This window comes from Streptomyces sp. NPDC127177 (genome assembly GCF_042672475.1).
In the GTDB taxonomy this organism is placed as follows: Bacteria; Actinomycetota; Actinomycetes; order Streptomycetales; family Streptomycetaceae; genus Streptomyces.
Genome location: NZ_JBHXUW010000006.1, coordinates 1 through 56663, shown reverse-complemented (window position 1 = coordinate 56663; position 56663 = coordinate 1). Strand labels below are relative to the sequence as shown.

Here is a 56663-nt window from a genome sequence, read left to right as displayed (position 1 = left end):
GCCCATGCCGGTCGTCTGGTCCATGCGCATGTCGAGCGGGGCGTCCTGGGCGTACGCGAACCCCCGGTCGGCCTCGTCCAGCTGCATGGAGGAGACGCCGAGGTCGAACAGGATTCCCTGGACCTCGGGGACGCCGAGATTGGCGAGCACCTCGGGCAGTTCGTCGTAGACGGCGTGCACGAGGGTGGCGCGGTCGCCGTAGGCGGCGAGGCGCTCACCCGAGAGGCGCAGCGCCTCCTTGTCCCGGTCCAGCGCGATCAGCCGGGCGGTGGGGAAGGCGGAGAGCAGCGCCTCGCTGTGTCCGCCGAGGCCCAGGGTGCAGTCGACGACCACGGGCGGCTGCGGGCCCGGTGCGTCGAGAGCCGGGGCCAACAGGTCCAGGCACCGCTGGAGCATCACCGGGACGTGTCGGGTCTGGCTCATGCGCCCTCTCAGGCTCAGGTCCCGGGTGGCTGCACGTACGGCCTGGTCCCCGCCCGCTCGCGAAGGGGAGGTCCGCCGGCGCCGGGGAAGTGGCGTCAGCCGACCGGCGAGCGGGAGAGGGCCGGGCCGTACGTACGCCGCGCACACGGGGAAACTTCGGAATGTGCAGGGTGTCGGTAACTTCCCGTCACTTTAGTCCACCCTGCCATTCGATCGATTCCCGATCAATCAACCCGGCAGCGCGTCGGCCCTCCCTTTTGCTCACCCGTTCGGGTGACCGAGTGTGAGACTTGTGGGTTACCTCACAACAACGGTCGTTGGCGTTCTTTGTCCGCTTCCACGCCACGCCAGGAGGGCTCACGAGGACTAACGTCTTGTCCATGTCGACATCCGCGCACTCCCCCGCCGATCCCACCGCTTCCGTCGCCGTCGAGGACCGCGGCACCGCGGGCACGGTCACCGACCGCCTCGTGGAGGCCAACGGCCACTACGCGTCCGAGTTCAGCGATCCCGGCATGGACGCGAAGCCGGTGCTGCGCGTCGCCGTCGTCGCCTGCATGGACGCCCGGCTCGACCTGCACAAGGCGCTCGGTCTGGCGCTCGGCGACTGCCACACCATCCGCAACGCGGGCGGCGTGGTCACCGACGACGTGATCCGCTCGCTGACCATCAGCCAGCGCGCCCTCGGCACCCGCAGCGTGATCCTGATCCACCACACGAACTGCGGCATGGAGTCGATCACCGAGGAGTTCCGGCAGGACCTGGAGGGCGAGGTCGGCCAGCGTCCCGTCTGGGCCGTGGAGGCCTACACCGACGCGGACCAGGATGTGCGTCAGTCGATGCAGCGGGTCCGCACGTCGCCGTTCCTGCTGCACAAGGACGATGTGCGCGGGTTCGTCTTCGACGTGACCACCGGCCTGCTGCGCGAGATCCTTCCGGTTTCCTGAGGTCAGGAACGTCTCTCCTGACCTCAGGAAAGACCCCTTCGGGCATCGAAAAAACCGCCCAACCCGACATATCGGACCCAGTTGTCCACAGGCGAGTGACACGAAGCGGCAACGGCAACAAGAATGCGTGGGTGACACCCCGTCGGACGCCGTCCGGCGAGGTGTCGGTATTTCGGGGAGGGCCGGGCCGCACATGGGCACCGGCCCGTGACTGGGGAATCCCGTGCTCCTGGTGAGCGTGGGGCAGGGCCGAGGAGGGCCGGGTGACGACCTATGACGATCGAGCGAGCCTCACAGATCTGACGACCACAGCGGAGCGGGTGCGCAGGTCGGTGGAGAACGTGATCGAGGGCAAGCCTGAGGTCGTACGGCTTTCGCTGACCGTGCTGCTCGCGGAGGGGCATCTCCTGATCGAGGATGTCCCCGGCGTCGGCAAGACGATGCTGGCCAAGGCGCTGGCGCGCTCCATCGACTGCTCCGTACGGCGCATCCAGTTCACACCGGACCTGCTGCCGTCGGACATCACCGGAGTGTCCATCTTCGACCAGCAGCGGCGCGAGTTCGAGTTCAAACCGGGCGCGATCTTCGCCCAGATCGTGATCGGTGACGAGATCAACCGCGCCTCGCCGAAGACCCAGTCGGCGCTGCTGGAGTCGATGGAGGAGCGCCAGGTCACGATCGACGGGCACAGCTACGAGCTGCCCGACCCCTTCATGGTCGTGGCCACCCAGAACCCGGTGGAGATGGAGGGCACGTACCCGCTGCCCGAGGCCCAGCGCGACCGGTTCATGGCGCGGGTGTCGATCGGCTATCCGAGCCCGGAGGCCGAGCTGCAGATGCTCGATGTGCACGGTGGTGTCTCGCCCCTGGACGACCTGCAGCCGGTAGCGCACGCGCACGACATCGTGAAGCTGATCGAGGCGGTGCGGACGGTCCACGTCGCCGACGCCGTCCGGCGGTACGCGGTGCAGCTCGTCGGGGCCACCCGCAGCCACGCCGACCTCAGGCTCGGCGCCTCACCGCGCGCCACCCTGCACCTGCTGCGCGCGGCGAAGGCCTCCGCGGCGCTGAGCGGCCGCGACTACTGCCTGCCCGACGACGTACAGGCGCTGGCGGTCGCGGTGCTCGCGCACCGGCTGCTGCCGACCGCCCAGGCCCAGCTGAACCGCCGTACGGCCGAGCAGGTCGTGCTGGAGATCCTCCAGCAGACCCCGGTGCCGACAGCCGCGGGCGGTGCGTCCGTACCGGCGCCGCAGCATCAGCCGGGCGCGGCGTACGGCAGCCGGCAGCAGCCCGGCGTACGGCGGCTCTGATGTCCGCCGGGGGGCCGACCGCGATGGACGACAGCGACGACAAGGGCGGTCTCAGGGCCGCTCTGAGCGGGCTGACCACGCGCGGACGGTCCTTCCTCGCGGCCGGAATCGCCGCCGCGGTCTGCGCCTACGTACTGGGCCAGGCGGATCTGCTGCGCGTCGGGCTGCTGCTCGCCGTGCTGCCGCTGGTCTGCGTCGCGGTGCTCTACCGGACCCGCTACCGGGTCGCGGGGACCCGGCGGCTCTCGCCGTCACGGGTGCCGGCGGGCACCGAGGCGCGGGTCCACCTGCGGATGGAGAACATCTCGCGGCTGCCCACGGGTCTGCTGATGCTCCAGGACCGGGTGCCGTACGTGCTCGGGCCACGGCCCCGTTTCGTACTGGACCGGGTGGAGGCGGGCGGCCGGCGCGAGGTGTCCTACCGGGTGCGGTCCGATCTGCGGGGGCGTTACCCGCTGGGGCCGCTGCAGCTGCGGCTGAGCGATCCGTTCGGGATGTGCGAACTGACCCGTTCGTTCAGCGCGTACGACACCCTCGTCGTCGTCCCGCGGACCGAGCCGCTGCCGCCGGTGCGGCTGGCGGGCGAGGCCTCCGGGTACGGCGAGGGGCGGCAGCGCTCACTGGCACTGGCCGGCGAGGACGACGTGATCCCGCGCGGCTACCGGCACGGCGACGATCTGCGCCGCGTCCACTGGCGTTCCACCGCGCGCTACGGCGAGCTGATGGTGCGCCGCGAGGAGCAGCCGCAGCGGGCCAGGTGCACGGTGCTGCTGGACACCCGCGGGATCGCGTACCAGGGGACGGGGCCCGACTCCGCGTTCGAGTGGGCCGTTTCGGGGGCCGCGTCCGCGCTGGTGCACATGCTGGAACGGGGCTTCGCGGTCCGGCTGCTGACGGACGAGGGCAGCGCGCTGCCGGTCGAGGGATCGGGCGGCTTCGCCGGCTCCGGCCAGGACTCCGCGGACGCGGCCGGAATGATGATGGACACCCTGGCCGTCGTCGACCACTCCGACGGAGGCGGCCTCTCCCGTGCGTACGACGTGCTGCGCGGCGGCGAAGCGGGACTGCTGGTCGCCTTCCTCGGCGATCTGGACGAGGAGCAGGCGGCGGTGGCCGCCCGGATGCGGCAGCGCAGCGGGGGCGCCGTCGCGTTCGTGCTGGACAGCGCCGCCTGGGTGCACGGTGAATCGCCCGCCACCGAGGCGGCGTCCGAGCAGCGGCTGCGGCTGCTGCGCGAGTCCGGGTGGACGGCGGTGCCGGTGAAGCCCGGTACGGATCTCGCCCGCCTGTGGCAGCAGGCGAGCCGGCTGGGTTCGCTGACGCAGTCGACGGGCGCGGGCGGTTCCGGTTCGACAGGTTTCTCGGGTGGTTGGTCATGAGGGGACGCGGGGCGGTCGTGGTCATGGGGGGACGGTCATGAGCGGTCGTGGTCGGCTGGCGCTGTGCGCCTTCGCGGCGACGCTGATGGCGGCGTGTTCGATGCTGCCGTTGGTGGACCCGGTCAGCTGGATGGTGCAGGCCGCGTTCCTGCTGGCTCTCCAGTTCGGCGTGGGCGTGCTCGGCCGCCGGGTGCCGCTGCCCCGTCTGCTGACCGTCGCCGCGCAGCTGGTGGCCATGGTGGTGCTGCTGACCGTGGCGTTCGCGCGGGAGCAGGCACTGGCGGGGTTCCTGCCCGGACCGCAGGCCGTGCAGCAGCTCGTGGATCTGCTGACGGCGGGTGGTGACGACGTCGGCCGGTACGCGATTCCGGCGCCGGCCACGTCCGGCATCCGGCTGATGATGGTGGGCGGTGTGCTGCTGGTCGGCCTTGCGGTGGACGTACTGGCGGTGACGTTCCGCAGCGCCGCCCCTGCCGGGCTGCCCCTGCTGGCGCTGTACTCCGTCGCGGCCGGTCTCTCGGACGGCGGCACGGACTGGCTGTGGTTCATCCTCGCCGCCTGCGGCTACCTGCTTCTGCTGCTGGCCGAGGGACGCGACCGGCTCTCCCAGTGGGGGCGGGTCTTCGCCGGCGCGGCCCGGTCGTCCAGGGGCGGCCCGGTCGGTGGCGACCTCGCGGGCGGCGGGGCGCTCGCCCCGGTGCGCACGGGGCGCCGCATCGGCGCGCTGGCACTGGGGATCGCACTCGTCGTACCCGCGGCGCTGCCCGCCCTGGACAGCGGCCTGCTGTCCGGCTCGGGGAGCGGCAACGGCAAGGGGGGCGGTGGCGGCACCATCTCCGCGGTGAATCCGCTGGTCTCCCTGCAGAACAATCTGAACCAGCCGGAGAACCGGCAGGTCATGTCGTACCGCACCAACTCGAACAACCCGCAGGACTTCTACCTGCGGATCCTGGCGCTGGACCAGTTCAACGGGAACGAGTGGCGGGCCTCGACCCGCCGGCTGAAGGACGTGCCGAAGCGACTCCCGAACCCCGATGGCCTGAACCCGGACGTCGCCGTCACCGAGATCAGCTCGAACATCTCCGCCTCCGCCTCGTACCACCAGACCTATCTGCCGCTCCCCTATCCGGCGACGGAGGTCAGGGTCGGCGGCCACTGGCGGTACGAGCCGGAGGGCCGCACCCTCGTCGGTGACGACGGGGAGACGACCAGCGGCGCGCAGTACCAGGTGTCGAGCCTGGTCGTGCAGCCGACCGCCGACCAGCTCGCCGCCGCCGGACAGGTCCCGCGTGCCATCCAGCGTGAGTACACCCAGGTGCCCGACTCGCTGCCGAAGGTGGTCAAGGAGACCGCCGACCAGGTGACGAAGGGCGCCGCCAACGCCTACGAGCAGGCGGTGAAGCTCCAGGACTACTTCGCTTCGGAGGGCGGCTTCACCTACGACACCTCGGTGAACTCAGGCACCGGAAGCGCGGCGATCGGCCGCTTCCTCAAGGACAAGCAGGGCTTCTGCGTCCACTTCTCCTTCACGATGGCCGCGATGGCCCGGACGCTCGGGATCCCGGCCAGGGTCGCCGTGGGCTTCACCCCGGGCACCACCCAGTCGGACGGTTCGGTGTCGGTCGGGCTGCGGGATGCGCACGCCTGGCCGGAGCTGTACTTCGAGGGCATCGGCTGGACCCGCTTCGAGCCGACGCCGACGCGTGGCACCGCCCCGTCGTACACCGTGTCGGACACTCCCTCCGGTGACACGGCCGATCCGGCCCGCCCGGAGGCCAGCGCCTCGGCCGCGACACCGGTCGCGCCCTCCGCTTCGGACAGCTGCTCGCCGCAGCTGCGCAAGCAGGGCGAGTGCGGCAGCACGGTGGCTCCGGGGGCCGTGGGACCGACGGACTCGGGGCGGCCGACGAGCACGGTGGTCGGCGTGGCCGTGCTGGTGGTGCTCGTCCTGCTGCTGCCGTTCCTGCCGATGCTCTGGCGGGTCCGGGCCCGTGCCCGCAGGCTGGGCTTCTCAGCCGGCCGTACGCCGGTCGACGCCACCGCCAGGACCCTGGCGGCCTGGCAGGAGGTCATCGACACGGCCTGGGACCACGGCATCGTCCCGGACGAGTCCCTGACACCGCGCAAGGCCGCGGCCCGGGTGGTGCGGCTCGGACAGCTCGATACGGACGGGGCGGCGGCGGTGCACCGGGTGGCGAGCGCGGTGGAACAGGTGCTCTACGCGCCGGAGCCGCAGCCCGCGGCGGGCCTGTCGCAGGACGTGGGGACGGCACGGGCCGCGCTGCAGGCCTCGGCCGGCCGGTTCACCCGGCTCCGCGCGGTCGTGGCGCCTCGATCGGCCGTACGGGTGGTGTGGGCCGCCTCGGAACGCCGATCGGCACTGACCGCCAGGTGGACCGTCCCCCAACGCCCCACCTGGCTACGCCGCCCGTCCCGGCAACAGAGCTGACCACCCGGCCGCCGGGCGGGCGGAACCACACCCCAGCCCGCCCGGCGCTCGACCGGCGCTTGAGGGCACGTCCCGGATGCCTCGCGATCGACCGCACCTTCACGGCCCGCCCGACCGCTTCCACCCCGCCCGGCCCGGCGCTGGAGGGCAGCTTTCCAGCCCGCCCGGCTTTCCCACCCCGCCCGGCGCTGGAAGGCAGCATTTCCACCCCGCCCGGCGCTGGAAGGCAGCATTTCCACCCCGCCCGGCGCCTGAGGGCAGTCGCACGGCCCCGGCCACCGAAAGCCCGCTCGTGACACACGCGTACCCGGACGCACGAGCACACGTGAGGGGCGGCCGCAGAAATGCGACCGCCCCTCACCCATAAGTGTCCGAAGCGCTTACTGCCCCTGCTCATCACGGCGACGCTGCCACCGCTGCTCGATCCGGTTCATCACGGTCCGGCGCTGCTTGGGCTGTCGACGCTCGCCCCCGCCTCCGGCCCCGGCCGGCTGTTGCTCACCGGGTTTGGGCGCTTTGCGCCACCCCGTGACCGCGAGCACCGCGCAGCCCAGCATGACGAGGAACCCCACCACGCTGATCCAGATCTGCTGGGCGACCATTCCGGCCATGAGGAGCGCGATACCCACCAGGAAGCCAGCAACTGCCTGGTAGACCCGTCGCCGGGTGTACGTACGCAGCCCGCTTCCCTCGAGCGCTGTCGCGAACTTGGGATCTTCGGCGTACAGCGCTCGCTCCATTTGCTCGAGCATTCGCTGCTCGTGCTCCGAGAGCGGCACGGAGTCCTCCTCGTCGTCGGCCGCGGGGGGCGGCCGGTATGCGGCCCTTCCAGGATAGGCAGGGAATCGCCCCCGTGAAACCCGCCCTCAATGCCAATCAGCCAGTCCGGGCCGCCACGACGGCTCAGCTGCTGAGGCGTTGATTCCCCAACCTCCGATCCGTCATGCCGGATGGTGTCCCCCGATCATACGGGGCCGAGGCCCTTATCGGGGCTGCTGGGGCGTACTCCGTCTGCGGCTGCGTTGCTGATCAGCCGCGCTACTGGCGTGATCCGGCCGGTGCCTCAGGCGTGCTTGGCGCCCAGAACGTGCAGCTGGGTCGCGACCGAATGGAAGGCGGGCAGCTCGGCCGCCGCCGTTTCCAGCTTGAGCAGGGCTTCCATCGCCCCGGGCTCGGTGTCCACCAGAACGCCCGGTACGAGATCCGCGAAAACGCGTACGCCGTGGACCGCGCCGACCTCCACACCGGCCGCCGAGACCAGCTCGGTGAGCTGCTCCGCGGTGTACCGCCGGGGCATCGGGTCGCCCTCGCCCCAGCGGCCCGCCGGGTCGCTCAGCGCCTGCCTGGCCTCGGTGAAGTGGCCGGCGAGCGCGCGGGCCAGGACCGCACCGCCCAGGCCGGCGGCGAGCAGACTGAGCGCACCCGCCGGACGGAGCGCGTCGACCGCGTTCCGTACGCCCTCGGCGGGGTCGTCCACGTACTCCAGGACGCCGTGGCAGAGCGCCGCGTCGTAGCCACCGCGCTCGACCACGTCGAACAGGCCGAGGATGTCGCCCTGGACCCCGCGGACCCGGTCGTCGACCCCTGCCTCCGCGGCGCGGCGCTCCAGCGCGAACAGCGCGTTGGGGCTGGGGTCGACGACGGTGACGTGGTGGCCCAGACGGGCCACCGGTACGGCGAAGTTGCCCGTGCCGCCGCCGGTGTCCAGCACATCCAGGGCGTCCCTGCCGGTCGCCTTGACCTGACGGTCGAGGGCGTCCTTGAGGACCTCCCAGACCACGGCGGTACGGAGGGAGGCGCGGGGGCGCAGCTGGTCCGACACGGCAGTTGACTCCTCGGCACGGTGCCGCCGCTGGCGGCGGAGCGTGAACAGCGCAGGTGATAGGTCCCGTCCACCCTATTGCCTCGCGCCGCCCGCACCGCCCTCACTCGTCGGGCCGCTCCCCGCGGGGCTGCGGGAGCACCGGCTGGAGGACCAGCAGCCGCTCCACCAGGCGCAGGAACATCGCCGCGTCCCGGAGCAGATCGTCCGCGTCGCGCCGGCCCGCGGCACCGGGTATGCCCGCTTCCGCACGGGCCCGTCTGCGGGCACCGGAGGCGAACAGGGCGCTCCACTCCGTCAGCTCGGGGGCGAGCTCCGGCAGCACCTCCCAGGCGCTGCGGATCCTCTCCCGGCGCCGCCCGGACGTCTCGGGGCGCCCCCGGACGGCCAGCACGGCGGCTGCGGCGCGCAGCGCGGCGAGGTGGGCGGTGGCGTACCGCTCGTTGGGCACGTCGAGAACAGCTGCCTCCTCCAGGCCGGCGCGGGCCTGGGCGAGCAGATCGAGAGCGGCGGGCGGCGCCGTGGCACGCCGGAGAACGGGGTGGACATCGGACGCCGGACCGGTCGGTGAGGGGGCAGGGCCGTCTGCGCGGCGTCGCGGGGCGGCTGCTGCGGACGAGTGGGCCATGACAGAACCTCCTGTCTCGTAACGGCTTCGTGGCCGTCTGTATCCATCGTGACGGCCCCCACTGACAATCGACTTCGATCACTCCCTGACCTGGGCTTTTGCTTCGATCGCGAGTTCGGGCTACCTTTTTGAACTGACCAGTCAGTTCAAAAGGACGGAGAGGTCTGTGGACAGCCCGCACGGGGCAGCTGTCGCCGCCGAGAACCTCGGGCTCAAAGGGCCGCGCGGCTGGGCCTTCCGCGGTGTGACCTTCAGCGCCGGGCCCGGCTCCCTGATCGCGGTCGAGGGCCCGTCCGGCTCCGGCCGCACCTGCCTGCTCCTCGCCCTCACCGGCCGGATGCGCTCCACTGAGGGCCACGCCGAGACCGGCGGCCTTCACCTGCCGCGCCGGGCCGCAGCCGTCCGGCGCATCGCCGCGCTGGGCCCGGTGCCGGGGGTCAACGAGCTCGATCCGGTCCTCACGGTCGCCGAGCACCTGCGCGAACACGCCCTGCTGCAGCGCCGCTACGACGGCTCGCTGCGTGCCCTGCTGCGCCCGCGCCGTGAGCGCGTCGCCGCGGCCGGGGCTCGGATCGACGCGGCACTGGACGCCGCGGGGCTCGACGTAGCCACCCTGCCCAAGGCCGAACGGACCTCCGTACGGGATCTGGAACGGCTGGAGGCCCTGCGGCTCTCCCTCGCCCTCGCCCTGATCGGCCGGCCGGCGCTGATCGCGGTGGACGACGCCGACCTGAAACTCTCCGACGCCGAACGCGCCGAGGCCTGGGAGCTGCTGCGCTCACTGGCCGCCGGCGGCACGACCGTACTGGCCGTGTGCAGCGGTCCGGCCCCCGAGGACGCCATGACCGTACGCACGGCTGCCACCGGGGCGACGGACGCCACCGACAGCACCGACGCCGCGGGAGCGGCGGACTCCACCGAAGCGGACCCCGCGGAAGACGAAGGGACGGCCGATGCGTTCGCCGAGACTGGCCACTCTTGAGCTGAGGCGCTTCGGCCGGGGCAGGCTGCCGCGTGCGGCCCTGGCCGCGCTCCTGCTGCTGCCCCTGCTCTACGGAGCCCTGTACCTGTGGTCGTTCTGGGACCCGTACGGCCGCCTGGACCGCATCCCGGTCGCCCTGGTCAATGACGACAAGGGCGCGTCCGCCGAGGGAAAGCGCATCGCTGCCGGTGACGAGATCACCGGCAAGCTGCTCGACTCCAAGGTCTTCGAATGGCACGAGGTGAGCGCCGCCGAGGCCGACAAGGGCGTCGAGGACGGCACGTACTACCTCTCGCTGACCATGCCGTCGGACCTCAGCAAGCGCATCGCCTCCAGCGCGGGCGACTCCCCCGAGACCGGCGCGCTCCAGGTGCGCACCAACGACGCGAACAACTACATCGTCGGCCAGATATCCCGGACGGTCTTCTCCGAGGTCCGCACCGCCGCATCGGCCAACGCCTCGCGCGGCTTCCTGGACCGGATCTTCATCAACTTCTCCGATCTCCATGACGCCACGGAGAAGGCGGCCAAGGGCGCCGACGATCTCAAGGGCGGGATCGGCAAGGCGAAGAAGGGCTCCAAGGACCTCGCCGACGGGCTGAAGGACGCGAAGGCCGGCAGCAGCCGGCTGGCCGGCGGCATCGTCAAACTCAACACCGGAGCGGGCGATCTGGAGACCGGCTCGCGCCAGGTGGCCGACGGCACCCAGCTGCTCGCCGACAAGGTCAACGGGGTGGCGGCCGACATCCGCCCGTTCCTGAAGGACAACGGCAAGTCGATCGGTGACACGGCCCGGCTGGTCGCCGATTCCTCGCAGACCGTACGGGACAACCTCGATGTGCTGGTGAAGGCGGCACCCGCCGCGGCCACCGCCGCGCACACGGCCTCCGACGACCTCACCGCCGTCCACCGCACCCGGTGCGAGGAGCAGCCGGTCCCCGACCCCACCGTCTGCGCGCCGCTGAAGCGGGCCGTGACGGCGGCGGCCGATGTGGCCGCCGTCGCCGACGACGTGAACGTCCTGGTCAAGAACCAGCACGGGGACCTCAAGACGCTGCGCGGTCAGCTGACCACCCTGCAGAAGCAGGCCAACGCCCTCGCCGAGCGCTCCCCGCATCTGGACGAGGACCTGGAGAGCGCGGTCAAGAAGATCAACGCGCTCAACACCGGCGCGCACAAGGTCGCCAAGGGCGCCGACCAGCTGCACACCGGTCTGTCCACGGCCAAGACGGGATCGGCCGAGCTGAACACGGGGGTCGGTGACCTCAAGAAGGGCGCGACGAGCCTGGACAGCGGAATGATCCGGCTGGGCAACGGTTCGACCACGCTCGCCAAGGGCCTCAACGACGGCGTCGGCAAGATCCCCGACTACGACAAGAAGGACCGCGACGCCCGTACCGGAGTCATGTCCGACCCCGTGCAGCTGGCCTCCCGGTCGCTGCACGCCGCCCCCAACTACGGCACCGGTTTCGCGCCCTACTTCATCCCGCTCTCCCTCTGGGTCGGCGCGATGGTGGCGTACATGCTGATCCAGCCGCTCAACCGGCGCGCCCTGGCCACCGGGGCCCCGGCCTGGCGGATCGCCTTCGCGGGCTGGCTGCCGGTGGCCGCGACAGGCCTGCTCCAGGTGGCGGCGCTGATGGCCGTACTGCACTGGGGGCTCGGTCTCCAGATGGTCAGGGCCGCCGGGACGATCGGTTTCCTGGCGCTGGTGACGTGCTGCTTCGCCGCGATCGTGCAGTGGCTGAACGCCCGCTTCGGAGCGGCGGGACGCATCCTCGTCCTCGCGTTGCTGATGCTCCAGCTGACCTCGGCCGGGGGCACCTACCCCGTGCAGACCAGTCCCGGCTTCTTCAACGCGATCCACCCCTACCTGCCGATGAGCTACGTCGTGGAGGGGCTGCGCCGGCTGATCACGGGCGGCGGTCTCGGCCCGGTCTGGCAGGGCTGCGCCGTGCTGCTGGCCTTCACCGCGGGGGCCCTGGCGCTGACCGCCGTCTCCGCTCGACGCAAGCAGATGTGGACGCTGGACCGGCTGCACCCGGAGCTGAGCCTGTGAGCGCTCCGGGACCTGTGAGAATCAGAGGCATGGAAAGCAGTAGCACCACGCGCCGCCAGGCCACCCGGCAGAAGCTCTACGAGGCTGCCGTGACCCTCATCGCCGAAAAGGGCTTCTCGGCCACCACCGTGGACGAGATCGCCGAGCGCGCCGGGGTCGCCAAGGGCACGGTCTACTACAACTTCAAGAGCAAGACCGAACTCTTCGAGGAGCTGCTGCGCCACGGCGTAGGACTCCTCACCGCCTCGCTGCGCTCCGCGGCCGAGGAGACCGAGGAGCGCGGCGGCAGCCGGGTCGAGGCGCTGGACGCCATGATCCGGGCCGGTCTGGCCTTCATCGACCGCTACCCGGCCTTCACCCAGTTGTACGTGGCCGAGCTGTGGCGCACGAACCGGGCCTGGCAGGGGACGCTGCTGGTGGTGCGTCAGGAGGCCGTCGCCGTGGTCGAGGAAGTACTCCGGGAGGGTGTCGCGGCCGACGAGCTGAGCGAGGAGATCGACATCCCGCTGACGGCGGCGGCGCTGGTCGGCATGGTGCTGGTGGCGGCACTGGACTGGCAGGCGTTCCAGCCGGAGCGGTCGATCGACGATGTGCACTCCGCACTGTCCCTGCTGCTCCACGGCCGGGTCAGCGGGCGCTGACCGTCCGAACCGGTCCGTCGGCTGAGGACGAGGCGTCCGCCGACGCGCCCCGCGCTCCGCGCCCTCCCCCGCCCCGGACACACGGATACGCCGGTCCGACGGGGCTCGATCCCCCCGAGCCTCGCCCGACCGGCGCCTTCCGTGCTGCCGGAGGACCTTCCCCCGTGACCCCGTGTCCCCCGTGGTCCCGAAGTCCTCCGCCGCGCACCCCCGTTCGGAACGGGGTGCCGCGCCTGTTCCGCCGCCCCGTGCCGGCGGTACCGGCGCAGCGCCCCTTCCGTGGTCCCCACTCTGCCGTCTTCGCAGGTCGCGGCCCATCCGCGCGCCTACTCATCTCGCCCCCTAGGTACGGATACTCAGGCCTGCGCACCCGATCGGGCGCATGGCGGTACGCCGTCTGGTTACGATCTCGTCCGTGTCCGTACTCCCCCTGGTGTTCACGAGCGGCTGGGCGAGCGGGATCAACGCCTACGCGGTGGTCCTCCTGCTCGGCGTCTTCGGCGCGACCGGTGTCACCGACGAGGTGCCCGCCTCGCTCCAGCGCACCGACGTGCTCGTCGTGGCCGCGGTGCTCTTCCTGTGCGAGGTGGTGGCCGACAAGATCCCGTACGTGGACTCGGTCTGGGACACGGCACACACCGTCATCCGGCCGATCGCCGGAGCGGTCGTCGCTGCACTGCTGGCCGGCGGGGACGGTTCGCTGCCGGAGCTCGCGGCCGGGGCGATCGGCGGTTCCACGGCGCTGGTGAGCCATCTGGTGAAGGCGGGCACCAGGATGGCGGTCAACACCTCCCCCGAGCCGTTCAGCAACATCGCCATGAGCACCATCGAGGACCTGGGCGTGGCCGGGGTGGTCACGTTCGCCATATTCCATCCGTGGATCGCGGCCACGATCGCCGGCGCCCTGCTGCTGCTCGGCCTGGTGATACTGGTCTTCCTGGCCTCCCGCATCCGCCGCTTCCTGCGCCGCAGGGCCCAGCGGCGGGAGGAGAAACGACTGGCCGCCCCCACTCCCCACTGGCCTGACGGCTGAGCTGTCAGTGGCGGCCGCTAAGGTCGCTCGCATGGCACGTATTGCGGTGATCGGCGCCGGGATGGGCGCGATGTCGGCGGCGGCCCGGCTGGCCGTGGCCGGCCACCGGGTGACGGTGTACGAGCGGTCGGAGAGCTTCGGCGGCTCGCTGGGCCGTCATGTCCGGGACGGCTTCGCGTTCGACACCGGCCCCTCCCTGCTGCATCTGCCCGCGGTCTACCGGGATCTGTTCGTGAAGACGGGCAAGGAGCCGCTGGAGCGGTGCGTCACGCTGACGCAGGTCGACCCGGCGAGCCGCCACGTCTTCGCGGACGGCACCGCGGTCTCGCTGCCGAACGCCTCGCGGGCCGGGGTCGTCGAAGCGCTGGACACCGCGCTCGGGGCCGGTGCGGGTGAGAGCTGGGGCGCCTTCCTGGACCGGGCCCGCGATGCCTGGGACCGGTCCAGGCGGCCCCTGCTGGAGGAGCCGTTGCGCCCCGACTGGCAGGTGCTGGCCCGCGACCCGTACCCGGCGCCGGCACGACGGCGGCTGCTGCGCCCGGCGTTGCGGGCCGGCACGGTGGCGGAGGTCGGCTCCTGGGAGCTGGCCGACCCCCGGCTGGCCGCCCTTCTCGACGGGTACGCGCTGTCCTACGGCCTGGATCCGCTGCACGCCCCGGCGGGCGCGGCCCTCCTGCCGTACATGGAGGAGACGTTCGGCAGCTGGTACGTGTCCGGCGGGATGCGGGCGCTGGCGCAGGCGGTGTACGAGCGGTGCCTGGCGCGCAGGGTGGAGTTCGTCTTCGGCGCCGATGTGGCCCGGGTGGTGGAGAAGGACGGCCGGGCGGCTGGCGTCGAGCTGGCCGACGGGACGGTCGCGGAGGCCGGCCACGTGGTGCTGGGGGCGCGGCCGCACACGGGGCTGATACCCGGTCAGGAGATCTGGCGGGACGGCGATGTGACGGTCCAGCCGCGGCCGGACGGGGGCGGGGCTACGGGCCGGTTCATGGTGCTGCTGTCGTTGCGCGGAGGCCGCCCGGCGGACGCCGTGCACCGGACGCTGGTCCATCCGGCGGACGGCTCGGCCGAGCGTGCGGCGGTGTTCGGGGGCCGGCTCGCCGAGCACCCGACGGTGACGGTGCTGCGGCCCGACGACCAGTCGACCCGGCCCGATACGGACCACGAGGCGGTGACGCTGACGGCGACGGTCGCCCCGCACGGGCCGGTCGACTGGACGGACGCCGAGGTGCGGGCGCGGTACGCGGACACCCTGATCGACGTGGCGGGTGCGGCCGTGCCCGGCCTGCGGGACCGGATACTCCACGCGGAGGTGCGGACGCCCGCGGAGACGGCGGCGGAGACCGGGGCGGAAGGCGGCGCCGTGCCGCCGCCCGCACTGGCCGGCGCCGGTGGCGGATATCTGCACGCGGGGAACCGCACCCGGGTGCCGGGGCTGCTGCTGGTGGGCGGCTGGTCGCATCCGGGCGGCGGGCCGGCGCACGCGGGAATGTCCGGGGCGTTGGTCGCGGGGCTCATCGTCGAGGGGGACGGGTTCCGCGGCTCGCGGTAGTGGTGCGGTGGCCGCCGCCGCTTCGGGGTGCGTCCCGATGGCGGCTTCGCCGTCGATCGCCGGACGGGCGTGACCGGCCCGGCGCTCGGACTCAGTAGCGGTACTGGTCGTTGTGGCCCGTGTCGTAGCCGTTGGGGTACGGGGCCGGCTGGGCGGGCTGTTCCGGGGGCATCGGGGGGTACTGCTCGGCCTCGCGCTGCTGCGGGACCCAGACGCCGCCCGGCGGGGTCTCCGAACCGTACTGCGCGGACTGGGCGTAGGGGTCGGCGTACGGATCCGCGTACTGGTGCCCGCCGCCGTAACTGTCGTGGTTCCCGTAGCTGTCGTACGTGCCGTACTGCGGGGCACCCGCCGTCGTGCCGGTGCCGATGTACGGGTCGGAGTACGCGGCGTACTGCTGCTGGTCGGTGCCGTAGTCGTACTGCCCGGCACCCGCGTAACTGTCCTGACCCGCGAACGTGCCCTGGCCCGCGTACGTGTCCTGGCCCGTGTAACTGTCCTGGCCCGCGAACGTGTCCTGGCCCTGCGCCGGGTACGCGGAGTAGTCGGTGTACGGCTCGTAGGCGGCGTACTGCGGCTGGCCCTGGGGCTGTTGGGGCTCCTGGTGCGGTCCCTGCTGCGACCGGGCGTCGGTGTAGACGCCGTACTGCCCGGTGTCGTCCGGCAGCGGCTCCGGCTCGTAGACCTCCGCCGGATTCTGCGGGGCGAGGGGCGCGTGCGACGGCTCCGGGGGTGCGGCTGGCGCCTGTTCCATCTCCAGGTCCGAGACCTGGAGATGGGGTCCGCGATCGGCACCGCCACGGCGGCGGCGGCTCGCACCGGGGCTGCCTCCTATGGCCCAGCCGGTCGAGAAACCGCGCCGGAACGAGAGCGTGACGTACGTCTGGCCGGTCGCGAAGGCGATCGCGCCGATCGTGATGACGAGCACGGAGGGCATGAGGACACCGATGACCACACCGACGAATCCAGTGAAGGCGAGCAGGCGCCAGCGCAGGCGTGCCTTGTACTGGAGCAGCACCTCACCGAGCAGCCACAGCGCAACGATGCCGAACGCGATGTAGAGGACCGTCCAGCCCATGCCCGCCCCCTTCTACGGCCACCGCCCCGGATCGCGGCGGGTACGGCCGGTCACGACTGCTTGTGCAGTCCGAGATTCTCGTAGATTTCGAGCGTCGCCGTCGAGTTGTTCAACGTGATGAAGTGCAGTCCGGGGACACCCTCGGAAAGCAGCTTCGCGCAGAACTGCGTTGCGAAGTCGATGCCAATGGAGCGTACAGCGGCGGGATCGTCCTTGGCGGCGAGGATGCGTTCTTTCAGGGACGCGGGCAGGGTCGCGTTGCTGAGCTGCGCGAATCTCTCCAATTGGCGGACGCTCGTCAGGGGCATCACCTCGGGAATGACCGGGGTGTCGCAACCCGCAGCGACGACCCGGTCACGCATACGCAGATAATCCTCCGGGTCGAAGAACATCTGCGTGATCGCGTAGTCCGCACCGGCGCGGCACTTGTCCACGAAATGCCGGATGTCGGTGTCCCAGTCGGCTGAGCGCGGGTGCATCTCGGGAAAAGCCGCGACGCCGACACAGAAATCGCCGGACTCCTTGATCAGCCGGACGAGGTCGGCCGCGTACCGCACACCCTGGGGGTGTTCTACCCACGGGCCCATCGGATCGCCCGGCGGGTCCCCGCGCACGGCGAGGATGTTCCTGATCCCGGCGTCGGCGTACTGGCCGACCATGTTGCGCAGCTCGGCGACGGAGTGGTTGACCGCCGTGAGGTGCGCGACCGGGGTGAGGGTGGACTCGGCCGCGATGTCCTGCGTCGCCTTCACCGTCCCGGCCCGGGTGGACCCACCGGCTCCGTACGTCACCGAGACGAAGCTCGGCCGGACCGCCTCGATCCGGCGCAACGCGTTCCAGAGGTTCCGCTCGCCCTTCTCGGTCTTGGGCGCCCAGAATTCGAACGAGTACGACGTCTTGCCGGTCGCGAGCATCTCACGCACGGTGCGTGCGTGATCTGTCCAGGTGGAGGATGTGCCAAGGGCCATAACGGCAGGTTAACCAGGGCGTGGCGGCCACCCAACCGAACCGGCGAGATTTGCCCGAATTGACCGGTACTTGTCCACGCTTCGGACGCCGATGTCCCAAACACGTCGTCCCGGGCGCCCCGCCGGGATCACGCGTCGGCGCGCGCCCGGACCCTTTTGGCCAGCTCAGCGGCGGCGGCCGCAGGATCGGACGCCTCGGTGAGGGCCCGTACGACGACGACCCGGCGCGCTCCGGCGTCCAGCACCTCGTCGAGATTGCCGGCATCGATGCCGCCGATGGCGAACCACGGACGCGCGGGGGCGAGCGAGGCTGCGTAGCGGACGAGGTCCAGACCGGGTGCGTGGCGGCCCGGCTTGGTCGGGGTGGGCCAGCAGGGGCCGGTGCAGAAGTAGTCCACGCCGGCCTCGGCGACGGCCGCGTCGACCTCGGACTCGGCGTGGGTGGAACGGCCGATGACCACGTCCTGGCCGATGATCGCGCGGGCGGCCGGCACCGGCAGGTCTCCCTGGCCCAGGTGCAGCACGTCCGAGCCGATGGCGTGGGCCACGTCCGCCCGGTCGTTGACCGCGAGGAGCTTGCCGTGGCGCCTGCACGCGTCGGCGAGGACCGCGAGGTGTTCGAGCTCCTCGGCCGCCTCCATGCCCTTGTCGCGGAGCTGGATGACGTCCACCCCGCCGGAGAGGACGGCGTCGACGAATTCGGGAAGGTCTCCCTGGCGCCTGCGGGCGTCCGTGCACAGGTAGAGCCGGGCGTCGGACAGCAGCGCGCGAGGCGTGGACATGGTGCGGTTCCCCCCGGGGAAAACGATGACGTCGGTAGGCGGTGCGATGGGGCAGGCGGTGGTGCGGAGGGGATGCGGGCCGCGCCGTGCGGCCCGCATCCCCTGTACGGCTGTCGGTCAGACGGCGAGCGCCTGGGCGCGGCGCTTCACCTCCGTGCCACGATTCTCACTCAGCGCCTGCGCGGGCGTACCCGGCAGGCTCGGGTCGGGAGTGAAGAGCCATTCCAGCATCTCCTCGTCGGAGTAGCCGTCGTCCCTCAGGAGCGTCAGGGTCCCCGAGAGGCCCTTGACCACCTTGTTTCCGTCGATGAAAGCGGCAGGCACCTGGAGTGCCCGGTTCTCACCACGCCGTACGGCGATGAGCTGGCCCTCCTTGACCAGCTGCCGTACACGCGTCACCTCGACATCGAACAATTCGGCGATGTCGGGGAGGTGGAGCCAGGCAGGGACGAGAGCATCGATCTTTGCGTCAATCTCGGTCACAGGACAAGCCTGCCATCCCGGACTGACAGCCGATACCCGGACTCAGCCCTTCAGGGTCCCGCCACCCGTCCGCGCGCCTACTGCGGGGCCGCCGACTTCAGCGGCACGGACGCGTCGGCGACCCGCCCGGGATCGAGCCGGGTGCCCGCTTCGATGAGCTTGCGGCCCTGGATCAGATCGCGCGGCCGGCCGACGGCGAGGACCGCGACCAGGGCGCCGTCCCGCAGCCAGCACACCGACCAGGCGGGGCCGGCCGGGTCGCCGCGCCGCAGCAGGGTGTCCGCGCCTGCGTGGTGGCCCGCGTACTGCACGAACCGGCCGAACTGCTCGGACCAGAAGTACGGCACGGGGTCGTAGGCCGGCGGCCGTGCCCCGCCCCCGCCGGCCGATCCGATGATGTGGGCGGCGGCGGTGCGCGGCCCCTGCAGTGCGTTGTCCCAGTGGTGGACCAGCAGACGCGCCCCGTAGCGGGCGGAGGGGAACGACGCGCAGTCGCCGACGGCGTACACATCGGGCAGCGAGGTGCGCAGGGCCGTGTCGGCGGTCACCGATCCGTCGGGGCCGAGCGCGACGCCGGAGCCGGCCAGCCAGCCGGTGGCGGGGCGGGCGCCGATCCCGACGACGACCGCGTCGGCCGGGACGGTGCGGCCGTCCGCGAGGACCACACGGCCGGACTCGATGCGGGCCACCCGGGCCCCGGTGAGGAGTTCGGCGCCGCTCTCCGCGTACCAGGCGGCCATCGGGGCCGCGACCTCGGCGGGGAGCGCACCCGCGAGGGGCCGGTCGGCGGCCTCGACGACGGTGACCTCGCAGCCGGCGGCGCGGGCCGCGGTCGCGAACTCGGCGCCGATCCAGCCCGCGCCGACGACCACGACGGCGTGCCGGGCCTCCAGGACCGGGCGCAGCCGGGCCGCGTCGTCGAGGGTGCGCAGCAGATGGACGCCGGGCACGCCTTCGGAGCCGGGCAGCACGACGGGTTCGGCGCCGGTGGCGATGACCAGGGCGTCGTAGGGGACGGGCCCCTCGGATGTGTCCAGTTCGTGGTCGCCGCCGCGGACGCCGGTGACCTCGCAGCCCAGGCGCAGTTCGATGCCGAGCGCCTCGAAGTCGATGTCGAAGGCGGATTCCTCGGCCTTGCCGAGCAGGACCGCCTTGGACAGCGGGGGGCGGTCGTAGGGCTGGTGGGGTTCGGCGCCGATCAGGGTGACGGCGCCGGTGAATCCCTGCTCGCGCAGGGCCACCGCCGTCTGCACCCCCGCCATGCCCGCGCCGGCGACGACCACCCCGCGCCCCGCCCGCTCCGACTGCCGTTCCGGCCGCTCTGCCCGCTGCTGCTCGTTCACCCGACCACCCTAATCAACTGACGGCCCGTCAGGAAAGGGGTTCCGGGCCGTGCGGGCGGCTCGCTTCACCCGGCCCCGGGGCCGGGGTCTAGGGTGGCCCAGGTAAAACACTCGCGGGAGCCCGGACGAACCGGGCTGAGAGGGAGGCTGGGCGGCCTCCGACCGTACGAACCTGATCCGGGTCATGCCGGCGAAGGGAGGGGCTGGACGCCCATGCGTACACACCGTACGAGCGGGTCCGACGTCCTCGTCATCGGGGGCGGGATCATCGGGCTCGTGACAGCCTGGCGGGCCGCGCAGCGCGGTCTGAGCGCCGCTGTCGTCGACCCCGATCCCGGTGGCGGGGCCGCCCGCGTCGCGGCCGGCATGCTGGCCGCCGTCACCGAACTGCACTACGGCGAAGAGATGCTGCTGGGGCTCAACGTCGCCTCCGCCGCGCTCTATCCTGCGTTCGCGGCCGAGCTGGAGGCGGCGAGCGGACAGGACATCGGCTTCCGCGCCTGCGGCACCCTGGCCGTCGCGCTGGACGCCGACGACCGCGCCCATCTGCGGGAACTGCACGAGCTCCAGCGCCGGTCGGGGCTGGAGTCGGAGTGGCTCACCGGGCGGGACTGCCGCCGGCTGGAGCCGATGCTCGCGCCGGGCGTACGCGGGGGTCTGCGGGTCGACGGCGACCACCAGGTCGATCCGCGCCGGCTTGCGACCGCGCTGCTGACGGCGTGCGAGCGGGCCGGGGTCGTCCTCCACCGCCGGCGGGCCGAGCGGCTCTCGGTGGTGCAGGACCGGGCTGCCGGGGCCGTACTGGACGACGGTACGGAGGCCCGGGCCGATCAGGTGGTGCTCGCCGCCGGGAGCCTCAGCGGCCGGCTCGCGGGGGTGCCGGACCACGTCGTGCCGCCCGTCCGCCCCGTCAAGGGCCAGGTGCTCCGGCTGACCGTGCCCACCGCGTACGCCCCCTTCCTCAGCCGCACCGTGCGGGCCGTGGTCCGGGGCAGCCACGTCTATCTCGTGCCGCGCGAGAACGGCGAGCTGGTCATCGGCGCCACCAGCGAGGAGATGGGCTGGGACACCACCGTCACGGCGGGCGGTGTGTACGAGCTGCTGCGCGACGCCCACGAGCTGGTGCCCGGCATCACCGAGCTGCCGCTCACCGAGACCCGGGCCGGTCTGCGCCCCGCCTCTCCCGACAACGCGCCGCTGCTCGGCCGCACCGCGCTGCCCGGCCTCCACCTCGCCACCGGTCACCACCGCAACGGGGTGCTGCTCACGCCCGTCACCGGTGACGCCATGGCGCAGCTGCTGGCCGACGGCGAGCTGCCCGAGGTGGCCCGCCCCTTCTCCCCCGGCCGTTTCCCGGCCGCCGCACCCGTACGTCAGGAGCAGCCCGCATGACCGCGCCCGTCTCCCTCTCCGTGTCCGTGAACGGCGAGGTCGTCGCCGTCGCCGCGGGCACCACCCTGGACGCCCTCGTCGCGACCCTGACCCGGGCCCCCTCGGGGGTCGCGGCCGCGCTGAACGAGACCGTCGTCCCGCGTGGCCGGTGGTCGGCCGCGGAGCTCGCCGAGGGCGACCGCGTCGAGGTCCTGACCGCGGTCCAGGGAGGCTGACCGTGTCCGACGACCTCTTCACCCTCGGGGACAGCGTTTTCGGCTCCCGGCTGATCATGGGGACGGGCGGGGCGCCCAGCCTCGATGTGCTGGAACGCTCCCTGATCGCCTCCGGCACCGAGCTGACCACGGTCGCGATGCGCCGGCTCGACCCGACCGTGCAGGGCTCCGTGCTCTCCGTCCTGGAGCGGCTCTCCATCCGCGTCCTGCCGAACACCGCGGGCTGCTTCACGGCGGGTGAGGCCGTGCTCACCGCGCGCCTGGCCCGCGAGGCGCTCGGCACCGACTGGGTCAAGCTGGAGGTGGTGGCCGACGAGCGGACACTGCTGCCCGACCCGATCGAGCTGCTGGACGCCGCGGAGATCCTGGTGGACGACGGGTTCACCGTCCTGCCGTACACCAACGACGACCCGGTGCTGGCCCGGAAGCTGGAGGATGTGGGATGCGCGGCGATCATGCCGCTCGGCTCCCCCATCGGCTCGGGTCTGGGCATCCGCAATCCGCACAACTTCCAGCTGATCACCGAGCAGGCGGGGGTCCCGGTGATCCTGGACGCGGGCGCGGGGACGGCCTCGGACGCGGCGCTGGCGATGGAGCTCGGGTGCGCGGCTGTGATGCTCGCCTCGGCGGTGACCCGGGCCCAGGAGCCCGAGCTGATGGCCTCGGCGATGCGGCACGCGGTGGAGGGCGGCCGGCTGGCGTACCGTGCCGGCCGGATCCCCCGCCGCCACTTCGCCGAGGCGTCGTCGCCGGTGGCAGGGCGTGCGGCGCTGGATCCGGAGCGCCCGGCCTTCTGACACCGGGCCCCGCGGCGCCGGATCGCATGTCCCTGTCACGGCTCGGCTGCAGTACGGGCCCAGGATCGCCCCGGCCCGTCGGGGGTGTCCGTGGCGGCTCGTAGACTCGCTGCGTGGATACGACCCTCCAGGACCCTCTCGTCGGGCAGCTGCTCGACGGCCGCTACCGCGTCGATGCCCGCATCGCCGTGGGCGGCATGGCCACGGTCTACCGGGCCATGGACACCCGGCTCGACCGGGTGCTCGCCCTCAAGGTGATGCACCCGGCGCTCGCGACCGACGCCTCGTTCGTCGAGCGCTTCATCCGTGAGGCCAAGTCCGTGGCGGGGCTCGCGCACCCCAATGTGGTCGCGGTCTTCGACCAGGGAGCCCAGGGGCAGTACGTCTACCTGGCGATGGAGTACGTCGCGGGATGCACGCTGCGTGATGTGCTGCGCGAGCGCGGCGCGCTGCAGCCCCGGGCGGCGCTGGACATCCTGGAGCCGGTGCTCGCCGCGCTCGGTGCGGCGCACCGGGCGGGTTTCGTGCACCGGGACATGAAGCCGGAGAACGTGCTGATAGGCGACGACGGCCGGGTCAAGGTCGCCGACTTCGGCCTGGTACGGGCCGTGGGCACGGTCACCAACACCACCGGATCCATCCTGGGCACCGTCTCCTATCTCGCCCCCGAGCAGATCGAGCACGGCACGGCGGACACCCGCGCCGACGTCTACGCGTGCGGGGTGGTGCTCTACGAGATGCTCACGGGCACCAAGCCGCACGGTGGCGACTCCCCCGCCCAGATCATCTACCAGCACCTCAACGAGGACGTCCCGGCCCCATCGGCCGCGGTGCCGGGGCTCGCGGCCGAGCTGGACGAGCTGGTCGCGAGCGCCACCGCCCGGGACCCCGAGGTCCGGCCGTTCGACGCGGTGGCGCTGCTCGCCGGGTCCCGCCGGGCCCGCGCCGGTCTCAGCGAGGCCCAGCTGGACGCCGTACCGCCGCAGGCCCTGGCCGAGGTGCACGACGACGCCGAGGACCGCACCAGCGTGATCCCGCGGGTGCTGCCGCCGGGCCAGGGCACCGCCCACCACACCAGCCGGCTGGAGATGCCCCCGCAGCCGCCACCGCAGCCGCCGGCCCGCCGGCGCGGGCCCCTGGGCGGCCCGCGGCGCGGCATCCTCGCGGCGGTCGTCGCCGTGCTGCTGGTCCTGGGGATCGGCGGCGGGGTCTGGTACATCAACTCCGGACAGTTCACCCATGTCCCCTTGCTGCTCGGCCAGAGCGAGAAGGCCGCCGAGGGGCGGCTCTCGGACGCCGGTCTGGAGCTGAAGGAGGTCAAGCGGGCCTACAGCGACACGGTCGCCCGCGGCAGGATCCTCCGCAGCGACCCGAAGTCGGGCGCCCGGATCCGGGGCAACGGCTCGGTGACACTCGTCGTCTCGCGCGGGCCGGAGATCGTGAAGGTGCCCGACGTCGAGGGCGTCGCGCTGGGCGAGGCCAAGCGGAAGCTGGTGAAGGCGGGTCTGGTGCCCGGCATGACCACGAAGGAGTTCAGCGAGGACGCGGCGGCCGGTGAGGTGGTGCGCACCGATCCCGAGGCAGGCACCGAGCGCCACCCGGACACCGCGGTCGCGATCGTGGTCTCCAAGGGCAGCCCGGTCGACGTCCCCGATGTCACCGGCCTCTCCGTCGAGGACGCCACCGACGCGCTGGACGACGAGGGACTGAAGGCCAAGGTGCTGCCGAAGAGGGTGAACTCCCCCCAGGACGCGGGCGACATCGCCCAGCAGTCACCGGCCGAGGGCCGGCAGGCCGCCGAGGGCGACACCATCACGCTGACGGTCTCCAAGGGCCCGCGGATGATCGATGTGCCGGACGTCACCGGTGAGAACGTGGACGACGCCCGGAGCGAGCTGGAGGAGGCGGGCTTCGAGGTCAAGGTCGACCGCCCGTTCCTGTCCTTCAGCGACACGATCGCGAGCCAGTCCGTCGACGGCGGCGATCAGGCCCCCGAGGGCAGCACCATCACCATCAAGACCAAGGGGCTCTAGAACCGTATGCGCAATCCTGTCGGTGGCCATGTGCCGGTGGCCGGCGGCCTCGCCAAGGTCGGCCTCCCGTACGCCCGGGAGATGGGCGCGGAGGCCGTCCAGGTCTTCGTCGCCAATCCGCGCGGCTGGGCGACGCCCGCCGGGAACCCGGCGCAGGACGAGCAGTTCCGCGCCGAGTGCGCCGCCGCGTCCGTACCGGCCTACGTCCACGCGCCGTATCTGATCAACTTCGGCTCGCACACCGGGGCGACCGTGCAGAAGTCCGTGGACTCACTGCGCCACTCCCTGCGCCGGGCCCGGGAGATCGGGGCCCTGGGCGTCGTGGTGCACACCGGCTCGGCCACCAACGGCCGGCCCCGCGAGGAGGCACTGGCCCAGGTGCGCACCCACATGAGGCCGCTGCTCGACGAGCTGACGCACGAGGACGATCCCTTCCTGCTGCTGGAGTCCACCGCGGGTCAGGGGTTTTCGCTCTGCTCGCGGACCTGGGACTTCGGACCGTACTTCGACGCACTCGACGCCCATCCGAAGCTCGGCATCTGCCTCGACACCTGCCACGTCTTCGCGGCCGGACACGATCTGGCCGGTCCCGGCGGGATGAAGGAGACGCTGGACCTGCTGGTGGAGACGGTCGGTGAGGGGCGGCTGAAGCTGATCCACGCCAATGACTCCAAGGACGTGTCCGGGGCCCACAAGGACCGGCACGAGAACATCGGCGCGGGCCACATCGGCGAGGAGCCGTTCCGTGAGCTGTTCTGCCATCCGGCCACCGAGGGCGTGCCGCTGATCATCGAGACACCGGGCGGCAAGGAGGGGCACGCGGCGGACGTGGCCCGGCTCAAGGGGCTGCGCGACCTGGGCTGACCGGGGTCGCGGCACCCTCGCCGCGGGCGTGGAACGCCGCTCTCCCGGAGCTCCTCAGAGTTCGGGGCCGTCCCCCGGCTCCTCCTGGTAGGAGTAGCGCTGTTCCTTCCAGGGGTCACCGACGTTGTGATAGCCGCGCTCCTCCCAGAAGCCGCGGCGATCGGCGGTCATGTACTCGATGCCCCGGACCCATTTGGGGCCCTTCCAGGCGTACAGATGAGGAACGACCAGCCGGAGCGGGAAGCCGTGCTCGGCGGTGAGCAGCTCGCCGGCCTTGTGGGTGGCGAAAAGGGCCCGCTCGGCGGTGAAGTCGTCGAGTCTGAGGTTGGAGCTGAATCCGTACTCGGCCCAGACCATCACATGGGTGACTTGGGGCGCGGGCGGTGCGAGTGCCATGACATCACGGACGAGGACTCCGCCCCACTCAGCGCCGAGCATGCTGAATTTGGTCACACAGTGCAGATCCGCGACGACCGAGGAGAACGGCAGCGCGGAGAATTCCTGGTGGTTCCAGCAGTGCTTGTCCCCGTCGGCCGTGGCCCCGAAAACCCGGAATTCCCAGCGGTCGGGTTTGAACTTCGGCACCGGACCGTAATGGGTTACGGGCCAGCCGCGCTGCAGTCGCTGTCCCGGCGGAAGCTCGGACTGCTCTGATGCGCGGTTTTCCCGGCTTTCCGGCTGACCCATGTCTCCATGGTGACAGACAGGCAGGGGTGGTCATGACCAGCACAGAGACGTTTCGGGCAACCACTACTAAGCATGTACTTACTGGACGGCCACCGGGCGCGATGCGAAGATGCGGCCAACTTGCCCAGTTCACCGGTTGGAAGGAGCCTCTGCGATGCAGGGCGACCCCGAGGTCCTCGAGTTCCTGAACGAACAGCTGACCGCCGAATTGACTGCCATCAATCAGTATTTCCTGCATGCAAAGATGCAGGACAACTTCGGCTGGACGAAGCTCGCGAAGTACACGCGCTCCGAGTCGTTCGACGAGATGAAGCACGCGGAGATCCTTACCGACCGGATTCTCTTCCTCGACGGACTGCCCAACTATCAGCGGCTGTTCCATGTCCGCGTGGGCCAGACGGTCACCGAGATGTTCCAGGCGGACCGCCAGGTCGAGGTCGAGGCGATCGACCGCCTCAAGCGCGGCATCGAGCTGATGCGCGGCAAGGGCGACATCACGTCCGCGAACATCTTCGAGTCGATCCTGGCCGACGAGGAACACCACATCGACTATCTCGACACCCAGCTGGAACTGGTCGAGAAGCTCGGCGAGCCGCTCTACATCGCGCAGCTGATCGAGCAGCCGGACAGCTGACCGGCTCGGGGGCGCGGCTGCGCTCAGGCGGCTTCGGGAAGCGTGACCACCGGCGCGAAGGCGGGCCCGGCGGCCGGCGTGATGCCCGGTTCGGCGTCGGCGGCGGCAGGGGCCGCGAGAGGTTCGGCGGTGGCGGGCGACTGCTTCTGGTCGAGCAGTTCGCGGCGCGGACAGGCGCCGCGGCCGAGCATCGCCTGGATGGTGCGGACACAGCCGCCGCAGTCGGTCCCCGCCTTGCAGGCGGAGGCTATCTGGCGGGGCGTGCAGGCGCCGGCTTCCGCATGCTTCTTGACCTGCTGCTCCGTAACGCCGAAGCACGAGCAGACGTACATGCGGTTTCACCTCCCGGCGGGGTGGGTCGTGGTGGCCGTCCCGATAATCGGTGAGGCTAACCTAACCTTACCCGCCGCTCAAGGGCGGTAAAAGCCCCGGAACGCCCTGTGGGGCACGGATCACATCGATCCGTGCCCCACAGTCGTACGCGCACTACCTGCGGTGATGCCTACTGATCCCGGTACATCTCGGCGACCAGGAACGCGAGGTCCAGCGACTGGCTGCGGTTGAGCCGCGGGTCGCAGGCCGTCTCGTAACGCTGGTGCAGATCGTCCACGAAGATCTCGTGGCCGCCGCCGACGCACTCGGTGACGTCGTCACCGGTGAGCTCGACGTGGATGCCACCGGGGTGGGTGCCGAGGCCCTTGTGCACCTCGAAGAAGCCCTTGACCTCGTCCAGGACGTCGTCGAAGCGGCGGGTCTTGTGGCCGGACGCGGCCTCGAAGGTGTTGCCGTGCATCGGGTCGGTCACCCAGGCAACGGTGGCTCCGGACGCGGTGACCTTCTCGACCAGCTCGGGAAGCTTGTCGCGGACCTTGTCGGCGCCCATCCGGACGATGAAGGTCAGCCGGCCGGGCTCGCGCTCGGGGTCGAGGCGGTCGACGTAGCCGAGCGCCTCGTCGACGGTGGTCGTCGGGCCGAGCTTGATGCCGATGGGGTTGCGGATCCTCGACGCGAACTCGATGTGCGCGCCGTCCATCTGCCGGGTGCGCTCACCGATCCACACCATGTGGCCCGAGGTGTCGTACAGCTGGCCGGTGCGCGAGTCGGTGCGGGTCAGCGCCGACTCGTAGTCCAGCAGCAGGCCCTCGTGCGAGGAGTAGAACTCGACGGCCTTGAACTCGGCGGGGTCGGTGCCGCACGCCTTCATGAAGTTCAGCGCGTTGTCGATCTCGCGGGCCAGGGCCTCGTAGCGCTGGCCGGAGGGGGACGACTTCACGAAGTCCTGGTTCCAGGCGTGCACCTGGCGCAGGTCGGCGTAACCACCGGTGGTGAAGGCGCGGACGAGGTTCAGCGTGGAAGCGGATGCGTGGTACATCTGCTTCAGCCGGTCCGGGTCCGGGACGCGTTCGGCCTCGGTGAAGGCGAAGCCGTTGACGGAGTCACCGCGGTAGGTCGGCAGGGTCACGCCGTCGCGGGTCTCGGTCGACTTGGAGCGCGGCTTGGAGTACTGGCCGGCGATCCGGCCCACCTTGACGACGGGCACGGAGGCCGCGTAGGTGAGGACGGCGCTCATCTGGAGCAGCGTCTTCAGCTTGGCGCGGATGTGCTCGGCCGACACGGCGTCGAAGGCCTCGGCGCAGTCACCGCCCTGAAGCAGGAACGCCTCGCCCTTGGCGACGGCTCCCATGCGGGCGCGCAGCTGGTCGCACTCGCCGGCGAAGACGAGCGGCGGATACGACGCGAGGTCCGCGAGTACATCGCGCAGCGCCTCGGAGTCGGGGTACTCGGGCTGCTGCGCCGCGGGAAGGTCTCGCCAGGTGTTGCCACCGGCGACGGAGGTATTGGCGTTCACGGTCACGGTGCCCACATTACGGGGTCGTGTCGACTGCTTTTCCTGCTGCTCAGTGGCTGAGACGGACGTCTCGGCACGTCGAGTGACGGGGGTCACGCCCCGGCTGCTAGCCTCACGTTTTTCAGCGTTGAACAAGTGGACAACAGGGGTGGGGACTTGAAGCGGAATCACCGTAGGGACCTCAGGAGACGGCGGCTGCTGTTCGGGGCCGGTGCGGCGGTGGTCGCCACCGCGACGATCGGCACCCTCGCCATGGCCTCGCAGAACTCCGCGACCACGGACAGCAAGCCGGGCTCCGCGGCCGCCACCCTGCAGACGCAGTTCAGGGACGCGGCTCGTGAGTTCGACGTCCCGCAGAGCGTGCTGATGGCCGTCTCGTACCGCCAGACGCTGTGGGAGAGCCACGACGGGGAGCCGAGCACCAGCGGCGCGTACAACGTCATGGGGCTGACCCGGGTGACCGCGGGCGACGTCGCGCAGCCGACGGACGCGGAGCGGCTCTCGCACCTCGACATGAGCGGCGACCCGGCCGTCACGAAGCACTTCGACGCGGAGCGCGCGCTGCGTAGCCTGCCGAAGCGGGTGGACACCACCGCGGCCGAGCTGCACACGCTGGACGAGGCCGCGAAGCTCATCGACAAGCCGGCCGGCTCGGTCCAGGACGACACCGCGCAGAGCATCCGGGCGGGCGCTGCGCTGCTCGCGAAGTACCAGCGCGAGGCCACCGACTCACTGCCCGACGACGCCGGCCGGTGGTACCCGGCCGTCGCCCGCTACAGCCAGGCGTCGGACACCAAGGGCGCCACGCTCTTCGCCGACCGGGTCTTCGAGTCCGTCCGCGGCGGCGAGAGCCGGCTGACGGCGGACGGCCAGCGGCTGTCGCTGCCCGCCGATCCTTCGGTGACCCCGGTGAAGCCCGCGAAGATGCGGCTGGCGGCGACCGACGCGAGCACCACCGCGGCCCCCGCACCGGAGTGCCCATCCGGTCTGAACTGCGACTTCAAGCCGGCCGGGTACAAGCAGAACAGCTCCACCCCGGACGATTTCGGCAACTACAACGAGGCCGACCGCCCGGCCGGTGGCGAGGACATCCGCTACATCGTCATCCATGACACCGAGGGCGGTTACGACGGTTCGCTGGCCACGTTCCAGAACCCGGCCTCCTACACCAGCGCGCACTATCTGATCCGGGCCAAGGACGGTCTGGTCACCCAGCTGGTCAAGACCAAGGACGAGGCGTGGCACGCGGCGAACAAGACCGTGAACATGCACTCGGTCGGGATCGAGCACGAGGGCTACGCGATCAAGTCGGGCAGCTGGTACACCGAGCCGCAGTACGAGTCCTCCGCGACGCTCGTGAAGTACCTGGCCGACAGGTTCGGCATTCCGCTCGACCGTGAGCACATCATCGGCCACGACGAGGTGCCGGGCGTCCTGGACGCCAATGTCGCGACGCAGCACTGGGACCCGGGCCCCTTCTGGGACTGGAACCACTACATGTCCCTGATCGGCGCCCCGACCGGCGCCGGCGGCGCGGGCGGCCCGGTCAAGGCCGGCCAGGTGGTGCGGGTCGTGCCGCCGTTCACCACGGCCAACCAGCCGGCGGTGACCTACGACGGCGCTACGGTCGCCAAACAGCCGGCGAACTTCGGCTACCTCTACACCTCCGGCTCCACCACGTCGGCGATGATCACCGACCCGTACATCCCCGACGTGAAGGCCACCGACGGCCCGAACTGGGGCAACAAGGTCGTCGCCGGCGGCACGTACGTCGTCGCCGAGGCCAAGGGTGACTGGACGGCCATCTGGTACGGCGGCAAGAAGGCCTGGTTCCAGAACCCGGGCGGCCAGTTCACCAAGGCGGTCGCCAAGACGGCCCAGCCGGTGCTGAAGCCCAAGGCGGGCGCGACGTCCATCCCGGTGTACGGACGCGCCTACCCGGACGACGCCGCGTACTCCGGCACGGGTGTGCCGGTGCAGGACAAGAACGGCGAGTCGCTGTCGAAGTACACCGTCCCCGCGGGGCAGGCCTACCCGCAGGCCGGTCCGGCGCAGGCCGGTGACTACTGGTTCGCGGGTACGTTCGCCGGCACGGCCGAGAACGACCGCACGATGGTGAAGGGGAGCACCTCCTTCTACCCGATCCGCTACAACCACCGCATAGCGTGGGTGAAGGCGAGCGACGTCCAGCAGGCGAGCAGCACCGTCCCGGACGCCGGGACGGACCGCTACAACATGATCGGCCGGGACGGCGCGGGTGACGTCTGGCAGTACCAGGGCACCGGCAGCGCCTCGTCCCCGTACTACAAGCGCTACCTCATGGGCTACGGCTGGCAGAACTACACCGCCATCACCGCCATGACCGCGATGCGGGCCGACGGCACGGGCGACATCGTGGCCCGCGACAAGGACGGCGTGCTCTGGTACTACCGCGGCAGCGGCAACCCGGACAAGCCGTACCTGGCGCGGCTCAAGGTGGGCAGCGGCTGGAACCAGTACGACATCCTGTCCGGCATGCGTGACCTCGACGGTGACGGCAAGGCGGATCTGATCGCCCGCAACGGCTCCGGCGTCATCTACTTCTACAAGGGGACGGGCGACCCGGCGAAGCCCTTCGCGGCCAAGGCGCAGATCGGCACCGGCTGGCAGATCTACGACACCCTGGTCTCCACCGGTGATCTGAACGGTGACGGCAGGGCCGACTTCCTGGCCCGGGACAAGTCGGGGGTGCTGTGGATCTACACGGGCACCGGCTCGGCGGCCTCCCCGTACGCGGCGAGGGTCAGGATCGGCACGGGCTGGGGCGCGTACAAGCTGCTGCTCGGACCGAGCGACCTGGACCGCGACGGCCGGGGCGACCTGGTCGGCGTGGACGGTTCAGGGAATTTCTGGTTCTACCACTCAACCGGTGACACGGCGGCGCCCTTCGCCAAGAAGGTGCAGGTCGGGACCGGCTGGCAGATCTACGACACGCTGTTCTAGCCCGGCGGGCAGGACAGTGAGCGCGGGGCCTGTTCCCACCCGGCCGGGTGGGAACAGGCCCCGTCGCCGTGCGGCGTGGGTTAGGGTTCGGGGCATGTTCGCGCACTCGACCCGTAACTGGTGGTGGACCGCTCATCCGGCGGCCCACTGATCGCGCGTACACCGACGCAGAGGCCGCCCGAGGGGCGGCCTTTTCCGTGTCCGGGGCCGTTCCTCCCAGCTGATCTTCCTGGAAGGAACACCCCGCATGACGATCGACCGACTGCTCTCCGACGACTGCCCGCCCTTCGCCCTGCTCCGCAGGCGCACCCCCGGCCATGACCACGACACCGTCGAGGTGCTGATCGGCGAGGTGCGCGAGGTGGAGCGGCTGGCCGATCTCCCCGTCGGCGAACGGCCCTCACTGGCCATGGTGCCGTTCCGCCAGATCGCCGAGCGCGGCTTCGACGTACGGGACGACGGGACCCCGCTGTCCGTGCTGGTCGCGGACGAGACGTACGAACTCCGCGTGGACGAGGCGCTGAAGCTGCTCCCGGCCCATGAGGTGGACGTCCGCGACGGGGCCTTCGACGTGGGCGACGAGGAGTACGCGGGGACCGTGCGGCGGGTCATCGAGGACGAGATCGGCCGGGGCGAGGGCGCGAACTTCGTGATCCGGCGGACCTTCCGGGGCGAGATCCCGGGCTTCGGGCGGGCGGACGCGCTGGCCCTGTTCCGGCGGCTGCTGGCCGGGGAGCGCGGGGCGTACTGGACGTTCGTCGTCCACACCGGTGGCAGCGGGCCCGAAGGGCTCTCGGCTTCGGGGCGGCGGGCGACGGGTGGGCGCACGCTGGTCGGCGCCAGCCCGGAGGTGCATGTGCGGATGTCCGGCGGAACGGTCGTGATGAACCCGATCAGCGGCACCTACCGCTACCCCGCCGAAGGGCCGACCGCCGAGAGCCTGCTGACCTTCCTCGGCGACCGCAAGGAGACCGAGGAGCTCTCCATGGTGGTCGACGAGGAACTCAAGATGATGTGCACCGTCGGCGACATGGGCGGGGTGGTGATCGGCCCACGGCTCAAGGAGATGGCCCATCTCGCCCACACGGAGTACGAGTTGCGCGGGCGCTCCTCGCTGGATGTGCGCGATGTGCTGAAGGAGACCATGTTCGCCGCTACGGTCACCGGTTCGCCCGTGCAGAACGCCTGCCGGGTCATCGAGCGGTACGAGCCCGGCGGGCGCGGCTACTACGCGGGCGCGCTGGCCCTCCTGCGGCAGGGGCCGGACGGGGCCCAGAGCCTGGACTCGCCGATCCTGATCAGGACCGCCGACATCTCGGCGGACGGTGAGCTGCGGGTGCCGGTCGGGGCGACGCTGGTGCGCCACTCCGACCCGGAGAGCGAGGTCGCCGAGACCCACGCCAAAGCGGCCGGTGTACTGACCGCGCTGGGGGTGCTGCCGGGGCGGCCGAAGTCGGAGCGGGCGCTGCCCCGGCTGGCCGCGGACCCGCGGGTGCGTGCGGCGCTGGACTCCAGGCGGGACGGGCTCGCCCCGTTCTGGCTGCGGATGCAGGAGCGCACCGATGAGCTGTCCGGCCATGCGCTGGTGGTCGACGGCGAGGACACCTTCACCGCGATGCTGGGGCACCTGCTGCGCGCGTCGGGGCTCGACGTGTCGGTGCGCCGCTACGACGAGCCGAGGCTGCGCGAGGCCGTGCGGGCGCACGAGGGCCCCGTCGTGCTGGGTCCCGGCCCCGGTAACCCGGGCGACGCGGCCGATCCGAAGATGCGGCTGCTGCGGGCGCTGACCGCCGAACTGGTCCGCGATCACCGGTACGGGCTGCTCGGGGTGTGCCTCGGCCATGAGCTGATCGCTGCGGAGCTGGGGCTCGAGATCGTCCGCAAGGCGGTGCCGTACCAGGGCGCGCAGACCCGGATCGAGCTGTTCGGGCGGCCGGAGACCGTCGGCTTCTACAACAGTTTCACCGCGCGCTGCGACGACGCCGTGGTCACCGAGCTGGCTGCGCACGGCATCGAGGCGAGCGTGGACGGGGCGACCGGGGAGCTGCACGCACTGCGCGGGGGCGGTTTCGCCTCGGTGCAGTTCCACCCGGAGTCGGTGCTGACACTGCGCGGCGCGGCGATCGTGGGCGAGCTGCTGGCGGGGCTTCCGGTGCGCGGCTGAGGCGGGCTCAGGGGGCCGGCGCCGCCGCCGGGACCAGGACGTTGTCGCTGCGGCGGCGGGCCAGGTAGTCGTCGACGTTCCGGACGGTGGCGTCGATGATCTGGCCCACCGCGTCCTCGGTGTAGTACGCCTGGTGCGAGGTGACGATGACGTTCGGGAACGTGACGAGCCGGGCCAGGGTGTCGTCGTCGATGCCTTCCAGGGACTTGTCGAGGAAGAAGAGCCCGGCCTCGGCCTCGTACACGTCGAGTCCGACGCCGAGGAACCGGCCGGCCCGCAACTGGCCGACCAGGGCCGTGGTGTCGACGAGTCCGCCGCGGCTGGAGTTGATCAGGATCGCGTCGTCCTTCATCCGGGCCAGGGCGTCCCTGCCGATGACGTGGTGGGTGGAGGGCAGCAGCGGGACGTGCAGGCTGATCAGGTCGGAATCGGCGAGGAGCTGTTCCTTGTCGACGTAGCGCATGCCCAGTTCGACGCAGGCCGGGTTCTCCGCGACGTCCCAGCCGAGCAGATTCATGCCGAAGCCGTGGGCGATACGGGTGAAGGCCTCGCCGATCTTGCCGGTGCCGATGACTCCGGCGGTGCGGCCGTGCATGTCCCGGCCGAGGAGTCCGTCGAGGCGGAAGTCGAAGTCACGGGTGCGGCTCGCGGCCCGGATGACCCGGCGGTTGACCGCCATGGCGAGGGTCCAGGCGAATTCGGCGACCGAGTGGGGCGAGTAGTAGGAGACCCGGGCGACGCGCATGGCGAGGCGCTCGGCGACGTCGAGGTCGATGTTGTTGAAGCCGGTGGAGCGCTGGGCGATCATCTGGGTGCCGCCGGCCGCGAGGGTCTGCAGGACGCCGCTTCCCAGGTCGGCGTTGACGCTGGTGGAGATGACCTCGTAACCGGCCGCGATGGGGGCGGTGTCCCGGTTCAGGAAGACGTCCAGGCAGCGGACCTCGTGCTTCCCGGCGAAGGCTTTCTCGATCAGCGGCTTCTCGTCGGACTGCACACCGAAGGCCAGGATTTCCACGACGTCTCCGTGACTGATGCGGGCGGGGCGCCGGGTCCGTACGCACCGGGGTGCGTGCGGACCCGGCCGGTCCGGTCATCGCGAATATAAGGCCGGGGGTCCCGGTGCGCCGCTCAGCCGAAGAAGACACCCGCCTCCGCGTAGAGCGCCGGGTCGACGGTCTTGAGCCGGGCGGTCGCCTCGGCGATGGGCACCCGCACGATGTCCGTACCGCTCAGGGCGACCATCTTCCCGAAGTCGCCGTCGCGCACGGCCTCGATGGCGTGCAGGCCGAAGCGGGTGGCGAGCCAGCGGTCGAAGGCGCTGGGGGTGCCGCCGCGCTGGACGTGTCCGAGGACGGTGGTCCTGGCCTCCTTGCCGGTGCGGCGCTCGATCTCCTTGGCCAGCCACTCGCCGACGCCGGAGAGCCGGACATGGCCGAAGGAGTCGTGCGAGCCGTCCTTGAGGACCATCTCGCCCTGCGCGGGCACGGCCCCTTCGGCGACCACCACGATCGGGGCGTAGCTGGCCCGGAACCGGGAGGTCACCCAGGCGCAGACCTGCTCGGTGTCGAAGGGCTGTTCCGGGATGAGAATGACGTTGGCTCCTCCGGCGAGACCGGAGTGGAGCGCGATCCAGCCGGCGTGACGGCCCATCACCTCGACGACCAGGACCCGCATATGGGACTCGGCCGTGGTGTGCAGCCGGTCGATGGCCTCGGTCGCGATGCCGACGGCGGTGTCGAATCCGAAGGTGTAGTCGGTGGCGGAGAGGTCGTTGTCGATGGTCTTCGGTACGCCGACGCAGGGGATGCCGTGCTCCTCGGACAGGGTCGCCGCCACCCCGAGGGTGTCCTCGCCGCCGATGGTGACGAGTGCGTCGACCTCGTGCCGTTCGAGGCTGTCCCTGATCCGGCGGACGCCGTGATCCGCCTTGAGCGGGTTGGTGCGCGAGGAACCGAGGATGGTGCCGCCGCGCGGCAGGATGCCGCGCACCGCCGGGATGGAGAGCGGGACCGTCACCCCTTCCAGCGGCCCGCGCCAGCCGTCCCGGAAACCGATGAAGTCGTAGTCGTACTCCTGCACGCCCTTGCGGACGACGGCACGGATGACCGCGTTGAGCCCGGGGCAGTCGCCGCCCCCGGTCAGTACTCCGACCCGCATGGAAGCATCCCTTCGCCGAAGTGAGCTCACTCAGCTCCACGGTAAGGGTGATGCAGGTCACTTCGGGATGGGGCGGATGGTCAAGTCCAGCGCAATGTGCGGGTCTTGATCTCAGATGTCGTCCAGGCCGCGCTCGATGGCGTACCGCACGAGCTCCACCCGGTTGTGCAACTGGAGCTTGCCCAGGGTGTTCTGGACGTGGTTCTGGACGGTGCGGTGCGAGATGACCAGCCGTTCGGCGATCTGCTTGTACGAGAGTCCCTTGGCGACCAGCCGCAGCACCTCGGTCTCCCGGTCGGTGAGCTCCGGGGCCTTCGGCTCGTCGGATGCGACGGGGGCCGGCTCGGAGGCCAGCCTGCGGTACTCGCCGAGTACGAGCCCGGCGAGGCCGGGGGTGAAGACCGGGTCGCCGGCCGCGGTGCGGGTGACCGCCTCGGTCAGCTCCTGGGTGCTCGCCGACTTGAGCAGATAGCCGGTGGCGCCGGACTTGACCGCCTCCAGCACATCGGCGTGCTCACCGCTCGCGGAGAGCACCAGGACGCGCAGCCCCGGGTGCGAGCCGACGAGTTCCTTGCAGACCTGGACGCCGGGCATCCCGGGCAGATTGAGGTCGAGGACGAGGACGTCGGGGCTGACGGCCCCGGCCCTGCGGACGGCCTGCGGGCCGTCGCCCGCGGTCGCCACCACGTCGAACCCGGACTCGGCGAGGTCGCGGGCGACGGCGTCGCGCCACATCGGGTGGTCGTCGACCACCATCACCCTGATCGCCCGCTGCTGCCCCGCCGCGTCCTGATCGTGCTCTGCGCTCATCGGACCGAACCCGCCTTCCCCCGTGAAACCTTCGGAACCTTCAGTTCGACCTCGGTGCCCTGGCCGGGCACCGAGATCAGCTCTGCCGTGCCGCCCAGCTCGTTCAGCCGGCCGCGTATCGACAGGGCGACGCCGAGCCGCCCCTCCCCCTCGGCCTGGGCGAGCCGCCCCTCCGGGATGCCCGGTCCGTCGTCCCGGACGGTCACGATCACCTCGTCGGGCCAGTCCTCGACCAGGATCCAGGCCTGGGCGTCATCGCCCGCGTGCACCCGGACGTTGTCCAGGGCGGCACTGACGGCGGCAGCCAGCTGGCCGGCGGCGGCGGGCGGGAGCAGTACCGGGGCGCCGGGCTCGGCGAAGCTGACCCGGGAACCGGCGTGCGGGGCGAGCAGGGCGCGCAGATCGGTCTCGCCCGGCCCGTCCGGCTCGTCGTCGTCCGTATCGACGGTCCGCACGACGGCGCCGTCTGCGGCGTCCTCGGAGACCCGGGTGGGCGGCACCAGGCCGCTGGAGACCAGGGTGCGCAGGGCGACCTCCTGCTCCCCGGCCATCCGGCCCAGCTCGGCCGCCTCGCCGCCGATCGCCGTACCGCGTCGCTGCACCATCGCGAGGACCTGGAGCACGCTGTCGTGGATGTCGCGGGCCAGCCGTTCCCGCTCCCGGGTGGCGGCCTCGATCTCCAGGGCGCGGGCGAGGGTGCGCTCACTGGCGCGGGCGACCTCGACGACGTACCCGATCGCGATGGAGGCGACCCAGACCAGCAGGACGTTGTGCAGGGTGTCGCGGCTGGGTTCGGCGCGCTCGACGATGTTGGCGGCGGCGACGAAGCTGGAGGCGAAGGCCGCCCAGCGCCAGCCGCCCTTGATCGCGAAGGCCAGCACGGAACCCGCGGTCCAGATGGACGGCAGGGTCGGCCCGTCGACGTGCTGGGCCTGGAAGTCGGCGAGCGGGGTCACCAGGATGCCGGCGAGGGCGAGGGTGAGGTCCGCGCCGAGGAAGCGCTTGGTGCAGGCCACCGCGCCGGACACCTTCGGCAGGGTGACGAGCGTCCAGAGGGCCATGACGGTCAGGAAGACGACGGCCACCCACGGCCGCTCGTACTTGTCGCGTCCGAAGACGGCGAGCAGGATCGCGTAGAGCATCGTCAGGATGCGGTACGCCGTCAGCGCACGCCACAGCGGCTGCTCGACCGACATCCGCACGACCCGCACGCGCTTGGCCATCTTCTTCTCCCCCGCCCCCGGCGGACCGCGCGCGCTCAGGCGCCGCCGCGGTCCCCGTCCGTACCCGGCTGCTCGTCCCGGCCGCCGGACGCGGCCTGCTTGGCGGCCTCCGCCTGCCGCTTGGCGTCGTCCGCGAGCTGCCGCTTGGCGGCGGTCGCGTACACGTCGACGTACTCCTGCCCGGAGAGCTTCATGATCTCGTACATCACCTCGTCGGTGACCGAGCGCAGGATGAAGCGGTCGCCCTCCATTCCGTGGTAGCGGCTGAAGTCGAGCGGCTCGCCGATCCTGATCCCCGGACGCATCAGCTTGGGCATCACCTGTCCGGGCGGCTGGATCTTCTCCGTGTCGATCATCGCGACGGGGATCACCGGCGCCCCGGTCGCGAGCGCCACCCGGGCGAGACCACCGGGCTTGCCGCGGTAGAGACGGCCGTCGGGCGAGCGGGTGCCCTCCGGGTAGATACCGAAGAGGCCGCCGCTCTCGATCACCTCGATACCGGCCTTGATCGCCGCCTCGCCGGCCCCCCGGGCGCCCGAGCGGTCCACCGGGAGCTGGCCGACGCCCTTGAAGAAGGCGGCGGTGAGCTTGCCCTTGACGCCGGGCGCGGTGAAGTACTCGGACTTGGCGATGAAGGTGACCTTGCGGTCCAGGACGGCGGGCAGGAAGAAGGAGTCGGAGAACGACAGATGGTTGCTCGCCAGGATCGCGGGTCCCTGCGCGGGGATGTTCTCCAGGCCCTCCACCCACGGCCTGAAAGCGAGCTTCAGAGACCCGCCGATGGAGAACTTCATAGCGCCGTAGATCAACTCGGGTGCCTCCTGTGTGCTGTCCGACAGACCTTAGAGCATCCGGCAACCCGTGCTCCCGTGACGGCCCTGGTCGGTGTCGGCCCGGTCGCGTACGGTGAAGTAATCCGTCCGCACTCCCCCCTTTCGCTCCCCTTCGAGCCTCACGAACAGGAGACCCCGGTGCCGGTCCTTCCTGGAGCCGAGCCGTTCCGCCACGAGGGCGGAGAGGTCGGCGTCCTTCTCTGCCACGGATTCACCGGTTCCCCGCAGTCGCTGCGCCCCTGGGCCGGCTACCTGGCGGAGCGCGGGCTCACGGTCTCGCTGCCGCTGCTCCCCGGGCACGGCACCCGCTGGGAGGACATGCAGGTCACCGGCTGGCAGGACTGGTACGCGGAGGTGGACCGGGAGCTGCGGTCGCTGCTGGAGCGGTGCTCCCAGGTCTTCGTCTTCGGCCTCTCCATGGGCGGCGCGCTCGCGCTGCGGCTCGCGGCGAAGCACGGCGACGCGGTCCGGGGTCTGGTGCTCGTCAACCCGGCCAACAAGGTGCACGGTCTCGCGGCGCACGCGCTGCCGGTGGCCCGCCACCTGGTGCCGACGACGAAGGGGCTGGTGAGCGATATCGCCCTGGAGGGCTCGGCGGAGGTCGGCTACGAGCGGGTGCCGCTGCACGCGGCCCACTCGGTGCGGAAGTTCTTCCGGCTGGTCGATGCCGAGCTGCCCCAGGTGACCCAGCCGCTCCTGCTGCTGCACAGCCCGCAGGACCACGTCGTGCCGCCCGCCGACTCGGCCCGCGTCCTGAGCCGGGTGTCGTCCACGGACGTCGAGGAGATCCTGCTGGAACAGAGCTACCACGTGGCGACGTTGGACCACGATGCGGAGCGGATCTTCGACGAGAGCTACTCGTTCATCGGCCGCCTCGCTCCGAGCGTCGGGAAGAAGGGGAGCACGTCCGGTGGCTGAGCACGACGCGGAACGCGCGGGCAGCGAGGAGGAGCGCGAGCCGCTCCCCGTCGAGGGAGCGGCCGTCCCCGATGACGGCGGTGCGCCCCCGTCGGAGGGTCCCGGCATCGCCCAGGGCGGGGACGGGGAACGCCCGGTCGACGAGGACGCCGTCTGGCAGGCGATCGTCGCGGGGTACGGGGACGAGCCGCCGGACCCGCCGGGTGCCAGGCCGTTCCGGTCCATCGAGGACCTCGCGCTCCCGGACGACGGTCCGCTGACCGCCCTCGACCCGGACAAGGGCATCGGCAAGCGGCCGCCCAAACCGCCGGAGAAGCCGCTCGGCAGCTCGGTGGTGTTCGCCCCCGGTGTCGGCGGCCCGCGCGACTACGAGCCGGCGGAACCCACCGCGGGCGACACGGACGACGAGGACGACAGCGGCGAGGGCCACTTCGTGCCGCCGGAGCCGCCGCCGCTGCCCGAGGCCGATGTCACCGCCAAGTTCGCCTGGCTCGCGGTGGTCGGCGGACCGATCCTGCTGCTGCTCGCGGTGCTGCTCCAGTGGGAGATGACCTGGTGGCTGACGACGGTCTGCGTCGGCGGCTTCCTGGGCGGCTTCGTGACGCTGGTGGCGCGGATGGAGCACGACGACGAGGACGGCGACGACCCCGGCCGCGGCGCGGTGGTCTGAGCAGCCGTCCTACACCGCGTCGGCCGGCACCCTGAGCGCGGCCAGCACCGGCAGATGGTCGGTGGCGGCCAGCAGGTCGCCCTCGGCCACGCCGGGCAGCCCGGCCGGGACGCCGCAGCCGAGCACTTCGATGCCCCCGGTCGCGAAGAGCGCGTCGATCCGCTTGCGCGGGTCGCCCGGCGGGAAGGTGTGCTCGCCGCCCCGGGGCCGGACCGTCCAGCAGTCCTGGAGCCGCCCGGCCAGCAGCCGGAACGCCTGCCCGCTCGGTACGTCGTTGAGGTCGCCGCCCACGACGGCGTGCTCCACGCCCATCGCGTCCAGCTGTCCGAGCAGCAGCTCCGCCTGGGCGAGGCGCTCCTCCCGCTGAAGGCTCAGATGGCAGCTCAGCACGCCGATCCGGGTGCCCGCGATCCGGACGACGGCGGTGGCGAAGCCCCTGCGGTGCAGTCCGGGGGTGAGCGGCAGCAGGACGTCCTCGGTCCGCTCCACCGTGGCGCGCAGTGAGCAGAGCAGCAGGGGTCCGGCCGCGGTGGCCCCGCCGCCGAGGACCACCAGATCGGTGGCGGCGGCGAGCCGGGCGGCGCGCTTGCGCCAGCGGAAGAAGCGCGGTGCCTCCTGGATCAGCACCAGATCGGGCGCGCAGGCGCGGATCACGCGGGCCAGTGCCGCGGGGTCGTCGCGCATCGACCGGACGTTGTAGCAGAGCACTCTGATGACGGCCGAGCCGTCCTGCTCGGTACGGGATTCTGGCAGCGACATCATGGCCATGCCGGTCACGATACGACGGACGCCCGCCGCGTCCCGAGAGGGGCGCGACGGGCGTCCGTCATGTCCGTGGTGCCGGGTCGGATCAGCCCTGCCGGGCCAGGTCCGCCGCGCCCACGAGCCCGGCCTTGCCGCCCAGTTGGGCCGCGAGCACCTGGGCGTGCGGGCGCCATTCGCCGCCGATCAGCCAGCGCCGGAACGACTTGCGGATCGGGTCGAGGACGAGCTCGCCCTCGTCCGAGACACCGCCGCCGACGATGAAGGCGGACGGGTCGAAGAGCGAGGCGAGGTCGGCGAGTCCCGCGCCGGCCCAGCGGGCCAGCTCACGGAACGAGTCGACGGCCACCGGGCAGCCCTGCCGGGCGGCCTCGCTGATGTGCTTGCCCTCGATGCCCTCGACCGTGCCGTCGCCGAGACCCAGCAGGATCGGGGCGTTCTCCGGGGTGGCGTTGGCGCGCTGCTTCGCGTACCGGACGAGCGCCCGCCCGGAGGCGTACTGCTCCCAGCAGCCCTGACTGCCGCAGCCGCAGAGCAGACCGTCCGGGACGACCCGGATGTGGCCGAACTCGGCGGCCACGCCGAAGCGTCCGCGGCGCAGCTTGTTGCCGATGATGATGCCGCCGCCGAGGCCGGTGCCGAGGGTGATGCAGATGACGTCCTCGTGGCCCTGACCGGCGCCGAAGCGGTACTCGCCCCAGGCCGCCGCGTTGGCGTCGTTCTCGACGACCACGGGAAGGCCGACGCGCTGCTCGACCTTGTCCTTGAGCGGTTCGTGCCGCCAGTTGATGTTCGGTGCGAACAGCACCGTGGCCCGCTTGTCGTCGACATACCCTGCCGCGCCGATGCCGACCGCCTCGACCGGGTGCCCCTCGCTCGCGCCGGACACCGCCGCCGCGATCGCGTCCACGATGCCTTCGGCCGTCGGCGGGGTCGACACCTTGAAGGTCGAGAGGATGTGGCCCTCTTCGTCGACCACTCCAGCTGCGATCTTCGTGCCGCCGATATCGACGCCGATGGTGAGTCCCATGAATCCCTCAGTTTCGGTCGAGCCCCGCTGGGGCAACCGTACCCGAGGCCGGGCTCCGCCCTGTCGGCGCCGGTCAGTCCAGGTCGATGTGTTCGCCGGTGCCGGGCCCCTCTTCGCGGGGGTCGGTGGCGTCGTCCGCCTTCTTTTCGGAGCCTGCGGGGTCCCCGGCACCCTGGGTCCAGCGGCGTTCCTGTCCCTCGACGGCGGAGCGGTAGGCGGCCAGCAGTTCACCGCCGGCCGCGGCGATGTGGTCGAAAACGTCTGGATTGCGCTCGATGACGGGCTCGACGGCGGACTTCGCCTGCCTGATGACCTGCTGCACCGCACCCTGGGCCGCGACGCCCAACAGCGGCGACTGGAGGGACGCGACCTTGTCGGCCACGGCGTCCATCAGCTTGCGCAGCTCCTCGGCGGCGGAGCCGGGCGGCGGGCCGTACTCGGCGCGGCGGCGGGCCTTCTCGGCGGCGAGGTCCTCGGCGCAGGCCTGCGCCCACGCGTCGTCGTCGACGGGACGATCGGTGGCTTCGCTCATGGCGGACTCCTGCGACGTGGGTGGCCGGCGGCCCGGCACACGGGACCCGTACCTACGACGTTACCCGAACGGTGACACGCCGTTCAGCTCGTCCTCGGCCACAGGTCAGGATCGGGTGTGAACCGGACGCGCAGCACGCCGTCGGTGAGCGCGGCGCCGGAGACGGTGCAGCGGCGCAGCGCCGACTCCAGGGGCACGATGCGGTGGAACGGGCCGACGGTCAGCAGGAGTTCACTGCCGCGGCGGACCAGCTGGAGGTCCTTCTTGACCGCTCCCGGCAGCCGCAGGCACCAGACGAGTATGCCGTCCGGGCCGTCACCGTCCGGGCCGTCCGGCGCGCCGGACTCCTCGATCCACCAGGGGTCCTCGGCGCGGCCGGTCTCCCTGCCGTCCGGGGCCAGGGCGAGCGGGGCGTCCCCGCCGGTCAGGGCGGCCAGGTCGGCGGGGCCCTGCGGGTCACGGCCCAGGTGCGCCACCTCGACCGGCGGGGCCTCGGCGGCCCATTCCTCGCGCCAGTGGTCGAGGCACTTCTCCTGCTGTGCGGCGAGCGCCGCGAACCAGGGGTCCGGGGAGTGCCGGGGCAGCACCCGGTTGGCCACCAGGGAGTCGGTGCGCAGCCCGTGCAGGGCGAGTCCGGTCCGGGCGGCGCGCAGCGCGTCCTCGGCGGCGGGCCCCGGTTCGGCGACGATCCGCAGGGTGGTGGCGCGGTCCTCGATGAGCGCCTGGACGGCGGCCAGTTCGGCGTCGCGGCGGGCGGCGGCCTCGTACAGCCACTGGGCCGGCATGGGTACGCCGGCCAGCTGGGCGAGCATCGGGCGCAGGGCGCGTGCGGCCTGGCGCTCCTGGGGCAGCAGCCGGCGCAGGTAGCGGCGCAGCTGTTCGGGCAGGGCCAGTACGGCGAGGGCTTCGCGCAGCGGTGGCAGGTCGACGACGAGGAGGTCGTAGCCGTCGCGGGACCAGTCGCCCTGCACGGCGCGGCGCAGGGAGTGCAGGAGGGCGAGCTGGTCGCTGCCGGGGAGTTCGGTGAGCTCCTCGCCGTCCAGCTGGTTGCCGCCGAGGAGGCCGAGCACACCGGACAGCTGGTCCTGGAGGCCCAGGAGTTCGCTGCGGAAGTGCTCCGCGGAGTCGGTCCGCACGGACCACAGGGCGTCGGTGACCTGCGCGGGTTCGGTGCCGGACGGGAAGCCGGGTATGACGTCGGCGGAGATCAGCAGGGTGCGGGCGCCCCGCCGGGAGCCGGCCAGCGCGGTCGCAGCCGCGACGGTGGTACGGCCGGCACCGCCGGGCCCGGTGACCAGGACCGTACGCACCGGATCAGGCCTTCGGGACGGACTCGACGCGCTTCTTCAGCCCGGCCAGGGCGCGGTCGATGATGACCTTCTCCGCCTTGCGCTTGATCATGCCGAGCATCGGGATCTTGACGTCGACGGTCAGCCGGTAGGTGACCTCGGTGCGGTCGCCGTCGCCGAGCGGGGCCAGCGCGTAGGAACCGTCGATGGCGCGCAGCATCTGCGACTTGACCAGGGTCCAGCTGACCTCGTAGTCGCCGATCCAGGTGTAGGCGAGGGTGTGGTCGTCCTTGATCGCCCCGGCGTCCAGGACCAGACGGACCTTCTCGGCGCGGCCGTGGTCGTCGGTGCCGAGCACCTCGGCCTCCTTGACCTCGCCGGTCCATTCCGGATAGCGGTCGAAGTCGGCGATCACGCCCATGACGTCGGCCGGTGCCGCCTCGATGGTGATGCTCGAGCTGGTGTGTTCAGCCATCGCTGTGGCCCTCCAGTGCGGTGTACCGGTCGGTCGGCAGAGGCCTGCCGCCAGAAGGCTATCGCGTGGGCGATGCGCCTCGGCCCAGGGCCTGCCGGGATGCCCGCTGGGACCGGGGTGCCGGGAGCCCCCGGCCGCACCCGGTCACCACTCCAGCGCCCACGGCCTTCCGGTCGAGGCGAAGTGGCCGACGTTCACACATTCGGTGACGCCGATCCGCATCCGGCGCACCAGCGGCTGGTGGACATGGCCGAAAACCGCGTACCGGGGGCGGGTGCGGCGGATGGCGTCGAGGAGGGCCCGGCTGCCACGTTCGAAGCGGCGCGCCACGGTGTCGTACGTCAGCTCCGGGACATCGGGCGGGATGTGTGTGCAGAGCACGTCCACCTCACCGACCGCCTCGATCTTGGCGGCGTACTCCTCGTCGCTGATCTCGTACGGGGTGCGCATCGGGGTCTGCAGGCCGCCGCCCACGAAGCCGAGGACCCGGCCGCCGATCTCGACGCGTTCGCCGTCCAGGACGGTGGTCCCGGGGCCGGCGTACTCGGGCCACAGGCCGGGGATGTCGACGTTGCCGTAGGTGGCGTACGTCGGCGTGGGCAGCGCCGCGAACATCTCGGCGTACTGCTTGCGCACCGCCGAGACGATGGCGGCGTTGCGGTCGACGCCCGCCCACAGGCCCCGGCCGAACTCCCGGGCCTCGTCGAAGCGGCGCTCGGTGCGCAGGGCGACGATCCGGTCGGCGTTCTCCACACCGAAGAGCTCGGGGAAGATGCCGCGCGAGTGGTCGGCGTAGTCGAGGAAGAGCACCAGGTCACCCAGGCAGACGAGGGCGTCGGCGCCGTCCCCCGCGCGGGCCAGCGCCTCGGTGTTGCCGTGCACGTCGCTGACCACGTGGATTCGGGTGCGCCGCCCGTCGGCGACCCCCCGGCTGTTCGGTGCGGCTCCCATGAAGATCACCCTAGGACTCCGGCGTCCACCTGGGTAGAGGCCCCGGACCTGCGGTTACTTCCGGGGCCCCGGCGGGGTGGACTACTGTGCGCGAAAGGACGGCCGACATGTGTGACGCATAAGACATCTGGCCGGAACCCCCTATCCGGAACCGCGTACCGGTGGGTAACGTCCGGGCAGTCCAGTCGTGCTCACCCCACTGAGCACCCGCCATCTTGGACCGCGCCGGTGCGTCACACAGAGCCGTGGCACCGGAGCCCGATGAGGAGCAGCAGTCTTGCGCGAGTTCAGCCTTCCGGCCCTGTACGAGGTCCCCTCGGACGGCAACCTGACGGATCTCATCCGCCGCAATGCCGCTCAGCATCCCGATGTCGCGGTGATGAGCCGCAAAGTGGCGGGCGTCTGGACGGACGTCACCGCCACCCGGTTCCTGGCCGAGGTCAGGGCCGCCGCCAAGGGGCTGATCGCCGCCGGTGTCCAGCCCGGTGACCGGGTCGCCCTGATGTCCCGCACCCGCTACGAGTGGGTGCAGCTGGACTTCGCGATCTGGAGCGCGGGCGCCGTCACCGTGCCGGTGTACGAGACCAGTTCCGCCGAGCAGGTCCAGTGGATCCTCGGTGACTCGGGGGCCGTCGCGGTACTGGTGGAGAGCGACGCGCACGCCGAGGCCGTTGCCTCCGTGCGCGACCGGCTGCCGGAGCTGCGCCACGTATGGCAGATCGACAAGGGCGCGGTCGACACGCTCACCGCGTCGGGTGCGGAGGTCTCCGAGGAGACCGTGGACCTGCGCAGCACGAGCGCCAAGGCCGACGACCCGGCCACCATCGTCTACACCTCCGGTACCACCGGCCGTCCCAAGGGATGTGTGCTGACGCACCGGAGCTTCTTCGCGGAGTGCGGCAACGTGGTGGAGCGGCTCAAGCCCCTCTTCCGTACCGGCGAGTGCTCGGTGCTGCTCTTCCTGCCGGCCGCGCACGTCTTCGGACGGCTGGTCGAGGTCGCCTCGGTGATGGCCCCGATCAAGCTCGGCTGCGTACCGGACATCAAGAACCTCACCGATGAACTGGCCGCGTTCCGGCCGACCCTGATCCTCGGGGTGCCGCGGGTCTTCGAGAAGGTGTACAACTCGGCGCGCGCCAAGGCGCAGGCCGACGGCAAGGGCAAGATCTTCGACAAGGCCGCGAACACGGCGATCGCCTACAGCCGCGCGCTGGGCACGTCTCAGGGCCCTTCCGTGGGCCTGAAGTTCAAGCACAAGGTGTTCGACCGGCTGGTCTACAGCAAGCTGCGGGCCGTGCTCGGCGGACGCGGCGAGTACGCGATCTCCGGCGGCGCGCCGCTCGGTGAGCGGCTCGGCCACTTCTACCGCGGGATCGGCTTCACCGTCCTGGAGGGCTACGGCCTGACCGAGACGTGCGCGGCGACCGCCTTCAACCCGTGGGACCGGCAGAAGATCGGCACGGTCGGCCAGCCGCTGCCCGGCTCGGTGGTGCGGATCGCCGACGACGGCGAGGTGCTGCTGCACGGCGAGCACCTGTTCTCCGGATACTGGAACAACGAGTCGGCGACGGCCGAGGCGCTGGCCGACGGCTGGTTCCACACCGGCGACATCGGCACCCTCGACGAGGACGGCTACCTCGCGATCACCGGCCGCAAGAAGGAGATCATCGTCACGGCCGGCGGCAAGAACGTCGCCCCCGCCGTCATCGAGGACCGCATCCGCGGGCACGCCCTAGTGGCTGAGTGCATGGTGGTCGGTGACGGACGCCCGTTCGTGGGCGCGCTGGTGACGCTCGACGAGGAGTTCCTGGGCCACTGGGCCGAGGAGCACGGCAAGCCCGTCGGCTCGACCGCCCTGTCGCTGCGCGAGGACCCGGAGCTGCTGGCCGAGGTACAGCGCGCGATCGACGACGGCAACGCCGCGGTGTCCAAGGCGGAGTCCGTACGCAAGTTCCGCGTGCTGGCCGCCCAGTTCACCGAGGAGGCGGGTCACATCACACCGTCCCTGAAGCTGAAGCGGAACGTGGTGGCGAAGGACTTCGCGGACGAGGTGGAGTCGATCTACCGCGCCTGACCCGGGCATGGGCGGACGGGGCCCCGGTGTGCGGGCCCCTTCCGCCTGCCCGGACTCAGAGCAGCGCCCTGAGCTTCTGGGCCAGCAGGTCCCAGCGCCACTTCTCCTCGACCCAGGCCCGGCCCCGCTCCCCCATCCGCCGGCGCAGCTCCGCGTCGCCGAGCAGTGCGACGATCCGCTCCGCCGTCTCCTCGGCCGAGCCGCCGCGCACCACCCACCCGGTCTCGCCGTCGAGCACAGCGTCCGGGGCGCCGCCGGAGTCGCCCGCCACGACGGGCAGTCCGGTCGCGGACGCCTCCAGGTAGACGATGCCGAGGCCCTCCACGTCGAGGCCGCCGCGCCGGGTGCGGCACGGCATCGCGAAGACGTCGCCTGCCCCGTAGTGCGCGGGCAGCTCCTCCCAGGGAACCGGACCGGTGAACCGCACCGAGTCCTGCACCCCGGTCCGGGCTGCCAGCTTCCGCAGCTCGCCGGCGTACGGCCCGCCGCCGACGATCAGGAGCACGGCCTCGGGCACCTGGGCCAGGATCGCGGGCATCGCGAGGATCAGGGTGTCCTGGCCCTTGCGGGGCACCAGCCGGGAGACGCAGACGACGACCGGCCGGTCGGTGAGCCCGAGCCCGGCCCGGACCAGATCGCCGCCGGAGTCCGGGTGGAAGGTCTTCTCGTCCACGCCGGGCGGCAGCTGCACCATGCGGTCGGCGGCCTCCGGGGTGAGCGCCGCGGCGATCCGGGAGCGGGTGTACTCGCCGAGATAGGTGATCGTGTCCGTGCCCTCGCCGATCCGCCGCAGCAGCTGCCGGGAGGCGGGCAGCTGGGCCCAGCCGGCCTCGTGCCCGTGCGTGGTGGCGACCAGCCGGCGCGCACCGGCTCTGCGCAGCGCCGGTGCCATCAGCCCGAGCGGGGCGGCGGCGCCGAACCAGACGGACGAGCAGCCGTGGGTGCGCAGCAGCTGGGCGGCGCTCCGGGTGACCCGCGGGGTCGGCAGCAGCATCGTCGTACGGTCGCGGACCACGGTGAAGGGCTGCTCGGCGTCGAAGGCGGCGGTGGCGGCCGCGCCCTCGGGCCCGCGCTTCCAGGTGGAGGCGTAGACGACGATCCGGTCCGGGTCCAGGCGGAGCGCCATGTTGTGCAGGAACGCCTGGATGCCACCGGGGCGGGGCGGGAAGTCGTTGGTCACGATCAAGGTCTTGTCCATCGCCGCCGACAGTACCGGGCGGCCCCGCCTGATGACTCCCGCACAGACCGGGCGGGCATCATGGCTGCTTCGTACTACCGATGGAACGGACGAGGGCGGTCATGACGGGTTCGAACGGCACACGTCCGACGGCCTTCGCGGTGTGGGCGCTCACCAGATCCCTGCTGCTGCTCTGTGTCGTCAAGGTCCTCACGCTGCCGGGCCCGGACGTGACGAGCGACGTGTCGGTGATCTACCACGGCTGGTACGAGGTGCTGAGCTCGGGCAGCTACCCGCGGTCCGACGTCACCTGGCAGTACCCGCCGGCCGCGGCGCTCGCGATCCTCTCCCCCGGGCTGCTGCCGTTCCTTGACTACGCCTCGGCCTTCTTCGTCCTGGCGTTCCTCTGCGACGCGCTGGTGCTGGGGCTGCTGCTCCACGCGGGCCGTGGCACCGCCCGGCGGACGGCCGGGGCCTGGGTGTGGGTGGCGGGGGTTCCGCTGCTCGGCACGACCGCGTACGCCCGCTACGACGTGATGGTGACGGCCGTCGCGGTGGCGGCGCTGCTGGCCGGGGTACGGCATCCACGCGTGCTGGGGGCGCTGGCGGCCTTCGGGGCGCTGCTGAAGGTGTGGCCCGTGCTGATCCTGGCCGGCACCGCGCGCGGGCGGCGTACGCGGCTGGCGTGGACGACGGCGGCCGGGGTGATGCTCGGGCTGCTGGGTCTGTGCGCGGCGGTGGCGCCCGGCTCGCTCGCCTTCCTCGGGTTCCAGCGCGACCGGGGCACCGAGGTCGAGTCGCTGGGGGCGCTGGTCTTCCATGTGGCGCGGCAGTTCGGCTGGCAGGGCCGGGTGGAGCTGAACTACGGCTCGCTGGAGTTCCTGGGCCCGCACGTGCCGCTGGTGAGCACGCTGGCGCTGGGGCTGAGCGTGCTCGCGTTCGGCTGGCTGCTGGTGTGGCGGCTGCGGGCTCGCACGTTCGGGGTGAGCACGCCGGCGGACGCGGCGTTCACCGCGGTGCTGCTCTTCACCACCACGAGCCGGGTGATCAGCCCCCAGTACATGCTGTGGCTGGTCGGTCTGGCGGCGGTGTGCCTGGTCTTCCGGGAGAGCCGGATGACTCTGCCGGCCTGCCTGGTGCTGGCGGCGACGGGCGTGACCCAGCTGGAGTTCCCGCTCGGCTTCGGCCATGTGGTGACGAGCGACGCGACGGGCGTGACCCTGATGTTCCTGCGCAACGGTCTGCTGGTCGCCGCGACGCTGATCGCGGGCGGGCGGCTGTGGCGGGAGACGGTACCGCCGCGGGACCGGGCCGAGCCCGCGTCCGCGGAGGAGCGGGAGCCGGTCGCGGGCTGAGCCCCTGCCGGGCCCCGCGGTCAGCCGAGCCGGTCGGTCAGGTACTCCCGCCAGCGCGCGGTGAAGTCCTGCGGAGTGGTGCCGAGCACCTCGTGCAGGGCCTGCTCCACCGCCCCGTCCCGCCCTGAGTGCCCTCCGACGGCCCGGTAGAAGGCGAACAGCTTCTCCTCGCCCCAATGTCCGGCGATGAGCTCACAGGCCAGCCAGCCGCCCTCGTAGGCCCTCGCCAGCCGGTCCGCGTCGCCGTCGAAGCCGAAGTCCTCGTCGGTGGGCAGGACGGCGGGCAGATCGCCGCCCCCGACGGCGTCGGCCAGCTCCGGCGCTATCTCGGCGGCGGTGCGCTGCTCGGCCCGGTAGGCCGCCCAGTCCGCGAAGCCCTCGGAGAGCCAGGTCGGGGTGGCGGCCGAGGTACGGGTGCGGGTGGCCACATGGGTGGTCTCGTGGGTGAGGACGACGCGCTGCCCGAAGTCGCCGAGCAGTGCGTACGCCTGCGGGTTGACGATCACCCGGTCGGCGGGCGCGGTGCCCGAGCCGCCGGTCTCGCCGGTGGTGACGGCCGCTATGCCCCGGTAGTTCGCGGCGGGCGAGCCGAGCAGCTCCGCCATGTCCTTCACGGTGTCCGGGACCAGCACGACGACGCGCCCGGCCCACTTCTCCGGCCAGGCGTCGGAGACGGCGGGCACCGCCCGGTCCGCGGTGGCCGCGATCCGGGTCAGCTCGTCGCGGGAGCGGCCGACGCCCAGCACCAGGCTGTGCGTGCCGCGCACCACCTCGACGTCGCCCTGCTGCCAGAGCTGCCGGCCGCCGCCCTCGGCCGGCCGGTCGGCGGTGATGTACCAGCGGCCGTCCGCCCGCTCCAGGTCGAGCACCCGGTCCACGGAGACCGGTGCGCTGTCGTAGCCCTTGATCCGGTAGCCGAGCCGGACGTCGGCGGTGGCCCGGTCCGCGCCGTGCGGCGTGACGTCCGTCAGCCGGTACGTCCAGGAGCCGATCGGCATGTCCGCGAGGTGGCCGAGTTCCTTGCGCTGCGCGGTCCGCAGGTCGGTGGCGTCCGGGGCGACGACGGCGGCATAGCCGTCCGCGTCGTGGTGCAGCACCGCCTCGGCCCGGCGGTCCAGGGTGGCGCGGATGTCGCGGGCCGTGGTGTCCGGGACGTCGGCGGCCGGGGCCGAGCAGGCCGTGGCGCACAGCAGTGCGGCGAGCACGGCACCCGCCGCGCGCCGCCGCCCGTCCGTACCGCGCGCCCGCTCCGCGGTGCGCCCCTGATCAGCCACATGACCGAGGGTACGGGCTGTCCGTGGGGTCAGACCCTGGTCACCGAGGAGACGGGCATCATGCCGACGGGGTCATAGCGGACCGGGGCGCCGGGGTACGGGGCGTGGATGACCTGGCCGTTCCCCACGTACATCCCGATATGGCTCGCGTCCGCACGGTAGGCGACCAGGTCGCCCGGGCGGGCCTCGGAGAGCGGCACCATACGGCCGGCGTACCGCTGGGCCTGCGAGGTGCGGGGCAGGCTGACCCCGGCCTGGGCGTACGCCCACTGCATCAGCCCGGAGCAGTCGAATCCGGAGGGTCCGTTCGCACCCCAGACGTACGGGCGGCCCAGTGCCCCCTGGACGGCCATGACGGCGGCCGCCGCCCGCCCCGAGCCCGCCGGGAGCCCGGCCGCCATCGCCATCATGCCGTCCCGGCCGCCGCGCGAGGCCCGTTCGAAGGCGGCCCGGTCGGCGCCGGGCAGCGCCTTCAGCAGCTGCCTGGCCTCGGTGAGCTTGCGTACGACGGTGCGCTTGTGGCGGCTGAGGGCCGCGCGGTTGCGCTCCAGGCCGGCCAGCGAGCGGGCCGCCTCGGCCCGGGTCTGGGCGAGGGCCCGCTGGGCCTTGCGGAGTTCGGTCAGGGCGAGGGCCCGGCTGTCGTTCGCCCGGCCCAGCACGGCGGCCCGCTCCAGGTAGTTGTCCGGGTCGGAGGAGAGCAGCAGGGCGAGCGAGGGGTCGATACCGCCCGAGCGGTACTGCGCGCGGGCGGTGGAGCCCAGCTCCGTACGCATCCCGTTGACCCGCTCCTGGCCCCGGGCCGCCCGGTCCTGGGCCCTGCGCACCTCACCGCGCAGCCGTCCGGCGTTCTCACCGGCCTTGTTGTACTGCTCGGTGGCGCGCTCGGCCTCGGTGTAGAGGCGGTCGACCCGGGCCCCGGCGGCCTGCGGGGTGTCGTGCGGCTCGGCGTTCGCGGTGGCCGCGCCGAGTGTCGCGGCGGCGGTCGCCGCCGCGGCCGACAGGACAGTGACCCGGACGCTCCGGCTCACGCCGGGCTGTGTGGAACGGCGATGGGACACCACAGGACGCCGCACTCCCTTCCGCTGTACGCAGATGTGCGCAACCCCTGCCGCCCGGGGCGGGCGGACCGACGAACGGGAGCTGCACAGCAGGCAGACAGTAGTCGCGCGATCACGGAGCGGACAAAGACCGCGCCGGGCCGAAGGGGTGCGGAAACAGCTGCGCCCCGCCGGTGACCTGTGGTCTCCGGCAGGGCGGGCAGTCAGTACGGGGCGCGGGAATTCGCCCGTTCGGGCGTGATCAGATGCGTACGGCGGTCTGGTAGGCGCCGACCGTGTTCATCGACTCGTAGCGGACCACGGCGCCCGGCTTCGGGGCGTGCAGCACGGTGTTGTTGCCCGCGTAGAGCGCCACGTGCGAGGTGTTGCTGAAGAAGACCAGGTCGCCCGGCTTGAGCTGGCTGCGTGCGATCTGGGTGCCCTGGTTGATCTGGGTGTAGGTGGTGCGGGTGATCTGGGCACCGGCCTGGGCGTAGGCCCACTGGGTCAGGCCCGAGCAGTCGTAGGAGCTGGGGCCGGTGCCTCCGGAGACGTACGGCTTGCCGACCTGCGTGGAGGCGGCCTGGAGGGCGGCGCCACCGACGTTGGAGGCCGGGGCCTCGTTGCCGAGGTCGATGCGGTCTCCGGCGTCACGGCTGGCGCGCAGGTCGTCCTGGCGCATCTGCTCCTGCTCGGCGGCGGTGAGGGTGTTGAGCACCTTCTGTGCCTCGGCGAGCTTGCCCTGCTGCTTCTTCTTCTTCTCACCGAGCGTCTTGCGGACGTCGGCGAGGTCGCTCAGCTTGTCCTGGGCCTCCTTGCGCTCCTGCGCGAGGGACCGCTGCTTCTCCTGGATCTTCGCCAGCGATTCGGCCTGCTTGGCCGTCAGCTGGTCCAGGGACGAGGCCTGGTCGAGGAAGCTGTCCGGGTCCGAGGCGAGGAAGAGCTGCACGGAGGGGTCGATTCCTCCGGAGCGGTACTGCGCGGCGGCGAGCGAACCGAGCCCGGAGCGCAGCGTGTTGAGCTCCTCCTGACCGCGGGCGACCTTGTCCTGGATCGCGTCGACCTGCTTCTGGAGCTTGGTCTGCTGCTCCTTGGCCCCGCTGTACTGCTCGGTGGCCACCTCGGCCTCGTGGTAGAGCTTGTCGACCTTCGCCTTGACCTCGCTCTTGGTCGGCTTGGGGTCGGCGTGGGCGGCCTGGGAGGTCAGGGCCACGGCTGCGGCAGCAGTCGCGGTGAGCACGGTCACACGGGCGCGGCTCGGCTGCTTGGGACGACGGTGGGACGCCACGGAGGCGAGCTCCTTCTTCCTCGAGCCGCCTACCGGGCTGTGGGGGACAAGATCCCCGGCTCCGTGTACGTCACGGACTCGGCGGTTCCTTCACTGCCACCCCGGATGGGTGATCAACCGTGCGAAGGTTCGAGGCCTGACCCTAGTGACCATCTTGTGATCAGTTCAAATCCTCACGAGAAATATCTCGTCACAGCGGGTACTTCTTTACCCACATCACACTGCGTGTAGTGGTGATTTGACGGACCGTTCCAAGAACTCCGGCATGCCGCAACAAGTACCACTAAACACGCGAAAGCCGCTTCAGGAGCAAGGCGGACGCAACGGGCCTGGCTCCCGCCTTCGCCACTCCGTCGGCCACCTCGCGGTCGGTGGAGACCACCACGACGGGCCGTCCGGACGGTTCGGCACGCGCCAGTTGGCGGATGAGCTCGTCCGCCGTGACGCCCGCCTTGCTGAACAGGACCCGTACCCCGCGCGGCGGCGCGAGCAGCACCGGGGCGGCCAGCTCGGCCCCGTCGAAGACGCAGGTCATCTCGGCGCCCGTCTGGGCGGCGAGCATCGACAGGCCGCCCAACAGCCGCAGCCGCTGCTTCTCCAGGGGCATCTGCGGATAGCCGGTCTTGGTGACGTTGTAGCCGTCCACGATCAGATGCGCCTGGGGCAGCGCGAGCAGTTGGTCCAGCAGCGCCGGATCGGTCTCCGAAAGGGCCCTGGCGGCAATGTCCTTGGGTGACATCCGGCCAGGCTCGACGGCGTCGACGCTGTCCGCGGGACGCATCGAGGAAGGGGGCAGCGCCAGTTCGCGCCGCAGCCCGCCGGCCGCTTCGAGCACCGTGTCCAGCAGCAGCCGCAGCCGCATGTCCTCGACCGAGCGCCCCTCACGGGCGGCCCGGCGCCCCGCCTCGACGGACGCCTCCGCCTCACCGAGCCGCGCCCGCAGCCTCCGGGTCTCGCTCTCCGCCGCGGACACCTGGGCGGCGGCCTCGGCCCGGACGGCGTCGCTCTCGGCCCTGCCCCGGCGCAGCGCGGCCTCGCCGCGCTTCACCTCGTTGGCCGCGCTGCGCAGTTTGCGCTGGAGAGACTCGGTCTCCTTGCGGGCGGCGTCGAGGTCGGCCCGGAGCCGTTCGGTCTCGCTCTTCGTCTGCGCACGGGCCTGGGCCAGTTCCTCGCGCAGCCGTTCCAGTTCACGACGGCTCTCGTCGTCGGCCCGCTCCGCGTCGGCCCGCTCGGCCTCCTCGCCGGCGGCGGCGAGCAGCTTCACCCAGCCGGCCGGACGCAGCACATAGGCGGCGGCGGCCACATCGACGGGGTCGGCGGCGGCGGGCGGCGAACCGGCCTCCAGGGCGGCACTCAGCTCCGGCTGGGTCTCCCTCAGCCGTTCACCGATCCGCCGGCGGAACGGCGCGTCGCCCTCCAGGGCGGCCGCCATCGCGTTCCCGGCGAACTTGGCACGCCGACTGGGCGTGAAACGGGCGTACTGTCTGAGCTGGGCCGGGAGTTCGGTGACCGTGAGGCCACCGAACGCGTCCGAAACCAGCGCGACGACCCGACGCCGTACGCCTTCGGGCAGCGGGCGGTCGAGCGCCTCCACGGCGTCGTCGGCCGCATCGGCCGACGCGGCGCCGCCAGCGGGCTGCTCCACCATCCGTCACCTCAAACTGTATGTCCGCACGGCCCCGTCAGGAGTCGGCACCCGGCCTGTCGACTAGCTCGATCTGGTCCACCGCGTTGCACCAACGGCAGCGCACCGACTCGATGGTCTCACTGACCACCTCGCGTTCCTCGACGCTCGACTCCCCGGCCAGGTCGAGATGGACGTACTCGACCACTTTGGAGGAGCGCGTCACGTCGAAACGCGTGAGGTTTCCGCAGAGCGTGCAGCGCCAGCGGGTCGCCTCTGTCGGCTGGGGAACAGTCGTCATCGTTGCGTCCTCTTGTCTCGAACCTCGTGCTGCCACATAAGGATCTCGCGGTGCGCCGTCGAACTGCGGATGTCCTCCCGTAACCCTACGGCCTCACCGCTTGCCACCGGCACGGCGAGGCGGTCTGTCCGGTTCTCTCCGCTTGCGTCATGCTCTGATCATGATCGATCGGCGGGCTGCGGCCGGCAGACTCCTGCGGGCGGCCACCTCGGGCGGGCCGCCGGTGACCTACGCCCTCATCGCGCTGTGCTGTGTGGTCTTCGCGATCAGCCCGCTCTCCGGCCTCGCCCCGGTGTACGGCAGCGCGGACGCGCTGCTCTCCGCCCAGGCCGGGTACTTCGAGCGCTGGGGCGTGATCCCCAGCGAACTGTGGGACGGCTCCGCGCACGCCCTGCTCACCCCGCTCACCGCGCTCTTCGTGCACGGCAGCTGGCTGCATCTGCTCGGCAACATACTGTTCCTGTACGTGTTCGGGGCGATGACCGAGGAACGCATGGGCCACGCCGAGTTCGCGTTCTTCTACCTCGGCTGCGGCTACCTCGCCCTGCTCGCCTACGCGGCCGCGCACGCCACTTCCGACCAGACGCTCGTCGGCGCGTCGGGGGCGATCTCGGCGGTGCTGGGCGCCTTCCTCTACCTGTTCCCACGAGCGCGGGTCACCAGCGTGTTCCCGTTCCTGCTCTTCCTGCCGCTGCGCTTCCCCGCCTGGATCGTGCTGATCTTCTGGTTCGTCCTGCAGTGGCTCGCCGCCGAGGGTGCGGGCAGCGGGCCGGGCGTGGCCTACCTGGCCCATGTGGTCGGCTTCGCGGTCGGCTTCCTCTACGCATGGGGGCGCTTCCGGCGTGAGGCTCGGGCCTTGCGTCCGGATCAGGCCGGATCCGGATAAGGGAGCGGGGTCCGGTGCGGGCAGCTGCAAGGCGGAGGAGGGAGTCACCGCGGAGCATTGGTGAGCGACGACAACGCCGCAGATGCCCGCACCGGACCCCGCGAGCCCGGCATGATCCGGGCGCAAGGCCCTAGAGTGAAGTCTCCAGCCACGGCCACCGAGGGAGAAAGCCAGCCGTGATCACCGCGATCGTGCTCATCAAAACCAGCGTGGACCGGATTCCCGAGATCGCCGAGGCCGTCGCGGCGCTGGACAGCGTCAGCGAGGTCTTCTCGGTCACCGGTACCTACGACCTGATCGCCATGGTCCGGGTGGCCAAGCACGACGATCTCGCTGATGTCATCCCCGGCCGGATCAGCAAGATCCCGGGCGTCGAGGGGACCGACACCCATGTGGCGTTCCGTACGTACTCGCAGCACGATCTGGAGGCGGCCTTCGCCATCGGCCTGGACGGCTGAGGACTGCCCCGCATATACGTTCGGCCGGTACGGACTGCTGTCC

53 protein-coding genes and 1 riboswitch (1 of these 54 running past the window's edge) are annotated in these 56663 nt (G+C 71.7%); of the genes, 24 read left to right on the top strand and 29 right to left on the bottom strand.

What is annotated here, in order from left to right:
- Positions 1-423: the start of a 16S rRNA (cytosine(1402)-N(4))-methyltransferase RsmH gene (rsmH, locus tag ACFVJX_RS06465; protein ID WP_384128745.1), read on the bottom strand. Its footprint begins 543 nt before the window's first position; only the first 423 of its 966 coding nucleotides appear in the window; it begins with the start codon at positions 421-423; its stop codon lies beyond the left edge, outside the window.
- A 380-nt stretch (positions 424-803) separates the two neighbouring features.
- Between rsmH and ACFVJX_RS06460 the strand changes: the two genes are divergently transcribed.
- From ACFVJX_RS06460 to ACFVJX_RS06445, 4 genes are all read left to right on the top strand, one after another.
- Positions 804-1370, top strand: a complete 567-nt coding sequence (locus ACFVJX_RS06460) for a beta-class carbonic anhydrase (RefSeq protein ID WP_384128747.1) — start codon at positions 804-806, stop codon at positions 1368-1370.
- Between the two features lie 263 nt (positions 1371-1633).
- Complete coding sequence (locus ACFVJX_RS06455) at positions 1634-2683, top strand: AAA family ATPase (RefSeq protein ID WP_384128749.1); 1050 nt, start codon at positions 1634-1636, stop codon at positions 2681-2683.
- Entirely contained in the window at positions 2683-4062 is a 1380-nt protein-coding gene (locus ACFVJX_RS06450; RefSeq protein ID WP_384128751.1) for a DUF58 domain-containing protein, read from the top strand. The genes ACFVJX_RS06455 and ACFVJX_RS06450 overlap by 1 nt, the downstream gene beginning before the upstream one ends.
- 37 nt (positions 4063-4099) lie before the next feature.
- The gene (locus tag ACFVJX_RS06445) at positions 4100-6511 is read left to right on the top strand and encodes a DUF3488 and DUF4129 domain-containing transglutaminase family protein (RefSeq protein WP_384128753.1); all 2412 of its coding nucleotides are present in this window, start codon (positions 4100-4102) and stop codon (positions 6509-6511) included.
- Positions 6512-6891: 380 nt separating this feature from the next.
- Here ACFVJX_RS06445 and ACFVJX_RS06440 read toward each other — a convergent pair whose 3' ends face one another.
- The 3 genes from ACFVJX_RS06440 to ACFVJX_RS06430 all read right to left on the bottom strand — a co-directional run bounded on the left by ACFVJX_RS06440 (position 6892) and on the right by ACFVJX_RS06430 (position 8961).
- Positions 6892-7290, bottom strand: a complete 399-nt coding sequence (locus ACFVJX_RS06440) for a DUF3040 domain-containing protein (protein WP_384128755.1) — start codon at positions 7288-7290, stop codon at positions 6892-6894.
- A gap of 284 nt (positions 7291-7574) precedes the next feature.
- Entirely contained in the window at positions 7575-8333 is a 759-nt protein-coding gene (locus ACFVJX_RS06435; RefSeq protein WP_384128757.1) for a methyltransferase, read from the bottom strand.
- Positions 8334-8436: 103 nt separating this feature from the next.
- Positions 8437-8961, bottom strand: a complete 525-nt coding sequence (locus tag ACFVJX_RS06430; protein ID WP_384128759.1) for an SAV_6107 family HEPN domain-containing protein — start codon at positions 8959-8961, stop codon at positions 8437-8439.
- Positions 8962-9127: 166 nt separating this feature from the next.
- On the opposite strand from ACFVJX_RS06430, the gene ACFVJX_RS06425 reads away from it, so the two are divergent.
- The 5 genes from ACFVJX_RS06425 to ACFVJX_RS06405 all read left to right on the top strand — a co-directional run bounded on the left by ACFVJX_RS06425 (position 9128) and on the right by ACFVJX_RS06405 (position 15225).
- Positions 9128-9943, top strand: a complete 816-nt coding sequence (locus ACFVJX_RS06425) for an ATP-binding cassette domain-containing protein (RefSeq protein ID WP_384128761.1) — start codon at positions 9128-9130, stop codon at positions 9941-9943.
- The gene (locus tag ACFVJX_RS06420) at positions 9915-12002 is read left to right on the top strand and encodes a YhgE/Pip family protein (protein WP_384128763.1); all 2088 of its coding nucleotides are present in this window, start codon (positions 9915-9917) and stop codon (positions 12000-12002) included. Before ACFVJX_RS06425 ends, ACFVJX_RS06420 begins: the two co-directional genes overlap by 29 nt.
- Positions 12003-12031: 29 nt before the next feature.
- Positions 12032-12643 (top strand): TetR/AcrR family transcriptional regulator, encoded by a 612-nt coding sequence (locus ACFVJX_RS06415; RefSeq protein ID WP_384128765.1) that lies wholly within the window; start codon positions 12032-12034, stop codon positions 12641-12643.
- 415 nt (positions 12644-13058) lie between these two features.
- Positions 13059-13676, top strand: a complete 618-nt coding sequence (locus tag ACFVJX_RS06410) for a DUF4126 domain-containing protein (RefSeq protein WP_384128767.1) — start codon at positions 13059-13061, stop codon at positions 13674-13676.
- A 31-nt stretch (positions 13677-13707) separates the two neighbouring features.
- Positions 13708-15225 (top strand): phytoene desaturase family protein, encoded by a 1518-nt coding sequence (locus ACFVJX_RS06405; RefSeq protein ID WP_384128769.1) that lies wholly within the window; start codon positions 13708-13710, stop codon positions 15223-15225.
- Between the two features lie 91 nt (positions 15226-15316).
- On the opposite strand, the gene ACFVJX_RS06400 is transcribed toward ACFVJX_RS06405, so the two are convergent.
- The 5 genes from ACFVJX_RS06400 to ACFVJX_RS06380 all read right to left on the bottom strand — a co-directional run bounded on the left by ACFVJX_RS06400 (position 15317) and on the right by ACFVJX_RS06380 (position 19879).
- Entirely contained in the window at positions 15317-16303 is a 987-nt protein-coding gene (locus ACFVJX_RS06400) for a hypothetical protein (protein WP_384128771.1), read from the bottom strand.
- 50 nt (positions 16304-16353) lie between these two features.
- On the bottom strand, positions 16354-17271 hold the full coding sequence (gene metF / locus ACFVJX_RS06395; RefSeq protein WP_384128773.1) for a methylenetetrahydrofolate reductase [NAD(P)H]: 918 nt from the start codon (positions 17269-17271) through the stop codon (positions 16354-16356).
- A 128-nt stretch (positions 17272-17399) separates the two neighbouring features.
- Entirely contained in the window at positions 17400-18053 is a 654-nt protein-coding gene (gene thiE / locus ACFVJX_RS06390; RefSeq protein ID WP_384128775.1) for a thiamine phosphate synthase, read from the bottom strand.
- 117 nt (positions 18054-18170) lie between these two features.
- A complete protein-coding gene (locus ACFVJX_RS06385; protein WP_384128777.1) occupies positions 18171-18536 on the bottom strand; it encodes an Rv2175c family DNA-binding protein in 366 nt (121 codons plus the stop codon).
- A gap of 77 nt (positions 18537-18613) precedes the next feature.
- Positions 18614-19879: an NAD(P)/FAD-dependent oxidoreductase gene (locus ACFVJX_RS06380; protein ID WP_384128779.1), complete on the bottom strand. Its 1266-nt coding sequence runs from the start codon at positions 19877-19879 to the stop codon at positions 18614-18616.
- 103 nt (positions 19880-19982) lie between these two features.
- Positions 19983-20095: riboswitch (TPP riboswitch) on the top strand.
- On the opposite strand from ACFVJX_RS06380, the gene thiO reads away from it, so the two are divergent.
- The 5 genes from thiO to ACFVJX_RS06355 all read left to right on the top strand — a co-directional run bounded on the left by thiO (position 20093) and on the right by ACFVJX_RS06355 (position 25180).
- Positions 20093-21271 (top strand): glycine oxidase ThiO, encoded by a 1179-nt coding sequence (gene thiO, locus ACFVJX_RS06375; RefSeq protein ID WP_384128781.1) that lies wholly within the window; start codon positions 20093-20095, stop codon positions 21269-21271. It overlaps the preceding riboswitch by 3 nt.
- On the top strand, positions 21268-21486 hold the full coding sequence (thiS, locus tag ACFVJX_RS06370; protein WP_384128783.1) for a sulfur carrier protein ThiS: 219 nt from the start codon (positions 21268-21270) through the stop codon (positions 21484-21486). The genes thiO and thiS overlap by 4 nt, the downstream gene beginning before the upstream one ends.
- 2 nt (positions 21487-21488) lie before the next feature.
- Positions 21489-22283 (top strand): thiazole synthase, encoded by a 795-nt coding sequence (locus tag ACFVJX_RS06365; RefSeq protein WP_384128786.1) that lies wholly within the window; start codon positions 21489-21491, stop codon positions 22281-22283.
- Positions 22284-22396: 113 nt separating this feature from the next.
- Positions 22397-24316: a Stk1 family PASTA domain-containing Ser/Thr kinase gene (gene pknB / locus ACFVJX_RS06360; protein WP_384128788.1), complete on the top strand. Its 1920-nt coding sequence runs from the start codon at positions 22397-22399 to the stop codon at positions 24314-24316.
- Between the two features lie 6 nt (positions 24317-24322).
- Entirely contained in the window at positions 24323-25180 is an 858-nt protein-coding gene (locus ACFVJX_RS06355) for a deoxyribonuclease IV (RefSeq protein WP_384128790.1), read from the top strand.
- Between the two features lie 54 nt (positions 25181-25234).
- On the opposite strand, the gene ACFVJX_RS06350 is transcribed toward ACFVJX_RS06355, so the two are convergent.
- Positions 25235-25867 (bottom strand): sulfite oxidase-like oxidoreductase, encoded by a 633-nt coding sequence (locus tag ACFVJX_RS06350; RefSeq protein ID WP_384128792.1) that lies wholly within the window; start codon positions 25865-25867, stop codon positions 25235-25237.
- A gap of 154 nt (positions 25868-26021) precedes the next feature.
- On the opposite strand from ACFVJX_RS06350, the gene bfr reads away from it, so the two are divergent.
- Positions 26022-26501: a bacterioferritin gene (gene bfr, locus ACFVJX_RS06345; protein WP_124718145.1), complete on the top strand. Its 480-nt coding sequence runs from the start codon at positions 26022-26024 to the stop codon at positions 26499-26501.
- Positions 26502-26524: 23 nt separating this feature from the next.
- Here bfr and ACFVJX_RS06340 read toward each other — a convergent pair whose 3' ends face one another.
- Entirely contained in the window at positions 26525-26833 is a 309-nt protein-coding gene (locus ACFVJX_RS06340) for a bacterioferritin-associated ferredoxin (RefSeq protein WP_384128795.1), read from the bottom strand.
- A 170-nt stretch (positions 26834-27003) separates the two neighbouring features.
- A complete protein-coding gene (locus ACFVJX_RS06335) occupies positions 27004-28350 on the bottom strand; it encodes a class II 3-deoxy-7-phosphoheptulonate synthase (RefSeq protein WP_384128895.1) in 1347 nt (448 codons plus the stop codon).
- A 156-nt stretch (positions 28351-28506) separates the two neighbouring features.
- Here ACFVJX_RS06335 and ACFVJX_RS06330 point away from each other — a divergent pair, with 156 nt between their 5' ends.
- From ACFVJX_RS06330 to ACFVJX_RS06320, 3 genes are all read left to right on the top strand, one after another.
- Positions 28507-31332 carry an N-acetylmuramoyl-L-alanine amidase gene (locus ACFVJX_RS06330; protein WP_384128797.1) on the top strand — a complete coding sequence of 942 codons (2826 nt, stop codon included), beginning with the start codon at positions 28507-28509 and terminating at the stop codon, positions 31330-31332.
- 94 nt (positions 31333-31426) lie between these two features.
- Entirely contained in the window at positions 31427-31483 is a 57-nt protein-coding gene (locus ACFVJX_RS06325) for a trp operon leader peptide (RefSeq protein WP_073735655.1), read from the top strand.
- A 96-nt stretch (positions 31484-31579) separates the two neighbouring features.
- Entirely contained in the window at positions 31580-33496 is a 1917-nt protein-coding gene (locus tag ACFVJX_RS06320) for an anthranilate synthase family protein (protein WP_384128799.1), read from the top strand.
- A 7-nt stretch (positions 33497-33503) separates the two neighbouring features.
- Here the strand turns inward: ACFVJX_RS06320 and ACFVJX_RS06315 are convergent, their stop codons facing one another.
- The 5 genes from ACFVJX_RS06315 to ACFVJX_RS06295 all read right to left on the bottom strand — a co-directional run bounded on the left by ACFVJX_RS06315 (position 33504) and on the right by ACFVJX_RS06295 (position 38495).
- Positions 33504-34511, bottom strand: a complete 1008-nt coding sequence (locus tag ACFVJX_RS06315; RefSeq protein ID WP_384128801.1) for a 2-hydroxyacid dehydrogenase — start codon at positions 34509-34511, stop codon at positions 33504-33506.
- A 113-nt stretch (positions 34512-34624) separates the two neighbouring features.
- Complete coding sequence (locus ACFVJX_RS06310) at positions 34625-35653, bottom strand: 6-phosphofructokinase (protein WP_384128803.1); 1029 nt, start codon at positions 35651-35653, stop codon at positions 34625-34627.
- 111 nt (positions 35654-35764) lie between these two features.
- On the bottom strand, positions 35765-36463 hold the full coding sequence (locus ACFVJX_RS06305; protein WP_384128805.1) for a response regulator: 699 nt from the start codon (positions 36461-36463) through the stop codon (positions 35765-35767).
- Positions 36460-37686: a MacS family sensor histidine kinase gene (gene macS, locus ACFVJX_RS06300; RefSeq protein WP_384128807.1), complete on the bottom strand. Its 1227-nt coding sequence runs from the start codon at positions 37684-37686 to the stop codon at positions 36460-36462. Before macS ends, ACFVJX_RS06305 begins: the two co-directional genes overlap by 4 nt.
- Before the next feature lie 35 nt (positions 37687-37721).
- Positions 37722-38495: a lysophospholipid acyltransferase family protein gene (locus ACFVJX_RS06295; RefSeq protein WP_384128809.1), complete on the bottom strand. Its 774-nt coding sequence runs from the start codon at positions 38493-38495 to the stop codon at positions 37722-37724.
- Positions 38496-38657: 162 nt separating this feature from the next.
- Here ACFVJX_RS06295 and ACFVJX_RS06290 point away from each other — a divergent pair, with 162 nt between their 5' ends.
- Together ACFVJX_RS06290 and ACFVJX_RS06285 are read left to right on the top strand one after the other, a co-directional pair.
- Positions 38658-39437 carry an alpha/beta hydrolase gene (locus ACFVJX_RS06290; protein WP_384128811.1) on the top strand — a complete coding sequence of 260 codons (780 nt, stop codon included), beginning with the start codon at positions 38658-38660 and terminating at the stop codon, positions 39435-39437.
- Entirely contained in the window at positions 39430-40107 is a 678-nt protein-coding gene (locus tag ACFVJX_RS06285; RefSeq protein WP_384128813.1) for a hypothetical protein, read from the top strand. Before ACFVJX_RS06290 ends, ACFVJX_RS06285 begins: the two co-directional genes overlap by 8 nt.
- Positions 40108-40116: 9 nt before the next feature.
- Here ACFVJX_RS06285 and ACFVJX_RS06280 read toward each other — a convergent pair whose 3' ends face one another.
- The 6 genes from ACFVJX_RS06280 to ACFVJX_RS06255 form a co-directional block, all read right to left on the bottom strand.
- Entirely contained in the window at positions 40117-40875 is a 759-nt protein-coding gene (locus ACFVJX_RS06280; protein ID WP_384128815.1) for an endonuclease/exonuclease/phosphatase family protein, read from the bottom strand.
- Between the two features lie 82 nt (positions 40876-40957).
- Positions 40958-41899, bottom strand: coding sequence for an ROK family glucokinase (locus ACFVJX_RS06275; RefSeq protein ID WP_384128817.1), 942 nt, complete (start codon positions 41897-41899; stop codon positions 40958-40960).
- Between the two features lie 73 nt (positions 41900-41972).
- Positions 41973-42431, bottom strand: a complete 459-nt coding sequence (locus tag ACFVJX_RS06270) for a DUF5304 domain-containing protein (RefSeq protein WP_384128820.1) — start codon at positions 42429-42431, stop codon at positions 41973-41975.
- A gap of 83 nt (positions 42432-42514) precedes the next feature.
- Complete coding sequence (locus ACFVJX_RS06265) at positions 42515-43741, bottom strand: ArsA family ATPase (RefSeq protein ID WP_384128822.1); 1227 nt, start codon at positions 43739-43741, stop codon at positions 42515-42517.
- 4 nt (positions 43742-43745) lie between these two features.
- Positions 43746-44195, bottom strand: a complete 450-nt coding sequence (locus tag ACFVJX_RS06260; protein ID WP_384128824.1) for an SRPBCC family protein — start codon at positions 44193-44195, stop codon at positions 43746-43748.
- 144 nt (positions 44196-44339) lie between these two features.
- The gene (locus ACFVJX_RS06255) at positions 44340-45146 is read right to left on the bottom strand and encodes a metallophosphoesterase (protein WP_384128826.1); all 807 of its coding nucleotides are present in this window, start codon (positions 45144-45146) and stop codon (positions 44340-44342) included.
- A gap of 277 nt (positions 45147-45423) precedes the next feature.
- On the opposite strand from ACFVJX_RS06255, the gene ACFVJX_RS06250 reads away from it, so the two are divergent.
- Positions 45424-47220, top strand: a complete 1797-nt coding sequence (locus ACFVJX_RS06250) for an AMP-dependent synthetase/ligase (protein ID WP_384128828.1) — start codon at positions 45424-45426, stop codon at positions 47218-47220.
- A 55-nt stretch (positions 47221-47275) separates the two neighbouring features.
- Here the strand turns inward: ACFVJX_RS06250 and ACFVJX_RS06245 are convergent, their stop codons facing one another.
- On the bottom strand, positions 47276-48418 hold the full coding sequence (locus ACFVJX_RS06245; RefSeq protein WP_384128830.1) for a glycosyltransferase family 4 protein: 1143 nt from the start codon (positions 48416-48418) through the stop codon (positions 47276-47278).
- 101 nt (positions 48419-48519) lie between these two features.
- On the opposite strand from ACFVJX_RS06245, the gene ACFVJX_RS06240 reads away from it, so the two are divergent.
- Positions 48520-49752: a glycosyltransferase 87 family protein gene (locus tag ACFVJX_RS06240; RefSeq protein WP_384128897.1), complete on the top strand. Its 1233-nt coding sequence runs from the start codon at positions 48520-48522 to the stop codon at positions 49750-49752.
- 20 nt (positions 49753-49772) lie between these two features.
- Here ACFVJX_RS06240 and ACFVJX_RS06235 read toward each other — a convergent pair whose 3' ends face one another.
- From ACFVJX_RS06235 to ACFVJX_RS06215, 5 genes are all read right to left on the bottom strand, one after another.
- A complete protein-coding gene (locus tag ACFVJX_RS06235) occupies positions 49773-51026 on the bottom strand; it encodes a hypothetical protein (RefSeq protein WP_384128832.1) in 1254 nt (417 codons plus the stop codon).
- Positions 51027-51055: 29 nt separating this feature from the next.
- On the bottom strand, positions 51056-52087 hold the full coding sequence (locus tag ACFVJX_RS06230; protein ID WP_384128834.1) for an NlpC/P60 family protein: 1032 nt from the start codon (positions 52085-52087) through the stop codon (positions 51056-51058).
- Between the two features lie 238 nt (positions 52088-52325).
- The gene (locus ACFVJX_RS06225) at positions 52326-53351 is read right to left on the bottom strand and encodes an NlpC/P60 family protein (RefSeq protein WP_384128836.1); all 1026 of its coding nucleotides are present in this window, start codon (positions 53349-53351) and stop codon (positions 52326-52328) included.
- Between the two features lie 283 nt (positions 53352-53634).
- On the bottom strand, positions 53635-54996 hold the full coding sequence (locus ACFVJX_RS06220; protein WP_384128838.1) for an NYN domain-containing protein: 1362 nt from the start codon (positions 54994-54996) through the stop codon (positions 53635-53637).
- A gap of 37 nt (positions 54997-55033) precedes the next feature.
- The gene (locus tag ACFVJX_RS06215; RefSeq protein WP_024494175.1) at positions 55034-55276 is read right to left on the bottom strand and encodes a hypothetical protein; all 243 of its coding nucleotides are present in this window, start codon (positions 55274-55276) and stop codon (positions 55034-55036) included.
- A gap of 160 nt (positions 55277-55436) precedes the next feature.
- Between ACFVJX_RS06215 and ACFVJX_RS06210 the strand changes: the two genes are divergently transcribed.
- Positions 55437-56162, top strand: coding sequence for a rhomboid family intramembrane serine protease (locus ACFVJX_RS06210; protein ID WP_384128841.1), 726 nt, complete (start codon positions 55437-55439; stop codon positions 56160-56162).
- Positions 56163-56338: 176 nt separating this feature from the next.
- Entirely contained in the window at positions 56339-56620 is a 282-nt protein-coding gene (locus ACFVJX_RS06205; protein ID WP_384128843.1) for an Lrp/AsnC family transcriptional regulator, read from the top strand.
- Positions 56621-56663 lie beyond the last annotated feature (43 nt).

Excerpts from the sequence above, each read along its gene's own strand:
- ACFVJX_RS06460 (WP_384128747.1), top strand. The coding sequence starts at position 804 with ATGTCGACATCCGCGCACTCCCCCGCCGATCCCACCGCTTCCGTCGCC.
- ACFVJX_RS06450 (WP_384128751.1), top strand. The coding sequence starts at position 2,683 with ATGTCCGCCGGGGGGCCGACCGCGATGGACGACAGCGACGACAAGGGC.
- ACFVJX_RS06445 (WP_384128753.1), top strand. The coding sequence starts at position 4,100 with ATGAGCGGTCGTGGTCGGCTGGCGCTGTGCGCCTTCGCGGCGACGCTG.
- ACFVJX_RS06430 (WP_384128759.1), bottom strand. The coding sequence starts at position 8,961 with ATGGCCCACTCGTCCGCAGCAGCCGCCCCGCGACGCCGCGCAGACGGC.
- ACFVJX_RS06420 (WP_384128763.1), top strand. The coding sequence starts at position 9,915 with ATGCGTTCGCCGAGACTGGCCACTCTTGAGCTGAGGCGCTTCGGCCGG.
- ACFVJX_RS06415 (WP_384128765.1), top strand. The coding sequence starts at position 12,032 with ATGGAAAGCAGTAGCACCACGCGCCGCCAGGCCACCCGGCAGAAGCTC.
- ACFVJX_RS06405 (WP_384128769.1), top strand. The coding sequence starts at position 13,708 with ATGGCACGTATTGCGGTGATCGGCGCCGGGATGGGCGCGATGTCGGCG.
- ACFVJX_RS06400 (WP_384128771.1), bottom strand. The coding sequence starts at position 16,303 with ATGGGCTGGACGGTCCTCTACATCGCGTTCGGCATCGTTGCGCTGTGG.
- metF (WP_384128773.1), bottom strand. The coding sequence starts at position 17,271 with ATGGCCCTTGGCACATCCTCCACCTGGACAGATCACGCACGCACCGTG.
- thiE (WP_384128775.1), bottom strand. The coding sequence starts at position 18,053 with ATGTCCACGCCTCGCGCGCTGCTGTCCGACGCCCGGCTCTACCTGTGC.
- thiO (WP_384128781.1), top strand. The coding sequence starts at position 20,093 with ATGCGTACACACCGTACGAGCGGGTCCGACGTCCTCGTCATCGGGGGC.
- thiS (WP_384128783.1), top strand. The coding sequence starts at position 21,268 with ATGACCGCGCCCGTCTCCCTCTCCGTGTCCGTGAACGGCGAGGTCGTC.
- ACFVJX_RS06355 (WP_384128790.1), top strand. The coding sequence starts at position 24,323 with ATGCGCAATCCTGTCGGTGGCCATGTGCCGGTGGCCGGCGGCCTCGCC.
- ACFVJX_RS06350 (WP_384128792.1), bottom strand. The coding sequence starts at position 25,867 with ATGGGTCAGCCGGAAAGCCGGGAAAACCGCGCATCAGAGCAGTCCGAG.
- bfr (WP_124718145.1), top strand. The coding sequence starts at position 26,022 with ATGCAGGGCGACCCCGAGGTCCTCGAGTTCCTGAACGAACAGCTGACC.
- ACFVJX_RS06340 (WP_384128795.1), bottom strand. The coding sequence starts at position 26,833 with ATGTACGTCTGCTCGTGCTTCGGCGTTACGGAGCAGCAGGTCAAGAAG.
- ACFVJX_RS06320 (WP_384128799.1), top strand. The coding sequence starts at position 31,580 with ATGACGATCGACCGACTGCTCTCCGACGACTGCCCGCCCTTCGCCCTG.
- ACFVJX_RS06310 (WP_384128803.1), bottom strand. The coding sequence starts at position 35,653 with ATGCGGGTCGGAGTACTGACCGGGGGCGGCGACTGCCCCGGGCTCAAC.
- ACFVJX_RS06305 (WP_384128805.1), bottom strand. The coding sequence starts at position 36,463 with ATGAGCGCAGAGCACGATCAGGACGCGGCGGGGCAGCAGCGGGCGATC.
- macS (WP_384128807.1), bottom strand. The coding sequence starts at position 37,686 with ATGGCCAAGCGCGTGCGGGTCGTGCGGATGTCGGTCGAGCAGCCGCTG.
- ACFVJX_RS06280 (WP_384128815.1), bottom strand. The coding sequence starts at position 40,875 with ATGGCCATGATGTCGCTGCCAGAATCCCGTACCGAGCAGGACGGCTCG.
- ACFVJX_RS06275 (WP_384128817.1), bottom strand. The coding sequence starts at position 41,899 with ATGGGACTCACCATCGGCGTCGATATCGGCGGCACGAAGATCGCAGCT.
- ACFVJX_RS06270 (WP_384128820.1), bottom strand. The coding sequence starts at position 42,431 with ATGAGCGAAGCCACCGATCGTCCCGTCGACGACGACGCGTGGGCGCAG.
- ACFVJX_RS06260 (WP_384128824.1), bottom strand. The coding sequence starts at position 44,195 with ATGGCTGAACACACCAGCTCGAGCATCACCATCGAGGCGGCACCGGCC.
- ACFVJX_RS06255 (WP_384128826.1), bottom strand. The coding sequence starts at position 45,146 with ATGGGAGCCGCACCGAACAGCCGGGGGGTCGCCGACGGGCGGCGCACC.
- ACFVJX_RS06245 (WP_384128830.1), bottom strand. The coding sequence starts at position 48,418 with ATGGACAAGACCTTGATCGTGACCAACGACTTCCCGCCCCGCCCCGGT.
- ACFVJX_RS06240 (WP_384128897.1), top strand. The coding sequence starts at position 48,520 with ATGACGGGTTCGAACGGCACACGTCCGACGGCCTTCGCGGTGTGGGCG.
- ACFVJX_RS06215 (WP_024494175.1), bottom strand. The coding sequence starts at position 55,276 with ATGACGACTGTTCCCCAGCCGACAGAGGCGACCCGCTGGCGCTGCACG.
- ACFVJX_RS06210 (WP_384128841.1), top strand. The coding sequence starts at position 55,437 with ATGATCGATCGGCGGGCTGCGGCCGGCAGACTCCTGCGGGCGGCCACC.